The 57,671-nt window shown below is 42.6% G+C and carries 55 protein-coding genes (1 of these 55 running past the window's edge); 25 read left to right on the forward strand and 30 right to left on the reverse strand.

The features are described 5' to 3' along the window. The first annotated feature begins 158 nt into the window (after positions 1-158). From V7O63_RS00005 to V7O63_RS00045, 9 genes are all read left to right on the forward strand, one after another. The gene (locus V7O63_RS00005) at positions 159-1,571 is read left to right on the forward strand and encodes a mannose-1-phosphate guanylyltransferase/mannose-6-phosphate isomerase (protein ID WP_340820852.1); all 1,413 of its coding nucleotides are present in this window, start codon (positions 159-161) and stop codon (positions 1,569-1,571) included. 60 nt (positions 1,572-1,631) lie between these two features. Beyond that, the gene (locus tag V7O63_RS00010; protein WP_340819080.1) at positions 1,632-2,594 is read left to right on the forward strand and encodes an NAD-dependent epimerase/dehydratase family protein; all 963 of its coding nucleotides are present in this window, start codon (positions 1,632-1,634) and stop codon (positions 2,592-2,594) included. 83 nt (positions 2,595-2,677) lie between these two features. Then, the gene (locus V7O63_RS00015) at positions 2,678-3,688 is read left to right on the forward strand and encodes a sugar phosphate nucleotidyltransferase (protein ID WP_340819081.1); all 1,011 of its coding nucleotides are present in this window, start codon (positions 2,678-2,680) and stop codon (positions 3,686-3,688) included. Positions 3,689-3,698: 10 nt separating this feature from the next. Further along, on the forward strand, positions 3,699-4,634 hold the full coding sequence (locus tag V7O63_RS00020; protein ID WP_340819082.1) for a UDP-glucuronic acid decarboxylase family protein: 936 nt from the start codon (positions 3,699-3,701) through the stop codon (positions 4,632-4,634). Then, a complete protein-coding gene (locus V7O63_RS00025) occupies positions 4,631-5,698 on the forward strand; it encodes an NAD-dependent epimerase/dehydratase family protein (protein ID WP_340819083.1) in 1,068 nt (355 codons plus the stop codon). The genes V7O63_RS00020 and V7O63_RS00025 overlap by 4 nt, the downstream gene beginning before the upstream one ends. 18 nt (positions 5,699-5,716) lie before the next feature. Next, positions 5,717-6,784 carry an NAD-dependent epimerase/dehydratase family protein gene (locus V7O63_RS00030; RefSeq protein WP_340819084.1) on the forward strand — a complete coding sequence of 356 codons (1,068 nt, stop codon included), beginning with the start codon at positions 5,717-5,719 and terminating at the stop codon, positions 6,782-6,784. Between the two features lie 33 nt (positions 6,785-6,817). Next, a complete protein-coding gene (locus tag V7O63_RS00035) occupies positions 6,818-8,551 on the forward strand; it encodes a flippase-like domain-containing protein (protein ID WP_340819085.1) in 1,734 nt (577 codons plus the stop codon). Position 8,552: 1 nt separating this feature from the next. Then, a complete protein-coding gene (locus V7O63_RS00040) occupies positions 8,553-10,073 on the forward strand; it encodes a glycosyltransferase family 39 protein (protein ID WP_340819086.1) in 1,521 nt (506 codons plus the stop codon). 161 nt (positions 10,074-10,234) lie between these two features. Next, positions 10,235-11,146 carry an IS5 family transposase gene (locus V7O63_RS00045; protein ID WP_340820853.1) on the forward strand — a complete coding sequence of 304 codons (912 nt, stop codon included), beginning with the start codon at positions 10,235-10,237 and terminating at the stop codon, positions 11,144-11,146. An 18-nt stretch (positions 11,147-11,164) separates the two neighbouring features. Here V7O63_RS00045 and V7O63_RS00050 read toward each other — a convergent pair whose 3' ends face one another. Continuing rightward, positions 11,165-12,628, reverse strand: coding sequence for a polysaccharide biosynthesis C-terminal domain-containing protein (locus V7O63_RS00050; protein ID WP_340819087.1), 1,464 nt, complete (start codon positions 12,626-12,628; stop codon positions 11,165-11,167). Between the two features lie 235 nt (positions 12,629-12,863). On the opposite strand from V7O63_RS00050, the gene V7O63_RS00055 reads away from it, so the two are divergent. From V7O63_RS00055 to wecB, 3 genes are all read left to right on the forward strand, one after another. Beyond that, complete coding sequence (locus V7O63_RS00055) at positions 12,864-13,973, forward strand: glycosyltransferase family 4 protein (protein WP_340819088.1); 1,110 nt, start codon at positions 12,864-12,866, stop codon at positions 13,971-13,973. Between the two features lie 66 nt (positions 13,974-14,039). Further along, a complete protein-coding gene (locus V7O63_RS00060; protein ID WP_340819089.1) occupies positions 14,040-15,179 on the forward strand; it encodes a glycosyltransferase family 4 protein in 1,140 nt (379 codons plus the stop codon). Continuing rightward, entirely contained in the window at positions 15,176-16,264 is a 1,089-nt protein-coding gene (gene wecB, locus V7O63_RS00065) for a UDP-N-acetylglucosamine 2-epimerase (non-hydrolyzing) (protein WP_340819090.1), read from the forward strand. The genes V7O63_RS00060 and wecB overlap by 4 nt, the downstream gene beginning before the upstream one ends. 30 nt (positions 16,265-16,294) lie before the next feature. Here wecB and V7O63_RS00070 read toward each other — a convergent pair whose 3' ends face one another. The 4 genes from V7O63_RS00070 to V7O63_RS00085 are packed head-to-tail and all read right to left on the reverse strand — an operon-like array spanning position 16,295 to position 21,083. Beyond that, on the reverse strand, positions 16,295-17,605 hold the full coding sequence (locus V7O63_RS00070; RefSeq protein WP_340819091.1) for a nucleotide sugar dehydrogenase: 1,311 nt from the start codon (positions 17,603-17,605) through the stop codon (positions 16,295-16,297). A 13-nt stretch (positions 17,606-17,618) separates the two neighbouring features. After that, a complete protein-coding gene (locus V7O63_RS00075) occupies positions 17,619-18,878 on the reverse strand; it encodes a glycosyltransferase family 4 protein (RefSeq protein ID WP_340819092.1) in 1,260 nt (419 codons plus the stop codon). After that, positions 18,868-19,923 (reverse strand): glycosyltransferase family 4 protein, encoded by a 1,056-nt coding sequence (locus tag V7O63_RS00080; protein ID WP_340819093.1) that lies wholly within the window; start codon positions 19,921-19,923, stop codon positions 18,868-18,870. The genes V7O63_RS00075 and V7O63_RS00080 overlap by 11 nt, the downstream gene beginning before the upstream one ends. 8 nt (positions 19,924-19,931) lie before the next feature. After that, the gene (locus tag V7O63_RS00085; RefSeq protein ID WP_340819094.1) at positions 19,932-21,083 is read right to left on the reverse strand and encodes a glycosyltransferase; all 1,152 of its coding nucleotides are present in this window, start codon (positions 21,081-21,083) and stop codon (positions 19,932-19,934) included. Positions 21,084-21,274: 191 nt separating this feature from the next. On the opposite strand from V7O63_RS00085, the gene V7O63_RS00090 reads away from it, so the two are divergent. From V7O63_RS00090 to V7O63_RS00105, 4 genes are all read left to right on the forward strand, one after another. Then, on the forward strand, positions 21,275-23,683 hold the full coding sequence (locus V7O63_RS00090) for an oligosaccharyl transferase, archaeosortase A system-associated (RefSeq protein ID WP_340820854.1): 2,409 nt from the start codon (positions 21,275-21,277) through the stop codon (positions 23,681-23,683). Between the two features lie 88 nt (positions 23,684-23,771). Beyond that, the gene (locus V7O63_RS00095) at positions 23,772-24,263 is read left to right on the forward strand and encodes a 3-isopropylmalate dehydratase small subunit (protein WP_340820855.1); all 492 of its coding nucleotides are present in this window, start codon (positions 23,772-23,774) and stop codon (positions 24,261-24,263) included. A gap of 9 nt (positions 24,264-24,272) precedes the next feature. Then, positions 24,273-25,139: a hypothetical protein gene (locus V7O63_RS00100; RefSeq protein ID WP_340819095.1), complete on the forward strand. Its 867-nt coding sequence runs from the start codon at positions 24,273-24,275 to the stop codon at positions 25,137-25,139. Further along, on the forward strand, positions 25,139-26,137 hold the full coding sequence (locus tag V7O63_RS00105) for an isocitrate/isopropylmalate family dehydrogenase (RefSeq protein WP_340820856.1): 999 nt from the start codon (positions 25,139-25,141) through the stop codon (positions 26,135-26,137). The genes V7O63_RS00100 and V7O63_RS00105 overlap by 1 nt, the downstream gene beginning before the upstream one ends. Before the next feature lie 68 nt (positions 26,138-26,205). Here the strand turns inward: V7O63_RS00105 and flaJ are convergent, their stop codons facing one another. The 6 genes from flaJ to V7O63_RS00135 form a co-directional block, all read right to left on the reverse strand. After that, entirely contained in the window at positions 26,206-27,873 is a 1,668-nt protein-coding gene (gene flaJ / locus V7O63_RS00110) for an archaellar assembly protein FlaJ (protein WP_340819096.1), read from the reverse strand. Between the two features lie 9 nt (positions 27,874-27,882). Then, positions 27,883-29,541 (reverse strand): type II/IV secretion system ATPase subunit, encoded by a 1,659-nt coding sequence (locus V7O63_RS00115; RefSeq protein WP_340819097.1) that lies wholly within the window; start codon positions 29,539-29,541, stop codon positions 27,883-27,885. Positions 29,542-29,558: 17 nt separating this feature from the next. Continuing rightward, positions 29,559-30,254: an ATPase domain-containing protein gene (locus tag V7O63_RS00120; protein ID WP_340819098.1), complete on the reverse strand. Its 696-nt coding sequence runs from the start codon at positions 30,252-30,254 to the stop codon at positions 29,559-29,561. A 24-nt stretch (positions 30,255-30,278) separates the two neighbouring features. Continuing rightward, positions 30,279-30,785, reverse strand: a complete 507-nt coding sequence (locus tag V7O63_RS00125) for a flagellar protein G (protein WP_340819099.1) — start codon at positions 30,783-30,785, stop codon at positions 30,279-30,281. 85 nt (positions 30,786-30,870) lie between these two features. After that, positions 30,871-31,302 carry a hypothetical protein gene (locus V7O63_RS00130; RefSeq protein WP_340819100.1) on the reverse strand — a complete coding sequence of 144 codons (432 nt, stop codon included), beginning with the start codon at positions 31,300-31,302 and terminating at the stop codon, positions 30,871-30,873. Next, the gene (locus V7O63_RS00135) at positions 31,292-32,617 is read right to left on the reverse strand and encodes a FlaD/FlaE family flagellar protein (protein ID WP_340819101.1); all 1,326 of its coding nucleotides are present in this window, start codon (positions 32,615-32,617) and stop codon (positions 31,292-31,294) included. Before V7O63_RS00135 ends, V7O63_RS00130 begins: the two co-directional genes overlap by 11 nt. Positions 32,618-32,783: 166 nt before the next feature. Between V7O63_RS00135 and V7O63_RS00140 the strand changes: the two genes are divergently transcribed. After that, a complete protein-coding gene (locus V7O63_RS00140) occupies positions 32,784-33,806 on the forward strand; it encodes a methyltransferase domain-containing protein (RefSeq protein WP_340819102.1) in 1,023 nt (340 codons plus the stop codon). Here the strand turns inward: V7O63_RS00140 and V7O63_RS00145 are convergent. From V7O63_RS00145 to alaS, 4 genes are all read right to left on the reverse strand, one after another. Then, entirely contained in the window at positions 33,800-34,174 is a 375-nt protein-coding gene (locus V7O63_RS00145; protein WP_340819103.1) for a response regulator, read from the reverse strand. The genes V7O63_RS00140 and V7O63_RS00145 overlap by 7 nt on opposite strands. A gap of 68 nt (positions 34,175-34,242) precedes the next feature. Next, positions 34,243-35,298 carry a response regulator gene (locus V7O63_RS00150; protein ID WP_340819104.1) on the reverse strand — a complete coding sequence of 352 codons (1,056 nt, stop codon included), beginning with the start codon at positions 35,296-35,298 and terminating at the stop codon, positions 34,243-34,245. 96 nt (positions 35,299-35,394) lie between these two features. Beyond that, positions 35,395-36,735: a gas vesicle protein GvpD P-loop domain-containing protein gene (gvpD, locus tag V7O63_RS00155; RefSeq protein ID WP_340819105.1), complete on the reverse strand. Its 1,341-nt coding sequence runs from the start codon at positions 36,733-36,735 to the stop codon at positions 35,395-35,397. 22 nt (positions 36,736-36,757) lie between these two features. After that, positions 36,758-39,532 (reverse strand): alanine--tRNA ligase, encoded by a 2,775-nt coding sequence (gene alaS / locus V7O63_RS00160; RefSeq protein ID WP_340819106.1) that lies wholly within the window; start codon positions 39,530-39,532, stop codon positions 36,758-36,760. A 345-nt stretch (positions 39,533-39,877) separates the two neighbouring features. On the opposite strand from alaS, the gene V7O63_RS00165 reads away from it, so the two are divergent. The 3 genes from V7O63_RS00165 to surE all read left to right on the forward strand — a co-directional run bounded on the left by V7O63_RS00165 (position 39,878) and on the right by surE (position 41,554). Then, positions 39,878-40,159: a hypothetical protein gene (locus V7O63_RS00165; RefSeq protein WP_340819107.1), complete on the forward strand. Its 282-nt coding sequence runs from the start codon at positions 39,878-39,880 to the stop codon at positions 40,157-40,159. Between the two features lie 90 nt (positions 40,160-40,249). Continuing rightward, positions 40,250-40,663, forward strand: coding sequence for a hypothetical protein (locus V7O63_RS00170; protein WP_340819108.1), 414 nt, complete (start codon positions 40,250-40,252; stop codon positions 40,661-40,663). 102 nt (positions 40,664-40,765) lie between these two features. Then, entirely contained in the window at positions 40,766-41,554 is a 789-nt protein-coding gene (gene surE / locus V7O63_RS00175; RefSeq protein ID WP_340819109.1) for a 5'/3'-nucleotidase SurE, read from the forward strand. 76 nt (positions 41,555-41,630) lie between these two features. On the opposite strand, the gene V7O63_RS00180 is transcribed toward surE, so the two are convergent. Next, the gene (locus tag V7O63_RS00180) at positions 41,631-41,780 is read right to left on the reverse strand and encodes a hypothetical protein (RefSeq protein WP_177188079.1); all 150 of its coding nucleotides are present in this window, start codon (positions 41,778-41,780) and stop codon (positions 41,631-41,633) included. A gap of 15 nt (positions 41,781-41,795) precedes the next feature. Then, a complete protein-coding gene (moaA, locus tag V7O63_RS00185; RefSeq protein ID WP_340819110.1) occupies positions 41,796-42,710 on the reverse strand; it encodes a GTP 3',8-cyclase MoaA in 915 nt (304 codons plus the stop codon). Positions 42,711-42,800: 90 nt separating this feature from the next. On the opposite strand from moaA, the gene V7O63_RS00190 reads away from it, so the two are divergent. Next, positions 42,801-44,117 (forward strand): cobyrinate a,c-diamide synthase, encoded by a 1,317-nt coding sequence (locus tag V7O63_RS00190; protein WP_340819111.1) that lies wholly within the window; start codon positions 42,801-42,803, stop codon positions 44,115-44,117. 22 nt (positions 44,118-44,139) lie between these two features. On the opposite strand, the gene priL is transcribed toward V7O63_RS00190, so the two are convergent. The 4 genes from priL to V7O63_RS00210 form a co-directional block, all read right to left on the reverse strand. Continuing rightward, positions 44,140-45,246 (reverse strand): DNA primase regulatory subunit PriL, encoded by a 1,107-nt coding sequence (gene priL, locus V7O63_RS00195; protein WP_340819112.1) that lies wholly within the window; start codon positions 45,244-45,246, stop codon positions 44,140-44,142. Between the two features lie 3 nt (positions 45,247-45,249). Then, positions 45,250-45,987 (reverse strand): proliferating cell nuclear antigen (pcna), encoded by a 738-nt coding sequence (gene pcn, locus V7O63_RS00200; protein ID WP_340819113.1) that lies wholly within the window; start codon positions 45,985-45,987, stop codon positions 45,250-45,252. A gap of 107 nt (positions 45,988-46,094) precedes the next feature. Beyond that, entirely contained in the window at positions 46,095-46,409 is a 315-nt protein-coding gene (locus V7O63_RS00205) for a transcription factor S (protein WP_340819114.1), read from the reverse strand. Next, complete coding sequence (locus V7O63_RS00210) at positions 46,387-46,803, reverse strand: NUDIX hydrolase (protein WP_340819115.1); 417 nt, start codon at positions 46,801-46,803, stop codon at positions 46,387-46,389. Before V7O63_RS00210 ends, V7O63_RS00205 begins: the two co-directional genes overlap by 23 nt. 66 nt (positions 46,804-46,869) lie before the next feature. On the opposite strand from V7O63_RS00210, the gene artA reads away from it, so the two are divergent. From artA to V7O63_RS00230, 4 genes are read left to right on the forward strand one after another with little or no spacing between them, the layout of a single operon-like run. Then, positions 46,870-47,685: an archaeosortase A gene (gene artA, locus V7O63_RS00215; protein ID WP_340819116.1), complete on the forward strand. Its 816-nt coding sequence runs from the start codon at positions 46,870-46,872 to the stop codon at positions 47,683-47,685. Beyond that, complete coding sequence (locus V7O63_RS00220) at positions 47,686-48,294, forward strand: phosphatidylserine decarboxylase (protein ID WP_340819117.1); 609 nt, start codon at positions 47,686-47,688, stop codon at positions 48,292-48,294. It begins immediately after the preceding gene. 5 nt (positions 48,295-48,299) lie between these two features. Beyond that, a complete protein-coding gene (locus V7O63_RS00225) occupies positions 48,300-48,971 on the forward strand; it encodes an archaetidylserine synthase (protein ID WP_340819118.1) in 672 nt (223 codons plus the stop codon). A gap of 8 nt (positions 48,972-48,979) precedes the next feature. Next, a complete protein-coding gene (locus tag V7O63_RS00230; protein ID WP_340819119.1) occupies positions 48,980-49,339 on the forward strand; it encodes a dihydroneopterin aldolase family protein in 360 nt (119 codons plus the stop codon). A 2-nt stretch (positions 49,340-49,341) separates the two neighbouring features. Here the strand turns inward: V7O63_RS00230 and hisC are convergent, their stop codons facing one another. The 9 genes from hisC to V7O63_RS00275 all read right to left on the reverse strand — a co-directional run. Then, a complete protein-coding gene (gene hisC, locus V7O63_RS00235) occupies positions 49,342-50,430 on the reverse strand; it encodes a histidinol-phosphate transaminase (RefSeq protein WP_340819120.1) in 1,089 nt (362 codons plus the stop codon). After that, positions 50,417-51,523, reverse strand: a complete 1,107-nt coding sequence (locus V7O63_RS00240) for an acetylornithine transaminase (protein ID WP_340820857.1) — start codon at positions 51,521-51,523, stop codon at positions 50,417-50,419. Before V7O63_RS00240 ends, hisC begins: the two co-directional genes overlap by 14 nt. Before the next feature lie 189 nt (positions 51,524-51,712). Next, positions 51,713-52,054, reverse strand: a complete 342-nt coding sequence (locus tag V7O63_RS00245) for a hypothetical protein (protein WP_340819121.1) — start codon at positions 52,052-52,054, stop codon at positions 51,713-51,715. 41 nt (positions 52,055-52,095) lie between these two features. Next, positions 52,096-52,992 (reverse strand): acyltransferase, encoded by an 897-nt coding sequence (locus V7O63_RS00250; RefSeq protein ID WP_340819122.1) that lies wholly within the window; start codon positions 52,990-52,992, stop codon positions 52,096-52,098. Between the two features lie 76 nt (positions 52,993-53,068). Beyond that, the gene (locus V7O63_RS00255; protein ID WP_340819123.1) at positions 53,069-53,542 is read right to left on the reverse strand and encodes a PUA domain-containing protein; all 474 of its coding nucleotides are present in this window, start codon (positions 53,540-53,542) and stop codon (positions 53,069-53,071) included. A gap of 823 nt (positions 53,543-54,365) precedes the next feature. Beyond that, positions 54,366-55,832, reverse strand: coding sequence for an RtcB family protein (locus V7O63_RS00260; RefSeq protein WP_340819124.1), 1,467 nt, complete (start codon positions 55,830-55,832; stop codon positions 54,366-54,368). A 157-nt stretch (positions 55,833-55,989) separates the two neighbouring features. Then, complete coding sequence (locus V7O63_RS00265) at positions 55,990-56,433, reverse strand: archease (protein WP_340819125.1); 444 nt, start codon at positions 56,431-56,433, stop codon at positions 55,990-55,992. Between the two features lie 59 nt (positions 56,434-56,492). Beyond that, positions 56,493-57,107 (reverse strand): archaetidylinositol phosphate synthase, encoded by a 615-nt coding sequence (gene pgsA, locus V7O63_RS00270; RefSeq protein ID WP_340819126.1) that lies wholly within the window; start codon positions 57,105-57,107, stop codon positions 56,493-56,495. Positions 57,108-57,165: 58 nt separating this feature from the next. After that, positions 57,166-57,671 carry the 3' portion of an aldolase gene (locus tag V7O63_RS00275; RefSeq protein ID WP_340819127.1) on the reverse strand. It continues 49 nt past the right edge of the window, so the window shows 506 of its 555 coding nt (coding positions 50-555); its start codon lies beyond the right edge, outside the window; its stop codon occupies positions 57,166-57,168.

Below are 57,671 nucleotides of genomic sequence, written 5' to 3' on the forward strand. Positions count from 1 at the left end.
ACATGAAATTACACACTCTAGTCAATAAACACTAGCTAGTGAAATACACCGCATCATTAGCCCTTCCAAGAACTTTTTCAATGCTTTTTGACAATGGGAAAGATAATATTGTAAATACAAAAGAAATCCAGTTCGTTTATATATTTGTATGTCCATTTATGGACAAGGAAACATCATCTATAGCCACATACGGAGGAATAATTGTTAAATCAATAATACTGGCAGGTGGATTTGGAACGCGCCTCTGGCCCCTCAGCCGCGAAATGTATCCGAAACAGTTTTTAAAATTGAATGAAACATCATTGTTTCAGGATACAGTACTCAGATGTCTTGAGATATCAGACATCACAGAGATATTCATTGTTACAAATGAATTGCAAAAATTCTTTGTTCTTGGACAAATAGAAGAACTTGGTTATGAGTTTCCAGCGGATAATATATTGCTGGAACCTGTTGGAAAGAATACCCTCCCTGCAATTACCTTTGGTATGAATGAGATAAAGAAGCGTTTTGGCAAGTCCAAAGTAAGTATTTTTTCATCAGACCATATATTGAACAAAAAAGCAATGGAAATAATCAGGAATTCCGAAGAGCTTGCCACTGATCACCTCCTCACATTTGGAGTTGTACCCACTTCACCACATACTGGTTATGGGTACATCAAACCAGCAGATGCAATTGGAAACGGATTCAAGGTCTCAGAGTTTAAGGAAAAACCTGACACATCCAGTGCTGAAAAGTACATAGAAGAAGGATGTTTATGGAACAGTGGCATGTTCCTTTTTGATACGGATGTTTTCTTCGAAGAGCTTGAAAACTATACTCCAGAGATAGATAGTGCTTTCAAAAAGACAGATGACATCAGAATGATTTTCGAAGAGATGCCTTCAATTTCCATTGACTACGGAATCATAGAAAAATCGAGTCGTGTAGCCGTCATAAAACTTAATGAGAGATGGAGCGACCTTGGTAGTTTCAAAGCCCTCCATGAAGAGTTTGAGAAAGATGATAACAATAACATCATACAGAATTGTGATGATGTACTTATCAACTCCTCCGGTAATTTCATCCATTCAAAAAGTGGAAAGGTAGTATCACTTATTGACATCAACGATGCGATTGTTGTGGACACTCCTGATGCATTGTTGGTCTGCCCAAAGGAGAGCAGCCAGAAGGTAAAAGATGTTGTATCTTCACTCAAATATCGAAAAGATGAGCGTGCACAATTACATCAGACTGTGTACAGACCCTGGGGCTCATATACTATACTAGAGGAATCTGAAAAGCACAAGATAAAGAACATAGTTGTTCTGCCACAGAAGAAGTTGAGTTTGCAATTACACCATCACCGGAGTGAGCACTGGGTTGTTGTGAAAGGGATGGCATGTGTGCAGGTGGATGGCGAACAGTATTTCTTACGACAGGGTGAGAGTACATTCATCAGGGCTGGTGTTAAGCACAGATTGTCCAATCCTGGGAAAGTGCCTCTTGAAATAATTGAGGTGCAGCTTGGTGATTATGTTGGAGAGGATGATATTGTCAGGTTCGATGATGAGTATGGGAGAGAGTAAAACACTACAGCTTTAGCAAATGTACTCATTTATATAAAATCAAGAAGTTAGAAGATTACAATGCAACTCGAATCAAACCTCAAGAACAAAAAAATACTTGTCACCGGCGGTGCAGGATTCATCGGTAGCCATATTGTTGACATATTGATGAAAGAAGAGTGCAAAGTCATAGTTTTTGATAACTTAAGTTCGGGATACACGGAGTTTATTGAACATCACACAGGAAATCCCAATTTTGAGTTCATAAATGGAAATCTGCTCACACCCCATGAAATAAACATGGCATGTAATGACATTGATTTTGTATTTCATGTCGCAGCAAATCCTGATGTGAAGTTAGGGGCAGTTGACACAAAAGTGCACTTTGACCAGAACATCACAGCAACCTACAATCTGCTTGAAGCAATGCGCAAGAACAATGTAACAAACATTGTTTTCACTTCCACATCGACAGTCTATGGTGAAGCAGAGATTATACCCACACCTGAGAACTACGGACCATTGATACCAATATCACTGTATGGTGCATCTAAACTTGCATGTGAAGCACTCATTACATCCTATTCACATACATTCGACATGAAATCATGGATATTCAGGTTTGCGAATATCATCGGAGAACGAAGTACACACGGAATAATTGTTGATTTTATTCAAAAGCTCAAGGACAATCCACATGAACTTGATATTCTTGGTGATGGCAGACAATCCAAATCATATCTGCATGTAAGTGAATGCGTCAAAGCGATAATGTTCGCTTTAAATAATAGCAATGAAGCAGTCAATATATTCAATGTAGGTTCCGAAGACACGATAAATGCTACAGAGATCGGTGAGATTGTTGTTGATGAAATGGGACTTGAAGATGTTGAGTTTACATACACTGGCGGAAAGCGGGGATGGAAAGGTGATGTTCCACGAATGTTGCTTGGAATTGATAAATTGAAAGATACAGGGTGGGTTCCTGAATATTCGTCACGGAGAAGCGTAAAGGAAACAGTGAAATCCCTGATTTGCAGATGATTTAATGTGGCATGGTTATGGCCCATCATTAACAAACGATTAGCAAAACGCATAAATGTTTAATATTATAGCGGTGAGAAATAATGAAAGTAATAATCCCTGCTGCAGGAACAGGAACACGCCTGTTCCCACATACCTATACAAAACCAAAACCCATGGTATATATCGCCGGCAAGCCAATCATAGGACACATTCTTGACAGGATGATAGATCTTGAGCCTGAAGAGATTATACTTATTGTAGGATATCACAAAGAACAATTGATATCATATACAAAAGAACACTATGAAGGGATATTTAACATCAGGTATGTAAATCAGGAAAACAGGCTGGGACTTGGTCATTCCGTGTACATAACACGCGAATATGTGAAAGATACGGATATCATGATAGCCTTGGGAGATATGATCTTTAAGGCAGGGTACATGGATTTTTATAAGAAGCACATTGAAAATGAAAAATGTGCAGGTTCAATTGGAGTAAGGGAAGTCGAAGAACCCAGAAAATACGGCATTGTCGAACTTGAGAAAACATCATCCTGTATCAAAAAACTAGAGGAAAAACCTGAAAATCCGGCATCAAACCTGGGAATTGCAGGAGTGTATTTTATAAAAGACACACAAATGTTGTTCGAAACCCTCGAAAGAATGATAATGAATGATATCAAATCACGTGGAGAATATCAACTTACAGACGCTCTCCAGGAAATGATAAATGAAGAATGTAAATTAAAGACTTTTGAAGTTTCAAGCTGGTATGACTGTGGCCATGCTAAATCCCTTCTTGAAACGAATCAAGTGCTACTGGATGAAAAAGAGAATATAAGTTGCAACTATGAAAGCATGGATTCTGTGATAATACATCCTGTAGCCATAGGAAAAGGTGTGAAGATCTCCAATTCGGTAATCGGACCACATGCATCGATTGCAGATGATACTGTTGTGGAAAGCTCCATAATATCAGATAGTGTAATAGGTTCTCGCACGTATGCTTCTAATGTGAATCTGCAGTCATCCATAGTTGGAGATGATGCAAATGTCGTGGGCAAGCATAACTCTTTAAGTATAGGCGACTCTTCCTCCATAGAGTTCTAAAAGTGATAATATGAGATCAATAGTAACAGGCGGTGCAGGATTTTTAGGATCGCATCTTTGTGATTTGCTTCTTGAAAAAGGACATGATGTTATTTGTATAGATAATCTGGTGACTGGTAACGCAAGAAATATTGCCCATATAAACTCAGATAGCTTTACATATTTGAAGCATGACATCACCAGACCAATATATTTTGGGGATAAGATCGATTATATATTCCACCTGGCAAGTCCTGCTTCTCCAGTTGATTATCTCGAACTGCCAATTCAGACATTAAAAGTAGGAGCGCTGGGCACGTATAATATGCTGGGACTGGCAAAAGAGAAAAGGGCAAGATTGCTTATTGCCTCTACTTCTGAAGTTTATGGAGATCCTCAGGTCAATCCTCAGCCTGAAACCTATTGGGGGAATGTGAACCCTATTGGACCCAGAGGAGTCTATGACGAAGCGAAACGTTATGCTGAAGCTATTACTATGGCATATCACAGGTATCACGGCATAGATACCAGAATTGTACGTATATTCAACACATATGGGCCACGTATGCGTGCAAATGACGGAAGGGTTGTACCGAATTTCATAAATCAGGCTCTAAAAGGGGAAGATATAACTGTGTATGGCGATGGAAGCCAGACAAGGTCCTTTTGTTACGTTTCCGATCTCATAGATGGAATATACAGACTGATGATGTCTGATTTTACAGATCCTGTGAACATAGGCAATCCTGCCGAAATGACCGTACTGGAGTTTGCAAGATCCATTATTGAAATAACAGGAAGCAAATCCAAGTTAGTTCACCGGGATTTGCCAGTAGATGATCCTAAAGTTAGAAGGCCGGACATCAGCAAGGCTAAGGAGATCCTTGGATGGGAACCAAAGATCGCTTTGGAAGAAGGATTGAGAAATACTCTGGAATATTTTATGTCGATGAGGAGTGAATTGTGACGAAAACCTACTTGATCACGGGCGGTGCCGGCTTTGTTGGTTCTAATATAGCGATTGATTTCAAAGTGAACAAACCTGAAATCAGAGTTGTGGCTTTAGACAACCTGAAAAGAAGAGGGTCGGAACTGAATCTACGAAGGTTACTGGACAATGGTGTGGAATTCATTCATGGTGACATAAGAAATCGCGAAGATCTTGAGGAACTAGGGCATGTTGATGTAATAGTAGAATGTTCTGCCGAACCTTCGGTACTCGCAGGATTCGACTCATCGCCTGACTATCTAATCAACACCAACCTAATAGGTACGATAAATTGTCTTGAATACGCAAGAAAGCACGATGCAGTTTTTGTATTTTTGTCCACAAGCAGAGTGTATCCCGTTAAAACGATCAACAGTCTTGCATTTTCAGAGAGCAGTACAAGGTTCAACATCTTAGATGAACAGAACATCATCGGTGTATCATCCCATGGATTTAAAGAAGATTTTCCTCTGAATGGTACTCGTACATTATATGGCACCACAAAACTTGCCTCGGAACTGATAATTCAGGAATACGTTGAAATGTATGGACTCAAAGCAGTAATCAATCGTTGCGGAGTTATCACGGGAAGCTGGCAGATGGGAAAAGTCGACCAAGGTGTTGTTGTCCTGTGGGTGGCAAAGCACCATTATCAACAGGACTTGAACTATATCGGATATGGCGGCCAAGGAAAGCAGGTAAGGGACCTCCTTCATGTTGAAGATTTGTACAGGCTTCTTGAGATTCAGATAAACGATATTCATTTTCATACAGGAGAGATCTACAATGTAGGGGGCGGGCTGGAAAGAAGTGTTTCCCTGTGCGAACTGACATATATTTGCCAAAAATACACAGGCAATGTGATCTCAATTGCAAGTATTCCGGAAGATAGAGTAGGGGATATTCGGATATATATAACAGACAATGAAAAAGTAACTGAAAGAACGGGCTGGAAGCCTGAGATTACTGTAGAACAGATGATCGAAGAGATACATAACTGGATCAGAGAGAATTCAGAACAATTAAAACAGATACTTGCTTGATTACAGGAGTGCTTATTAATGGATATAGCTTTGATAACCGGATCTGCAGGCCTGATAGGTGCAGAAGCTGTCAGATTCTTCAATGAAAAAGGACTTATGGTCGTTGGAATCGACAATGATATGAGGAAGACTTTTTTCGGTGCAGAGGCTTCTACGAAATGGAGTAAAGAAAAACTGGAATCAGAAATAACTGATTATGTGCATTACAACGAGGACATAAGAGATAGGGATCAGATAGAAAGCATATTCAAACAATATGGTGCTGACATAAAACTGATAGTCCATACTGCTGCACAACCTTCCCATGATTGGGCCGCAAAGGATCCTTTCATAGATTTCACAGTTAACGCGAACGGTACTTTAACGCTCCTTGAAATGACACGGCGATACTGTAAAGATGCCGTTTTTATTTTCACTTCTACTAATAAAGTATATGGCGACACGCCAAATGACCTGCCACTCGTAGAGCTTGATAGCAGGTGGGAGATAGATCAGTCGCATCCTTTTTTTGAAAGCGGGATAGATGAATCAATGAGTGTTGATCAAACAAAACACAGTCTGTTCGGTGCGTCAAAATTAGCGGCGGATGTGCTTGTACAGGAATATGGGAAATATTTCAACATGAAGACAGCCTGTTTCAGAGGAGGATGCTTGACAGGACCCGGCCATTCCCCCACCCAGCTTCATGGTTTTCTGGCATATCTCATGAAATGTGCCATTACCGGCGAACATTATACGATTTTTGGATATAAGGGGAAACAGGTCCGCGATAATATCCACAGTTATGATCTTGTCAATGCATTCTGGCATTTTTACCAGGACCCCCGGGAAGGGGAAGTATACAATATTGGCGGCGGCCGTCATTCTAACTGCTCGATGATGGAAGCCATCAGTATGTGCGAGGAAATCACTGGAAAAAAAATGAACTATAGCTACAGTGAAGAAAATCGAATTGGGGATCATATCTGGTGGATAAGTGATGTCAGCAAATTCAAGGAACACTATCCAGAATGGGATTACAAGTATAGTATTAGGGATATTCTAGTTGAAATATACAGGAGCAGTATTTTTAGCAATGTTAGGTAGTCCAACCTGAAGTAATTGTATTTATTGATATTTATGACACAGATTTCAATTGTTGTTCCGGCACATAATGAAGAAGGGAACTTATATAATTTATTTACTAGACTTATCCCTGCCCTTGAACAAAACAAGGAGACCAGGGATTTTGAAGTTGTTATCGTCAATGACAACAGTACTGACAAAACTGCAGTGATAATAGATGACTTTGCATCGAAGGACCCAAGGATCAAACCAGTGCACAGGACATCTACCCCCGGCTTTGGCAATGCCATAAAAACAGGATTAAAGAAAGCGTCTGGAAATATAATGATCCCTGTCATGGCCGACCTTTCCGATGACCCGAATGATATTCAAAAGTTAGTTTGGAAAATAGAAGAGGGTTATGATATTGCTTACGGATCCAGATTTTGTAAAGGTGGTTCTACAAATAGCTACCCAAAGAAAAAAATGCTGGCCAACAGAACATTCAACAATACTGTAAGGCTGTTATTTGGTATCCGCCATAAAGACGTGACAAATGCATTCAAAGCGTATCGCAAAGAAGTCCTTGATGCAATTGGCATAGATAATCTTGAAGCTACAGGTTTTGATCTGACCGTTGAGATCCCTTTAAAGGCCCATATTCTTGGTTTTAGTAGTGCTGAGGTTCCAGTGTCATGGCACGACCGCAAAATGGGAGAAGCGAAATTAAAATTATCGCAGAATGGACATCGGTATGGATCACGACTGATTAAGATGTTTGTTTTAGGCAATATCATCGGGCTTGGGGACCTGTTGGGAACTATTGTAAAAGGATCACCTCTTCGCATAATATTTGCAGTACTGCTGGGACTTCTACTGCTTGGAGGCATATTCTCGGTTGCAGGCATATCGGAAGTATTTGACATCCTCTCAGATATATCACCTGGATATGTAGCTCTGGCATGCCTTATGATAACAACTACCTTTGTCGTTCGAACATGGCGCTGGAGTGTTCTCCTTCGAGAATCTGGGCACAGAGTACACAGGGACACGGCATTCAAATGCATCATGTTCGGATGGTTATTGAATTACCTTTTACCTGCTAGGATCGGTGACGTGGCTCGTGGTATGGCACTTAAGACTACAGAAGGTACACCTTTGAGCATCAGTTTATCGTCAATCATTATCGAGCGTGCAATGGACATGTTCACGCTTGGCATGATGTTGATGACGACACTTTTGTTCTTTTCAAAGGATACACATTTGTTTTCTATTGCGATTGGTGCACTTGCAATTGCCTTTATTCTGATAGCAGGTCTTTTGTTCGTATCGAAGTATGACCACATTATAGCTAACAGATTAGGAACAAGGTTCGAATCACTGTTAAAAGGGATTAATGAACTGAACGAGGGATTACGTAATATATATTCTAACCCACAGGCAATCATACTATGTCTTATCCTATCCCTTCCTATATGGATCTTTGAGATAGCAAGCATCTATTTCTCAGCAAAAGCAATTAATTTCAGTCTATCTCCAGGCATATCGACACTTGCCGGTATTACTGCATTCATTGCACAGGCCATACCAACCACTCCCGGAGGAATTGGAGTCCATGAGGGGTCGATAGCCGGAGTGCTGAACCTGTTTAATATCAATCTAACAATAGGGACGTCAATAGCATTAGTGGACCATTTTGCGAGAGGATTGGTAACCTATGTTCTGGGGATGATATCTGCTGTACACATAGGGTTTGAATCCAGGGGATATTTCACAAGAACAAAAAATGATACCAGGAATGGAGATTGATATGAATGACAAAATTATTTTAGACAAAAAAATATTTGCATTAATTATAATTGCTTCTTTGTACATTGCAGCAAGACTCTATTTTGCCAGTATCTCATCCTATGGATTTTATCATGGATGGAATGAAGCTCATTATTCCAATATCGCAAAGAACTACTTTACGCATACTATCTGGTACCAGATACCTTTGATAGGTGGTCCGGTCTTTGACTCGCTGCCACCGTTCTATTCATACATGGTGTATGTATCATTCAAGGTATTCGGCATCTCGGATATGAGTGCCAGACTAGTGTCCATATTTGCCGAGATTTTAGCTGTTGGAGCTATTTATCTGCTTGCAAAAGAAATATTTGGTGAGAGAACTGCGATCCTGTCATCTGTAATTTTCCTTGTTCTTCCCTGGAATATACTATGGTTTGGAAGGGTTTTCACTGATCCACTAATGACCGCTTTGCTGACCGCATCCATAGCTTCCTATGTTCATGCTTACAAGAATAACGGAAGCATGCTTCCCTTTGGGATATTCTTTGGCCTGGCAGTTTTTACAAAGCAGCCTGCACTTGTAATTCTCCCAATAGTAATAATATGGTCCTTGATAGTAGGTCCCAAAAGAGAACTACTCATAAAGGGAGCTATATCAGCAGCTGTTGGATTACTCCCTCTTCTATTATGGCTTGGACACTATTTTATCGAAGGGGACATGAGTTTTTTGTCACAGATACTATATGGTGAACTTGCAAATCGATCCGCGCCTTTTTCCAATTCGGTCAAAGTTATAGCATTGACAACGATCGGTTTGTCACCATTGATTTTGCTTTTAGCTACATACGGATCGACCAAATGCAAAAAAGAAAGCTCTGTATTGTTTATCTGGCTTGTCCTGTATGGCATATTCGTGATAATCAGAACACCTCCCAGTCATGAGTACTATAGTCTTCCACTTACCCCTGTATTTGCAGTACTTGCTGCAAAAGGTGTTCTTGACATATCAAAAATAAAAGTTTTCAATAAATGGTCCCCGTCAAGATCATTATCATTTATAGTGATATTCATAGTGCTATCCACACTACCCATCACATACGCACTTCTATCATATTCGGGAGATATTGGATACACATGCACTGAAGATGTGGGGAACTATTTGAACGAATACATGGACCAACATCCCGAAGAAATCGTCCTTATCGTAACACCAAGCAGATATGTCCCTCAGATGGTGTGGTACGCTAATTTAACTAGTATTGGACATTCTAGACGGCAAGTGTATGGCATTAGTAATGATTTATCCAGTGCTTCAATTAAAAATATAGAAGATATAACGAAGAAAAATGATGATGCACAAATATTTTTGGTAGTGGATAATCGTCAAGGATTCGCAAGTAAACTAGACCATAGTTACGAGAAGATATATGAAACTACATACATTACAAAAATACCTAATATGGCCGATGTTTATACAACTGAGAATAGTTATGAAAAGTATTTCAATCAATCTTTGCTTATATATGACATAGAAATCTAATTTAATTTCACATGATGTTTTAATACATAATTTCCGGCTCTGTAGAAAACCTACTTCCTATTTTATTTTGACATAATAATTTAAAAAGGATTAATCCCCTGAGTATTACTTACCACAAGAAAACACAAAGGGATGATTGTGTTTTGCCTAATAAGTACTTAATGTTTGTTGATACAGCGCTAGCTGTATCAGGAAACTCACACCTTGATATATACAGCTGCAAGTATTCAAAAAGAAAATACACTCAACACCAGTTACTGACGTTGGTTTTACTGAAAGAGTATCTTGATAAGGGTTATCGAGATATAGTCGAAATTGTTGAAGTAATGGATAAGATCAAAGACAAAATAGGACTCAAAGAGGTTCCACATTTCACTACACTTCACAAATTCATTACAAGACTAAAATCTATATATTTCAATGGACTACTGTATCAAACGCTAAAACTCTTTTACTCATATGGTGAAAAAATAGAGACCACTGCCATTGATTCAAGTGGATTTACCAGTGGTCATTGTAGTTACTATTATTCTTGGAGAACAGGGAAGAAACGAAGGTCATTCTTGAAAACCAGTATTTCAGTAGATACTGAAAAGTTCATTGTTACTGGTTTTAAGGTATCGGGTAAACCTGTGCATGATGCAAAGCATGCGATGACATTGCTAAAGCAATGTCATAAAACGCGCAGATCAAAGTATTATGTCATTGATAAGGGTTACGATTCAGAAGGCATACATTCACTAACAAGAGAACAACTAGAAGCGATAGCTATGATTCCTTTGAGGGAACGAAAAAGGAAAAGGATCAAAGGTTATTATCGCAGAAAAATGGTATGGGAATTTGACAAGGAATTGTATCACAAAAGAAACTTGGTTGAGACAATGTTCTCCGTTCTGAAAAGAAAATATGGAGAAGAAATAAAAGCAAAAGGATACTGGAATCAGGCAAAAGAGGTGAAATCCAAACTATTAGTGCATAATCTTGACAGGTATGTCAAGATTGCACTTATTAGTCGGATAAGGATTTCTACAAAGCCTAATTTCCTAAATAATATGTTAAACATTGTCAAATAAGCTTCACATATAATTTACTCAAATTGTACCTATTTTTTGCATAATTGAATTGAATTCTTCATATATTTTTTTATCAACTTTAAGCATAAAAATACTATATATTAGGCCACCAAACAAAACAAGTATAATAACGAACCATAAATTTGACAATGGTAAGAATAGTCGATATGTCCATAGAATAAGACCCATTGCTAAAGAAGATAATATCATATGTAGAATACTATCATACTCAAATGTAATTGATATTTTATTGGATAGTTCACTGTATGCTAATAAAGCATTTAGTGCCATAGCAGCAAGCGTTGCAATGGCAGCCCCATTGATACCCATTGTTGGAATTAATATTACGTTAACTATGATATTCAATAGCGCTGCAATAGCAGTTACCTGAAAAGACTTTTTTTGACAATCAAGTGCACTTAAATATGCAGTGAAAAGAATTTGAAATATACTTATTATTTGCATACACAGTAAGATAAAAAGTGTAGTATAGCCGTGAACAAATTCAGCCCCATAGAAATAATACAAAAGTTTATCTCCGAGTAGTGCCCCACCAACAAATATAGGAATTGCAAACAACAACGAATAACTGATAGAACGGGATAAAGATTCCTCAATACTTTTATATTTTCTAGTCTTGCCCCATCGACTAACTTTAGGCCAAAGTGTAGATCTTAGAGCTGCAGTAGATAATGTTGCAATTGTTACAAACTGAAATATTACTCGATAAACTCCAACATCTGAATTGTTAAGAAAATATCCTATCGTAATAGTATCAGCATATGCAAATACCATATGGCTACTGGATATTAAAACAAGCCAAAATGAAAAAGATAATAAGCTTTTTATATGAGTCAAATTAAAACTTGTAAGCTTCAAGTCAAGGAAATGAAACTCCATAATTAAGGAAACAAGCATCCCTCCTACAAAGCCTGCTACCATTCCAGCAGTTCTAAAACCTATATAAACAGCAACTACCTGGAAAACAATTCGTGATACGTTGTTAACAAATGTACCAGTTGCAAACAGCCCCATTTTTCCAGACCCAGCTATTCCATGATGAACTGATCCATGAAATATTGATAATAATAACGCTAGTATAAGCCACACAAATATTCCTTCACTATTAAGATCTACGAAATATTCCTTTACTGAAAGAAGCAAAATAATAACTGCAATTAATAAAATCAAACGTAATGTAAAAAATGCACTGAAATAAGAATCTTGTTCTTCACCTTCACTTATGCGTTTTATTGCAGCACTACCCAGTCCACCATCACTCAACATAGAGGATATTCCATAGTATGCTGTAAAAAGAAAATATGCTCCAAGAACACTAGAGCCTACTTTGTGGGCAAAGTACATCGTACTAAGAAAACCTAGAAAAGTAAAAGCAAGTTGAGTAACAAAAGAAATTAGACTCTGGCGCTGGACTTGTCCTATACTCATAATGTTAGAGTGAATTGACTTTAAACTAGACATGATTGAACTAAAAAAGAACTTATGCTATAAATATAGTAGACAAAAATCATTATTTCATTTCCAAGTAGGTCACTTAGACCAAATATGAATTATTTATTAATTTTCCCATATTCATTTGATTTTTGAAAATAGATATATTTTAATAGGAAAAAATACTAAAATGCGTTGCGAGTTATAATAAGAATTACATGTAACCTAGATAAAACTAAATGCATTAATTAGCAATAGGAATCCAATGAATAAAAAAATAAAAGTAACTCTTAAGAGTGCTTCTGGATCAGTCACCCATTCAGCATATCAGGAGTTGTTTTGTAATCCGCCTTCTAATTGCAGTTATTATTACGAAAAACAAACATATTCCGATAGGATAATGAGTGCAACTAGCTACTATTTGCCCCTTCCAAGCATAGGATACATTAAAGAAAACACAGACCTTGTTCATTCACATCAGCAGCTTATTGTTAACAAAATCCCTTTTGTAATAGATTTTGAACATATTAGTGCTTTAGTTCATTTCAACCACAAAAAATTAAAAAGCAGTTTGAATAAACGTATAATAGAAAAATTCTTTTCCTCGAAAAATTGTATGCATATATTACCTTGGAGTGTTGCTGCAGAAAGAAGCATGCAATATTTATTGGATACAAAATCATTTAAGGAAAAAATTAAAGTTGTTTATCCTGCAATGCATTCAGTTGAAATTACTAAAAAAAAGTCAAATGAAATTACTATCTTGTTTGTTGGCCGACTTTTCCTAAGAAAAGGTGGTCTAGAAGTGTTGAAAGCTTTTGAATTGTTAAACCAAAAATATGATATTCGTTTAGTTGTAGTATCTCAAGTTCCTGATGAATTAAAAGCCAAATACGAACATTATCATAATATTGAATTTTATAACTCAATTCCGAGAACTACACTGCTTAATGATTTCTTTCCGAAAGGAGATATCTTTTTATTTCCTACTTATTATGATACATTTGGAATGGTGTTTCTCGAAGCTATGGCATACGGCATGCCAATTGTAACCCTTGATGGTTTTGGCACATCTGAAATAATAGAAGATGATAAAAATGGATTCCTGATCAAACCATATTCAAAGAAATGGTTTGACACAAATTATTTGCCACATCCAGAATGGGGAGATTTTTCTAAATTATATGAATTGATTGATCAAAATGAACAGAAACGAATTGTCTCAGAGATTGTTGATAAAGTATCAAGTTTGATAGAAAATGATTCAATGCGGGAAAAAATGGGGAAGTATGGGAAAAAAATGGTTGATTACGGAAAATTTTCAATCGAAAAACGAAATAAAACGTTAACAGAAATATACGAAATGTCAATATAAGTTGTGAGTAATAATAATAAATAAAAACGTCTGAATAAAAATTTATGAAAAACCGGAGAACACATAATGAATATTTGTATAATGTGCCAAGACTTTCCCCCTTTAATTGGCGGTATTGCAGCCCATGTACATGAACTTTCTAAAGCTTTGGCCAAGCAGGGGAATGAAGTCCATGTTATTGTCCCAAGATATCCATATAATCTAAAGTGGGAAGAAAATTTTGATGGAATTCACGTGCACCGGGTGTTCCAGATACGTAAACGTTTTTTGAGTGGTAATTTATATATTCCTTTTGCAATTGCTAAATTGCTATCCGTGATTAAAAAGCACAATATTGACGTTGTTCATTATCATTCATCTTACCCAGAAAGTATAATCACAAAGTATATAAAAAATAAGCCTGTGATTTTCACTGCTCATGAGTCTGGGTTTTTAGAAATGGCAAGCAACGAACGCTTCATAAATAAATTAAAATACAGACTTTCACACCCCGACATAATCATTGGCCCAAGTCAAGAATTAGCAGATGTACCAACTAAATTTGGTGTTGATAAGAACAAAACAATTTTTATATCAAACGGAGTTGATGTAGATAAATTTAGTCCAAGTATTAGCGGAAGCAGAATCAGGGAAAAATACAAAGTAAAAGACGATGAAATAGTCGTTCTATGTCCTCGAAGACTAGCTCCAAAAAATGGCGTTATCTACTTAATCGAAGCTATTCCACAGATTGCTGCCATTAATCAAAAAATTAAGTTTGTGATTGTTGGAGAAGGGGGATTCAAAAAACAAAGAACTGAAATGGAAGATACACTTATAAATTTATCTTTGGATGACAAGGTCATATTTACAGGTGATATTCCTAATCATGAAATGCCAGAATTTTTTGCGGCCTCTGATATTGTTGTTTTACCATCACTGATGGAAGCTACTAGCATAGCGGGCTTAGAAGCAATGTCGTCTAGCAAACCTTTAATAGGCACTACTGTTGGGGGAATACCATATTTAATAGATGACAATATAACAGGAATCCTTGTTCCTCCAAAAGACTCGGAAGCATTAGCAAATGCAATTGATCGCTTAACCAAAGATGAAGATATGAGAAATTACATGGGTTTAAATGCTAGAAAAAAAGTTGAAACGGAATTTTCTTGGGAAATCATTGCTAAGAAAACATTAAGAATTTACGAGGAATTAATAGTATGATTTGTATAATTTTAGGCACTCGACCAGAGATTATTAAAATGTCTCCTGTTATAAGAGAGTGTCAGAGATTAAACATAGATTATTTTATTCTGCACACTGGTCAGCATTATACATATCAAATGGATAAACTCTTTTTTTCTGAACTTAAACTACCTGCCCCAAAATATAATATTGATGTAGGATCAGGTAGACATGGCGAACAAACAGCTAAAATGCTTGCTGAAATCGAAAATATTTTGCTCGAAGAAAAGCCAGAAGTTGTGTTGGTTCAGGGAGATACAAACACAGTGTTAGCTGGTTCTTTAGCTGCTTCGAAGTTAGGTATAAAAATTGGGCATGTTGAAGCTGGTTTAAGAAGTTTTGATCGGAAAATGCCTGAAGAATTAAATCGCATTATGTCCGATCATATTGCAGACTACTTGTTTGCACCTACGAAAAAATCAAAGGAATTATTAATTAATGAAGGTATACCCCATGAAATGATTTCTGTAACAGGAAATACAATTGTAGATTCAGTGATGCAAAACATTCAACTCATAGATGAAAAAAAGATCCTTGACAAATGGTTGCTAAAAAGAAAGAATTATATCCTTATCACAGCACATCGGCAAGAGAATGTAGACAACAAGAGAAATTTGACAAATATTTTAAAAGGTATTGATTTAATTACACAAGATTGTGGACTAAATGTTATATTTCCAATTCACCCTAGGACTGCCAAAAAGCTTACAGAATTTGATTTGATGCAAAATGTAAAAAAAATCAGAAATCTTATTATTATTGAGCCAGTTGGCTTTTTAGAACTACTTGTTTTGGAAAAATGCGCAAAACTGATAATAACGGATTCGGGAGGGCTTCAAGAAGAAGCCTGCATCCTAAATACACCCTGCATTACAATTAGAGAAAATACAGAAAGACCTGAAACCGTTGAGGTTGGTGCTAATTTGCTTGTAGGCACAAATCCTCAAAACATGTTAGAAGGTTCACGAAAAATGATGAAGGCAAACAGCGACTGGAAAAATCCTTTAGGAAAAGGTGACAGTGCAGAAAAAATTATTAACTTCATTTTAAATAGGCATCTTTGATGTGAAAAACAAAAATCGGGCCGAATCAATCTATTGGCCCAATTTTTTTAACACACAACATTTACTTTGGTTTTGATTAAGAACATTTATGCAATCAACGACAACCACATCACTAATAAATTGTGATGAAATATAATCCAAATCATAGTATGAATGTTTTACACCAATAATAACACAATCAAAATTTTGAATCGTTTCAAGTGGAGTTGATGCTAGAAGCTCATTATCCATACGAACTTCATTAATAAATTCATCATTATAACTTACTTCTGCTCCCATTTTCAACAATTGCTCAAAGACACTAAGCATTGGAGAATTTCTTAAGTCATTTACATCTTTCTTATATGCCAAACCTAATATTAAGACTTTAGAACCATTCACACTTTTTTTAACTTCGTTTAATCCCGCAATTGTCATATTAACAATATGTTTTGGCATATTTTGATTTATTTCTCCCGCTAGTTCAATAAATTTGGAATTAAGACCCACTTCTTTTGCTTTCCAAGATAAGTAAAATGGATCTACGGGTATACAATGTCCACCTACACCAGCTCCGGGATAATGTGGCATGAATCCATAGGGTTTTGTGGATGCTGCATCTATAACTTCCCAAATATCAAACCCTAATTGTTCTGCCAATATTGCAAGTTCATTAACTAAAGCTATGTTTACAGCACGAAATACATTTTCTATTATCTTAGTAGCTTCAGCATTTTTAAGTGAAGACACTTTTACTACTGAAGTTATTTGACTATAGAGTTCTCTAGCTATATCAGCGCAATCTTCATTAATCCCCCCTACAACTTTAGGAGTATTTGATAAATTGAATGTAATATTTCCAGGGTCCACTCTTTCAGGAGAATATGCCACGCCGAAATCCAAGCCAGCAACCATTCCACTTTGTTCAATTATAGGTATCATGATTTCTTCAGTAGTTCCAGGATAGGTTGTGCTTTCCAGAATGAGAAACATGTCTTTTGTTAAGTAGGGTAAAATATCTATAAGAGCAGACTTTATATAATCCAAGTTTGGATCATTTGATTTTGTAACTGGAGTAGGCACACAAATGATAATAAAGTCTGTATTTGTGAATGCTTTTTTGGGAGAATTTGTAGCTTTGAAGTTAAACTCCACTGATTTCAACAATTCATCTGAAATTGTAGACAAATGGCTTTTCAAATCATTAATATTATTTACAAGGTCAACAGAAACATCATATCCAATGACTTCAAAATCTCTTTTTGCAAATTCAATTGCAAGTGGCAACCCCACATAGCCTAATCCAACTATACAAATTCTAGCAGTTTTTTTATCAATCTTAGATTTAAGTAACTGTAGCATGTGAACACCTGTTTTATTTGAGATACGGATATAACACTTTTTGATACATACGTAGATAGTTATTTGTTACAAACTCAGTAGAGTATTTATGCATTGATATTAATTTACCTGTAATACCCATTTTTTTTGCAACTTCATGATTGCCTAGCAAATATAAAACTGCATCAGCTATTTCAGGAACATTTGCTGGCTCAACAATTACTCCAGTTTCCATATGTTTTACATTTTCTGGAATAGCTCCTGTGTTAGACCCTATTACGGGCTTACAAAATGCCATTGCTTCAGCTGCTACCCTTCCAAAGGTTTCAGGTACAATTGATGGAAAAACAACGATTCTAGTCTTAGAAAAATATACATCTATTTCATCAGAAGAAACAAAACCTTCAAAAATGACATTGTCTGAAACATCTAGCCTTTGAGTCATTTTTTTAAACTCATTAAAACGATCTCCATCTCCAATTACCCTGAAAATACATTCTGGATATTTCTTGATAATTTCAGGCATTGCCTGAATTACATACTCACAACCCTTAAATTTACCAAGTGCACCTACAAATAAAATATCACTTTCAAATTTATTATTATAGTTTATGGGTTCTGTAAACTCACAGATATTAGGAATAATTGCAGTTAATTTATCGCCAAATATGGTTTTTACATAAGAATGAATGTTCTTCGATATGCAAACTACTCCATCTAATTTCTTAGCAGAATATTGTCTTTCAATCATTTGCAATTTTGAATAAAGAGGACCAAATAATTGTTCCAGCAAACTAGAAGAATGTCTATAACACCTGAAAGCGGAAAGGAGGTTACATTTACCATCACAAACTGAAAAACCATCATACATTTTTAACATATAGCCATAAGGGCAGGTTAACCAATGACTGTTTATTGTTGCAACAGATTTTACCCCATGCTTACTTGCCGCGAAAACAACACCAGGTATAGTATCCATATTCATTGCATGGACTATATCGATGCCAGGATTATTCTTAAGGAATGCAGATACAGTTTTATATGTATTCCAGTAAAAAAGCTCGTTGTTCCCAATATGATAAAACACGCCAGGTAAGATATTTGGCTTAATAATGGGGTGCAAAACGAAACCAGAGCCAGGGATTGCAGTTATGTTTTCAGAAGTTATGACATGAACCTCCACACCTGAATCGCTCAATCCTTTTGCAAGATTATAAGCACTTATTTCCCCACCTCCTCTTATGTTAGGGGGAAAATATTTTGATACGATGGCAACTTTAATTTTATTCTTCATATAGATCAACCAACTCATGGACTACATCGTTCCAGTCAGCAATGGTATTTGGAACAGTATCATTGTATTTTAACCGTTTGATAATCGAGGACAATATCCTTGGGTCATAATCATCTATTCCAAAGCACATTTCATCATCCACAAATTCATCCAGTGCACTTCCCAAGGCCACGATACACAGCGTTCCTGATGCCAGGGCCTCTGCAACAGTTATACCGTATGCCTCATGTTTTGAAAGCATCAAAAAAACATCTGCAGAGACATAATGTTTCAATAGCTCTTTCCTGGAGACATCTTTTAGCCACTCTACCTTACTTGCAACTCCCAGCTTATCTGCAAGTTCACGCAGGTCATGTTCAAACGGACCTTTTCCTATGACAGACAAACTATGGTCTGGGAGATATAGCAATGCCTGAATTATATACTGAACACCTTTATATTCCTCCAGTCTTCCAACATAGAGGAGTTTATTGCCATCACCTTTTTTCAAATCAAGTCTTACATTCCTGAACTCAGCCAAATTGATCCCATTGGGAATCTTTCTTATCTTGCCGGGAGGTAGAACGAAATCCTCTGAAACAAGCCCTTTCTCGTACTCTGAAACACATACAATATTGTCAGCTCTGGAAAATATCATCTTTCCGAATAACTTGTAAGGCTTATGCAGCAGATTCCTCAGAAAGGTATGTCCGCCTCGGTGATAATGGGGGGTGAATACAAATTTGCATCGGCCTTTACCCATCCCTGCAAAAAAAGCAGGCAGAGCATGATAGTTATGGGCATGTACAACATCATATCCATTACTTTTCAGGTAAAAGTATATCATAGGAGAAAGATAATATGCTTCCCCTGGCGCAAAAGATCTGAACCTTGTGATCTTGACACCATTCAGCATTTCAGTCTGAGGTAACTTGCCGCCTAGATCCGTGGTCAGCACTTCCACTTCATTTCCAAGCAGTACCATCCGTTCACTGATCTCTTTTACGTGAGTTTCAACACCCCCTATGAAGGGATGATACCTGTGACAGACCTGTGCAATTTTCATTTTAAACTCTATTTACTAAGATAGGCATCTCTCAATTCTTTGTCCACTTCCCATGTACCATTGCTCTTTCTGCCAAATACCAGACCAAGTCCCCCTACAAGAAGAGATATCTGAGTATCTATGAATGAATAGATAGGTTCAAAGATGGAAAGCTTGTCAGACTGACCAAGGTACATGAAAACTGCACCAAAAGCCATCACCAGTAATAACCCGATGAACGAGGTATAGGTGTAAACTGCAACTAAGAAAGACAGTGTGAACAAAACCATCATGTAAGGCGAAATTATCATCATGAAATAGTTCATAGGGAATACAGCAGTTCCATACTTCCCATAGCTGGAATTTAAAAGAACGTCCCTGTGCTGCAAAAGCAATCTAATCAGACCCTTTCCTCTCCGATCCTTCTGCATCCTTCTTTTGAAGAATCTGCTCTGGCTGGCTTCATAGAACATTACTTCAGGATCGATTATGGTCCTGTAGCCCTGCTTTCTTATCTTGACCGCAAGTTCACTATCATCTGCAAGAGAAGCCGGGTCTATCGGTACAATCAGATTCTTTCGGTATGCTGAAAAAGGGCCATGGAATATTATTGTTGAATCAAGCCATGATTCTACTATTTGCAATCTTGACTGAATAGACCTGTAGCCTTCCTCTACTTTTGAACTATTTATAACGACCTGTTTCCCACAAACAGCACCAATACTCTTATCTGCAAAATTTGCCACCATTTGGCTGAGTGCATCCTTATGTAGGAAACTATCACAATCTGTTTTCACAACAATATCATTCTTAGCAGCCGAATATGCTTTATTCAGAGCCGTTGCAAGACCTGCTCGTTCTCCTTCATTAATGATGCGTATATTTCTGTATTTTTCCTGATAGGTCGAAATAATATCTCTTGTTTTGTCCGTTGAGGAATCAATAAAAATTACTTCAATCAGATCAAGAGGATAATCCAATTCTAATATGTTATCAAGTTTTTTCGCAACAATCAATTCTTCATTATATGTAGGAATAACTATGGAAATAGATTGTTTGAACCCATAGTCTTTGGAAACGGGAGATTTTCTGTACCCATATTTTTTTATCAATAACATAATTGAAAAATATGGGAGTCCAACTAAAAACAGCAACAATATAGAAATGTAGATAAATATCATATAATTTACTCACTAAGGCTTCATAGATTCATGATTATTCATATAGGTATATATGTAAAGTGGATTTTCTTATATAGATAATACTAAATAAATCCAGTGGCATCTAGAACATAAAAAGTAGGTTTTTATTACAATGTTCTGTATAAATCACAAAGGTGTAAAATGTGACAACTTTAAAAAAAAGTGGCTTTGTGCCTTTTCTATTATTACTTCTGGCAGGCTTTGCAACATATATAAGAACTATACCATCTGCTGGAGTGTTCATTTCAAGCAACTTCATACGATTTGGAGGCAACGACCCATGGTATCATCTTCGAAACGTAGAATCAATCCTGCATAACTTCCCACATATCCTTTGGTTTGATGCATATACACACTACCCTAATGGAACACAACAGGTTTTTGCACCCCTCTATGACCTTGTCCTTTCAACCATCATATGGATCATTGGACTTGGCAATCCAAGTACTGAGCTGACACAGACAATCTCAGCCTATTATCCCATAATCTTGGGAGTACTTGTGATAATACCAACTTATTACACAGCAAAGTGGGTTTTTGATTACCGAGTAGGTCTGCTCGCAGCAACACTTATTACAGTTGCCCCTGGACAGTTCCTATCAAGATCAATCATTGGATTCAATGATCATCACATTGCAGAAACTCTCCTTACAACTACCATATCCATGTTTTTGATAATGGCTCTTAAGGCCTCACATGAACGAAATATTATTTTTAAAGACCTGACAGATAGGAAATATGATCACTTAAAAGCAGTCCTTCCATATGTTATACTTGCAGGAATAGCACTTGGAACTTATTCATTATCATGGTTGGGTGCAATCTTCTTCAGCTTCATACTTGGCATATATTTCACCGCCCAGCACATAATCAATCATATGCACAAGCGTGAAACAGGCTATCTGGCTATCATTGGAGCATTAGTATTTTTTGTAGCTTTGTTGATGGTACTTACAATGCCTGAACTTCGAGAAAGGGACCTGATGATAAAAGGATTCTTAGCAGGCATTATTGCATTTCCATTCTTCACAATCCTTTCAATAGAATTCAAAAAGAGGAAGTTAAATGAAAGATACTATCCACTTTCAATTCTATCATTGTCAGTTATTGTAGTGATCTTGTCAAAGGTGGTATCACCTTCTACATATGCACTGATAACAAGCTTAGCAAGTTTTTTCATGCGCACAGGCGGCGGCCTTACCATTGCAGAAGCATCCCCCCTGTTATCCATAGGAGGACAGTTCTCCCTTGCACCACTCTGGTACAACTTCGGAGCGCTTGGATACATCTCCTTCATCGCCCTAGCAATACTCATCTACAGGGCATTCACCCAGAAGAACACACCTGAGAACACATTCCTTATAGTATGGACACTCATGATAATCTGGGCCATGCTCCAGCAGAACCGCTTTGCATACTACTATTCAGTCAATGCGGCCATACTCAGCGCATGGGTCGGTATCAAAGTACTGGAACTTTCAGGATGGAAGGATCTGATCACTGACATCAAGGATAAAGCGTTCAGTGCCAAAAATATAAAGGCGATGCACATAATCTCAGCCATTTTCATCATACTTGTCCTGATATACCCATCCTACAGCCTTGCAATGCAGCAGTCCCAGGGAACCGGTGGACCCAACGGATACTGGATTGAAGCAACCACCTGGCTCAGGTACAACACCCCTGATCCAGGACTTGATTACTACGAAAGTTATGAAAAACCTGCAGATGGTGAAAGCTACGAATATCCCGATACGGCATACGGAGTAATGTCATGGTGGGATTACGGACACTGGATAGAAGTTATCGGCCATCGCATTCCCAACGCAAACCCATTCCAGCAGGGCGTTGGTGGCCGAAGGAATAGTATAGAAGAAGAGAACCAACCCGGTGCATCCACCTTCTTCACCGCACCATCCGAAGAAGAAGCAACAGCAGTCCTCGAAGCCATCCATCCGGACCCCGAAAAGGCAGGTGCTCGCTATGTGATCTCTGACGTTGAGATGGCAACAGGAAAGTTCTATGCAATGGCAGCATGGACACTTGACACAGAGAACTATTACATAGATGTCCAGACTGATTCAGGATATATGACAGTACCAGGCCCAAGATACTATAGCTCAATGGAAGCCAGGCTTCACATGTTCGATGGTAACGGACTCAAGCAGTATCGTCTGGTACATGAATCTCCAGCAGGAAGCACACAGGAACCAGGTTATAAGAACGTTTATAATCAACTCTTTGGAGGTAGTCTATCTGAAGAGGATACAGGATATGTGAAGATATTCGAGTATGTGGAAGGCGCAACCATTACAGGTACAGCCCCTGCCAATGAGACAGTGACCATCAGCAACACAATAATGACAGGACAGATGAGGACATTCACATACTCCCAGTCAACAAGTTCTGACGGGACCTACTCTTTCATCGTACCTTATTCCACAGAAGGACCTATCGAAGGAGAGACACAATTCGATACAATGCCCATGGGACCTTATGTGATAAGCTACGGGGACACCACACAGCAGGTCAGTGTCAATGAAATGGATGTCCTGAATGGGAACACTATCGAAGTCTGATGACTTCTGTCCCATTCATCCTTTTATTTTTCTTTTTTGTTTCCGACACTTACAAATAACATCATGCAGAAGCTAGCTCTAAGGTGATATATTGGACAATATGATCAAGGGAAAAGCATGGATATTCGGTAGTGATATCGATACCGATGTTATAATTCCCGGAAAATACCTGCGCACAAAGGATATGCAGGTCTTTGCAGACCATGCCATGGAAGGAATAGACCCTGAGTTCTCAAAAAAAGTGCAGAAAGGAGACATCATTGTTGCCGATGATAACTTCGGATGCGGTTCATCCAGGGAGCAGGCAGCACTTGCATTGAAATATGCAGGCGTTGGTTGCGTGGTAGCAAAGTCCTTCGGAAGGATATTCTTCAGGAATGCCATAAACGTAGGGCTGCCACTCATGGAAGCAGATGTTGAGTGCAAAGAAGGTGATGAGGTAGAGATAGACCTGCTTGAGGGAACTGTCAAAGTGGATGGAAAGGTGTTCCATGGAAACAAATTACCTGATTTCCTTCTGGAGATGCTAACTGCAGGCGGACTTGTAGCCCAGCACAAAGCAAAGAAGAACATCCAGTGACCTGTACACATGATATTCCCGGATGAATACAAATACGTGGGCCATAGCAGGCATCTTCCCGATGGAAGTGACAAACGCATCTATTTCCTTACAAAATACCTCATCGTTGAGAATGAGAAATGTGACAACGGAAGCTATTCACTTTATGAGGTAGTGCACCAGGGAGACGAGTTACTGAGAGATGTGGTAACCCTGAAAGAACTCGCAACCGGGGAAGAGATAGTTCACTATGATAAAGAACTAAACATAAAGGACAGGGCACTTCTCATTGAGATTGCAGCAGACATCTGTAAAGGAAATGTCAATACTGTGGTATTCACAGGCATAGACAAACACCTGACCTTCGTACACAAGCCGGACATTGGGGCTGTCCTCGATATAGAGATCGTTGATGTGGTCCCTCCCGAGCCATCCTGGCTTGCTAGTGTCATACGCAGACTGGAGGAGAGCGGGATATTCGGCGACCTGACGATCAGGTTCACAGAGAACCTGACAGACCTCAGGAAATTCGAAGGGGAGAACACAGTATTCCCATGTTCATCTTCAGGACTTAAAGGTAAATGTCTGGATTGTGATGTTATCGAAGAAGATGGCTATCTGCTCGTAGGATGTGAGATATCAAAGGGTCTTTTTGAATCGAGATTCCCGGGAATCGAATATTCATTTGTGAACATCTGCCCTTTCAAGTCGGACATATTCAAACCATCAGGACCATTCATCACACGATGCTGCCGTTCTGAAGAATCCGGAATCGTTACCATCAATGGGATCCGCGGTGCTGTGGTCCATTGGGGTGCTTCTGAATTTGACGTTGCCAGAGCGGTATGGGACCTTGTGGCAGACATAAGGAAAAGAGAGAACGAAGAGGTACGATGATGAAACTTGCTGTTGTAGAAGGCGACGGAATTGGTAAAGAGGTTATCCCGGCAGCCGTAGAGATACTTGATGCCTTTGAGATGGACATCGAGAAAGTACCTGTTGAACTGGGTTACGGCAGATGGGAAAGGACAGGTTCAGCAATAACCGACGAAGATGTGGCAACATTGAAAGAATGTGATTGCGTGCTCTTCGGCGCGGTGACAACACCACCGGACCCCAATTACAAGAGCGTGCTCCTCACCATCCGCAGGGAACTGGATATGTATGCGAATATACGACCCATACGTCCATTGCCCTCTGTGAAGGGAATTCATGAGCGTAACGACTTCAATTACATCATTGTAAGGGAAAATACGGAAGGCCTGTATTCGGGAATCGAGGAGATAGGGGACGAGGTTTCCACCACAAAGAGGGTCATCACGAGAAAAGGCTCCAAAAGGATCGCTGACTATGCCTGCAAGCTTGCGAACAACAGGATGAGAAAACTGACCATTGTCCACAAGTCCAACGTAATGAAGGCAGACAAGCTCTTCCTCGATGTTTGCAGAGAGAGCGCAACTGGTGCAGGAGTCGTACACAATGACGAACTTGTAGACTCATTCGCTTACAACCTTATCACATCACCATGGAACTATGACGTTATCGTTACAACGAACCTCTTTGGAGATATCCTGAGTGACATGTCAGGTGCACTTGTCGGCGGACTGGGGCTTCTCCCCAGTGCAAACATTGGCGACAAACATGCATTCTTTGAACCGGTACACGGAAGTGCACCGGATATTGCAGGACAGAACAGGGCAAACCCCATAGCCACTATCCTTAGCCTCAAGATGATGCTTGAATGGCACGGAGATGTTGCTGAGGCAGCCATATTGGAAGAAGCTGTAGACTCTGCATTGAACATGGGTATCTGTACACCTGACCTCGGTGGCAGGCACACTACATCAGAAGTGGGCAATATAATTGCAAAATACATAAGGACAAGACTGGAATAAAGACCAGAACATCTTTTCCAGTTGCTTTTCTTCCTTTACAATTGTTTTTTCTATTGGTTTCAGCCATCCTAACTAAGACCGAGTAGTGAGGACACTCCTGCCATGGTGACAACTGCACTTGCACCTGATATCCATACCATGATAACAAAATCTGTGGTAGCACTCAGCATGTGGCCTCCGTCGACGATACGAATGAGAAGCGCGGACATTAAAGAGTGACCTACCATTATGGCAAGGACCATGTTCGAAAGTGTGTCAATGCTACCTACATTCGTATACAGGATCATTCCCATGGACATACCGGCAGGCATCTCAACAGATGTGAACATTTCCTGCATCAGTCCCACCACACCAAGTGAAATATACATGGTAAAACCGATACCACCGGTCAGGCCATAGAGAACACCTACAAGACTGCCTGAGGACTGGGACCTTTTCTTCCTGAGAGTGACGATCCTATGGAAATTCGTGGCTATGATATCACCTATAACCTCTGGCTGACCACCAAGGTTGGTTGCCTGTACGAACATACCAGAGAAACGCTGTATGAGGTTACTTCCCGTGTTTGCTGAAAAATAATCCCATGAACTGAACTTATCGATCCTTGTAACAAGCATCTTGTACAGACTGTCCACATCCCTTGTAAGAGGACCAAAATCGTGTGCCCTCAACGCCTTGAGAGCTTCATCGATCACACCACCCCTTGCGCCGGCAGAACTTCCAAGAGAACGGATGAATGCAGGGAAATTCTCATCCTTCCTTCGGATAGCCTTCTCTATCTTCCTGGAAACATGCCCCGTATAGATGAGAGGGGTCAGCACCATCGCAACAGCGATCGATGTCTCGATCGGGGTGTATAGTATTCCCCATAGCTTTACGGCAATGAGAACAACAATACAACCTGTAATTGAAATAGGGACGGAACGATATAATTTTAATTTGTTCTCAGTGATGTTCTTAGAACGACTCCATGCAGGATCCTTTGGTATCTTGCTCTTTGTGAACATCAGCATGACAGCGTCAGTGACCAGGAAGATCAGAACAACGATACCCATGAGCAATTCCGCATTCATACCTGTGATAACAGGCATGATAACAGCGAAGGATGCCATGAATATCAGGGACATGATAAGTGATACGAAGAGTTCCTTGATGACCTCAACAGTATACAGGGCGCCATTGTACATGGCCTCGTATTCATTCATCACGACGTTCTGTTCTGCGAAAAGAAAGGTCTTGACATCTTCACCTGACTGCAGTGCGTGGGCGAACCTGTCAAGGAAATCCTCAAAGATAATAGATGGTGTCCTTTTTGATGTGAAACGGCACGCCTCTGCAAGGCTCATGTGCCACACAGTAACAAGATCGTATATCTTCTTCGTTTCCTCTGCAAGTTCCTCATAATCCTCATTCTCGGAAACGATACGGACGATATCTATCCTCGGGGTCTCTGCCGTTGCGATCGATCCCATCTGAGTGATATAATAGTGCATATTATTGTCTATTCGGGATGCTTTGGCAGCAAGTATGGACAATGGATAGGAGAATGCAAAGACAATACATACAACTGGTATCAGTACAGGCACAAGCTTCGTGGTTCCCGTGAAAAGTGTCGGAAGAAGAGCGAAAAGGAGTATGGAAAAAATGAAACCGAATGCTATGATAGGTATGGCGAATTTCTTGGCATAGGCCTTGGGTTCCATGCCCAGATTCTTGAATGCCTTCTCATAGCTCATAGAACTCACCTAAATGGAAAATGGAAGTCCATCCACACCATGCTTATAGAAATTGACTATGATCTCAAGGACCTCATAGTAGTCCTCGATCCCTCTTGAACGCATCTCTTCCAGTATCTTTGCCCTGAGGAAAAGATCCTGATAGATCATCCTCTTATCCTCATAACCAAGCTTTGAAGCTATCTTGTCCTCGAGGATGTAACTGTTATTGAGACCACGGAACTTATGGGTGTCAGTATCAGGTTCCCATATGAATACAGCTCTTGTGGCAACTCCGCCTATCTCCTCGTAATAGCCTTCTATCTCCTCTATGGCAAGTGCACGTCTGAGGAACTTGCCTTTACGATAGACAGCTGAAAGGATCATGGCAATGTTCAGATTATCAATAAAGGTCACAGGTACGTTGATAGGATCTGCTGTCAGACGCTGGATCATCTTCGATACAGCAGATGCGTGGAAAGTCGCAAGTACAGGGTGACCTGTCTGCATACCCTGGAAAGCGACGTTACCTTCAGCTCCTCGAATCTCACCTACAATGATATAGTTCGGCCTGGAACGCAGAGCAGCCTTAAGAAGTGCAAATGTATCTACCCTGGACTCGGGCGGACCTTCCTCACGGGTGATCAGCTGCTGCCATACAGGCTGTGGTGGCTGAACCTCAGCTGTGTCCTCTGCAGAGAACACCTTTGCCTTAGGGTTGACAAAAGCCAGACATGCATTGAGCATTGTGGTCTTGCCACTTGCAGTCTCACCACTGAAGAAGATACTCATACCATTCTCAAGACACATCCACATGTAAGCTGCCATTTCCGCGTCCAGTGCACCCCAGTTTATAAGCTGGGTAATACTTACAGGAACATCACTGAACTTACGCATGGTGAAACTGCTACCACGCTTACTAACATCTATAGGATAGATGATGTTAATACGGGAGCCATCCGGCAATGCACCATCGGCAATTGGCCTGGCATCACTTACAGGACGGCCTATACGCTCGCTCATACTGCGGAGCCAGTCGTCAAGACCCTGCTCATCCCCGAATGTAAGGTCGGTCTTTATAGTATCAAATATTTTATGGACAATAAAAACATTGTTTACTCCTATACTGCTGATATCCTCAAGATAAGGGTCCCTGATGATCGGCTCGATCGGTCCCGAACCGATGATATCCCTTTCTATATGGTAGAGGATCTTGTTATACTCCCCCTGAGTTAAAGGGACTTTTTTCTGTACAGGTATGAACTTCTGGAGAAAACTGAATTTCCCACCATCTCCATCTTCTATATTTCCACCTGCACCAACATCAACTGATGAATTGAGCAATTTAGTGATAAGCTCCTTAAGTTCGCTCTCTGTCTCTGGAACAGGTTCACTTGCTGACTTTTCAAGTACTATGTCCAGAATTGCACGATACTTGGCTTTATCAGAAGGGGTCAGTTCAGGCTCTATTCCATAATATCTTATCTCTCCAAGTTCGTCACCCCCATGAAGATGAACGAACACAGGATCACCAACTGGAAGGATAATGTTAACTTTGGAAGGATCGATATCCTTTGAAAGACTTACCATAAAAGTAGGCTCATCATCCCCGGTTTCCTGCATGAATTTCTTTACATACGTTCCCAGATGAGGATTCCTTTGTATAGCTTTCTGAAATTCCTGATCCATATAAACACCCTTTCAACTCATGATACAGAAGCGATCTCTACTACCAGACCCACTCTTGGCTCTATTCTGAATCCTATCATCTGTCCCACCGGAGCCTTGGCACCGGTGAACTTGTTAACAAGGATGGTCCTTTTGACCTCACTACCAAGAGGTTTCGTTTTCAGGGTCATGTAGACATCACATGAAGAGCGGAACATGGATGCGATCTCCTCACTTAGCTGATTGGATTCTATCGTCAGTATAATGACCTTACCCATCCCATTCAGCTTCTTGAAAAAAGATATCAGATCCAGACTCTTCTCTGTGTTGGCGCTGTATTTGATCAGCGAGGATATGGTATCGATAATGATAACATCCTTCTCAAAGAGCTCTTCAGCTGACATCAGCCTCTCTATGAAATCAACACGTGACTTCGCAGCCTGGACCAGCGGAATTACCGGAATGAACAACAGTGAGCCGTTCAACAGGTAGGGAGCTATAGGATAGTCCATGGAATACATCTGGTTGATGAAACCTTTTGTTGTCATCTGTGTGGAAACAACTGTCACACTTACGTCATTCTCTATCAACCCGAATGTCAGGCGCTGGGAGATGGAACTCTTTCCGCCGCCACTACCGCCCTCGAGAACTACCAGCGAACCGTGTGGAAAACCTCCACCTAATTTCGAATTAAGGTCATCCCTCGGAATCTCAAATGCATGTACATGTGCCATTTTTACCTCTGATAATTACCTCTGTCATGTTTCAAAGCTCATAGCACCGGACTTACCATTCTCAGCAGCTACCTGTATCCTATGGTCACCCGAACCCAATGGAGAAGGAGTGGTAGTGACATTCATGGTCAGGACATAACCGGGCCTCCACATAATGTCCCCATCATCAAGACTCAGGTCCACATCGCTGGGATCGATCAGGATACCATCTACAAGCACCGTCACGTAATCGGGCACCAATTCAGTCTTGCCTGTGTTCTTGGCATAGAAAGTATACTTCTGGGTGCTGTTGTCAAATGGAATGGTCTCGGGATCATTGATAATTGTTATATCTGTCCTCATCTGCTCGGAGAGCAATCTGCTGCTTGCACCGGATGATGAGACCAGGGACTGGACATCGGCTGTTATCAGCGCAACCGCACTGATCGCCAGTATGATAGCGGCTATGAAGAATATCATGTGAGTTATAGCCGTTTCTGCACCCGAGTCTTCTAACAGGCCAGTTCTTTCTCCAGGTAGTATGCGTTTCATGTTTTTCTGCCGGTCCGAATATAATATATGATCAATAGAATCAGATGTATAATATATAATTATTAGTATTTAAAATTGCATCCTGTCAGACCAGATAGGTATCATAAGCTGAAACACCATTCTCTGTCACGACCTTGACACGATGTGTACCAAGACCATAGAGACCTGTTACTGTCAGGTTCCTTGATTCTGAAGGTGTCCACGTGTACGAAGTATCGGTATATGAGTACGAACCCAGTTCTCCATCGATAAGAACATTCAACCTGTCGAACCTGATAGATTCGCTACCAGTGTTGGAAAGCATTACAGTTATATTGTAATCACTACCTGAAGAATAAACGATAGAATCATCGATCTCAATATCCGTCTGAAGCTTCAGGTATTGCATCTCAGACTGTTCATCAGAAGCATCACTGACTATCTCACTGGAAGTACTCAATGCAGTGTAGGACAGTGTTCCGAGAAGTACCGCAGAGATGAAGAAGATGACAGTGACCACGGACAGTTCAAATCCCATAGAGTTCCTCCAGTCCGTGCTTTACCTTTGCCATTTCCCTGTCTATGGAACTGAGCATATTCCTGTCGATCTTACGTCCGGATAACCTTTCAATGAAAAGCAGGGATTTCGTATGATCCTCAGGAAGAAGACGCCATGTAGGCTTCTCAACATAATAATCTATACCACGTGCATAAGCCATGATCTCAGACATGACATCCTCGCTTATCCATCCGATATCAACATAATAATCAAGAGCATCCATCAGATTGTTCCTTCCAACACGTTCCATCAGGAACTCTATCCAGTTGAGCAGGACAACAACACTTGTAGGGTCGGCCTTGATGGATTCAAGCCTCACCATTGGCAGGGCCATCTTCTTAGAGGCACCTGCAACATCGGTTTCCCCTTCTTCTGCGGCCTCCTCATCGGAAAAAGCACTTTCAGTGGATTCCTCAGCACTTTTAGCCCTTTTTGATACAGGTCCATTCTTTTCCAGTTCATCGATCCTCAGGGAGATATTGGCTGTTGCCTCTGCCAGATCCACTATGTTCTGGTCAAGCACATCGGTCCTTGTTGAGATCTCCTCTGAACGGGCGGTCAGTTTCTCTATGCCTTCGTGCATCATTACCATGGCATCTGCAAAGGCATCCATCTTGGACTCAAGGTCCTGCATCCTTGTATTTACCTCTTCTGAGATACCTGTTGGCATGCTCAGCTTCTGGTTCGTTGTATCAAGCTCGTTCTTAATAAGAACAAGCATATCACCCAGTTCAGTGATCCTCTTGTCAGTCTTCTCGAACCTCTCTATCGTATCGCGGGAACCTGCATCATCACCCACGAAAGGGTTGACCTGATTGGAGACGATCTCATAGAGGGATAACAGTTCAAGGACACTCTGGTCTATCTTATCAACAGTTTTCCTGATATCCTCATTGTCCTTCTGGACCATGCTCAGGGTCACATCTGCCTTTGAGACCTTAGTTTCTACATCTTTCAGCTTTTTCCTGTTCTCCTCTACCATCTCATTGTCGACAGATGATTGTTGAACCTGCTGTACACCAGGACCTGGCAGAGCACCTGGAGGACCGCCCGGGGCACCCATACCCGGTGGGAACTGGGGAGAGTCAACACCCGGTGGACCAGGTGGAGCACCTATACCCGGCGGACCACCTGGAGGGAATCCTGCGGACAGGTCCGGAACTGACCCAAGGTCAGGAGTACTCTGGAGAAAAGGAGGGGCTTCTGAGCCAAATGGAGAATCGGCTTCCTTTTTTTTGCCCTTTTTCGAAAGAGCGGAAGTCACTTTTTTTATCTTGTCGCTTAATCCGGCCATGGTTCCACTGATACTGATAAATGTTATGAGATAGATAAATCTATATTTCATAGATTATACCCTTAATAATATATATAAATTATGAATAAAATGCATGAGGCATTTTCATTTAAATATCAGTCAGATCAGTTTAAATCACTTATCAGACTTTACATTACTGATCCACGTGGCACGTAAGAAAACATTCAAGACCGAGATGATATCCGATAAGGATGGTATCAGATTCGCAACCCCGGAGCCTGTTGCAGAGTACAGGGCAAAAAGGCTGCAATGCAAGGTCATCGCAGACATCAGTTGTGGTATCGGAGGACAGGCAATATACTTCGCAAAACGATGCGACAGGGTATATGCAATAGAGATCGATCCCAAAAAGATAGAATATGCAAAGAAGAATGCAAAGATAATGGGTGTTGACAATATCGAGTTCATTACAGGAGATGCGCTTGCACCGGAGACCATTGCACAACTGCCTGAACTTGACGTGGTCTTTTCAGACCCTGCAAGACCTCCTGCGGAAAAGGAGAGAAGCATCGATAACCTGAGTCCTTCCATCCCGGAAGTTATGAAGGCATATGCAGATAAGAGTTCGAACTTTGCATTCGAGGCACCTCCCCAGCTCTCACCTGAGAAGATACCTTATGATTGTGAGAAGGAGTACATGTCACTTGAAGGAAAGCTGAACCGCCTGGATCTCTATTTTGGCGAGCTTAAAAAAGCAGATATATCCGCTATTGCCCTGCCAGGTGAAGCGATCATTCAGGGATCAGGTGAACCGGCTAGCGTTAAAGTTACAGAGCAACCGCAAACCTATACCTATGAACCGGAAGAATGTGTTACAAAAGCTGGCCTTCTTGAACAACTTGCATCATCCTTCAATGAGAATGAAGATGAAGTTAGCATCTATCGTATAGATAACAAAAGAATACTCATCAGTTCTGACAGACCACTGGAATCCAGTTTGTTCAAGAATGGATATAAGGTTGCAAAGATCATGGGTTTTGATATAAAGAAAATTAACTCATACCTGAAAAAGAACTCATTCGGTACGGTCATCATCAGAGCTGCTATAGATCCAGAGAAATACTGGGACGTGCGCAACACACTGGAAAACAATTTAAAAGGGGAAAGAAAAGCGCATCTTTTCGTCAAAGGAAATGACGCGATCATATGTGAAGTGCTGGATCAGTGAAATTCCATTTCCAGCAGTTCCTTCGTTCTTTTTATGAGCTCTTTCCTGCTGAAGGGTTTAGTGATGTAGTCATCTGCTTTGAGGACATGCAGACCAAGCATCTTGTCGAATTCCTGACTCTTCACGGTCAGCATGGCCACTGGTAAACGTGGACGTATCTCCTTTATCTTATGGAATGTCTCCCATCCATTCATATCAGGCATCATTATATCAAGCAGAATGGCATCGGGGTGTTCTCTGTCAATTGACTCAAGGCACTCGAAACCACTTTTTGCACCAATAACCTCTATATCCTCGGATTCAAGGATGAGTTTTATAAGGTCAATGGTATCCGGTTCATCGTCAACGACCATAATTTTAGGACACATAGTTCATCAGTTACTCCTGAAAAGGGAATAATGATATTATCGTATAAATATATATTGAATATGAATAATTACTCCTCGTCGACCCATCCAAGGCGCCTCATGACCATCTTTATCCTGGCCTTGACCTCACGCTTGTCGAATGGTTTGGAGATGTAATCATCGATACCAAGTTCCATCCCCCTGACCTTATCCTCTATGGCAGTCTTGGCAGATATCATGATCACAGGAATGTCGTTTGCCGATTTACTTTTCTTAAGATGCTCAACGACCTCATAGCCGTCCATATCCGGCATCATTATATCAAGAAGGATCAGATCAGGAAGTTCCTTGAGGGTCATATCAATGGCCTCTTCACCATTGTGGGCTACAATGAAGTCATAAGGTTCACTGATAAGGGACAGTTTCAATAATTCAGGTATATCCGGTTCGTCATCAACGATAAGGATCTTCAACCGGTCCCCTCTTATCTTTTTCTGCATAGGCTCGAACTCGATAGAGCCTTCTTCCACAGAGTACCTGTAATCGAAATTCTTCATACCGATCTCAGTGTGTATCTCACCCACGTTCGTTATCTCGATCACAACATCAAAGAACGATGTGATAAGAACTTCTGTTTCAGATGGCAGGATGTTCTTGGAAAGCATCGAGATCATACCTCCCCCGTTCTCAGCCACCTTCTTCTCCATGAACTTAACAAAGTTCTCCACCACCTGCATGGTGTCGGTCGATAGGACATTCATATTATCCACAATTAGCAGGGACTTTTCATTGTCCTGGAAGATGTTGGATATATGAGAGGCCATCTTAGTATAATCGGCCACTGAACTGCAATAAAAGGTGTCGTCATGATGTTCCCTGCCCGGAGCATCGATATCAATGAAAAGGAGTCTTGCGCCAGTATTGACATCAAAACCGAAATCCTCGAACCGGTCAAGTACCTTATCCCTTGAAGCGCTCAGACACAGCCACACTATTGTCCGGTCAGGGTCTTCCTTCTGGACATATGATACATAGAAATATGCCAGCCGCTCAATAAAACTGTCTACAGGAGCAAGGAACAATGCATTTTTGCTTGCCAGCTCTTTCCTGAGGGTTGAAAGTGCCTCCCGGGTTTGATCATTCATTGACAAGTACCTTTTAATTTTGTTTAGTAAATATTATTAGGTTTATTTTCTTATTAATGTTTGGGAAGAAAATGTGCTTGCAGCAGGGAGATCAGTTCATTTCATGGGTATCAGGCTAACCTGAGGATAACCGGATAAAAAATCCATCTGAACTGCAAAAACACCAGTCTGCGGCACGATACCGTACATCACCAGTGTTTTATCCACGTTCTCGAACTTCCAGTGGGTTGTGGCCATGTGCGCCACAGATTCCGTAATCCTCTGCCCATACTTTGTTACCGCAAGGACAACGTTATCAGTGGTCTTCGTAATAGATGCCATCTGACCTATAATGGAACCGACACTTTCCCAGCCATAATCATACTCCATACTGTCAAGGCCGATATAATCAAGAAGTGGAGAACCATACTGGCGCATCATCTCATTTTTGGACTTGTGGAACACATCCATATCCTTATAGACATTGCCTGAGAATGGTTCGATATACGGAGGGATCATGCCTTTAGCATCACGGATCTCAAAGCCGGTGAACCGGCCATGGAAATTATCATCACCTGTGAAAGGGGAGATCAGGCGTTTCTCGGTCTCGACACTCGTACCTTCAGTAGGCAGGCTGAGAAGACCACGGCCTAGATTCAGGTGATTTATGAATGTAGGTAAAAGTAAACTGTAAAATGAGTCACCGACACCACTTGTTATCTCGAACAGATTGAAGCTGCCCTTCTGATAACCACCACCAAGTATCTCATCGAAGTCATGGATACCTGTTGACACCTTACTTTCGATAGGATCTGGCAAAGGTTGTGGTACCTGTGTTTGTTCAGGGTATGCCACCTTGAAAGGTTCAAAGCTCCTGAACGTCCCCCCGTCAAGCGTGAATGGGTATCTTGACTGGGACAATTCCACACCGCGCATCTTCAGCAGGTTGATCTTCCTGATGTCACGGCCCGATATATCAGCGATCTCAAGAGAAACAACACCATCTACAAGATAATCAAGGGAAGTGACACCTGTCTGCTCGGTTATCATAATAAGATCCGCGTTCACCTTCCTAGAGAAATCGAAAAGGAGGCGTTCAAGTTCGAACTTATTGTCCTCCCAGTCAGCAGAACGTGTTGTGGCGATGCTGAGTGAATCAATAGAATCCACTACAATAGTGGGTTTTGAATCGCTTACCTCCCATATCTCCCTGACACGGGTTGCAAGCATCCGGAGAAAATCCTCGTTGTTATTGAAATCTCCCTCTATCCAGGGATATTTTCCATACTCAGAGGATTTGTCGATACGCGGCGAGATGTAGACACAATTGCCTTCGGAACACAGCTCATCAAGTATTCCGAACACAAAGGTCGTTTTTCCAGTTCCAGGCTTACCTTTTACAAGAAGCGACTTGCCGAACTGTGAAGAGAAGAAACCTTTGACCTCACCGGGTATCATCCATATTCCTCGAATCTGTTATCTATTTGTTGATCTGTTCCTCAAGTAAGGTGCGACCGGCTTCAAGTGAATCATCGATCTTGCTTGCATCAGTACCGCCGCCACGGGCCATGGCAGGCTTACCGCCACCGCCACCGCCAACCACTTCGGACATCTTCCTTACAAGCTGTCCGGCATTGGCACCGGCCTTAAGTGCTTCCTCACCTGCAGCACCGACTATCTTGACACCTGCGGAATCACTTGCCAGAAGGACCACCATATCCTCATTTGTGGTCAACTCTCCGGCGATCTTCACAAGCTCGTCGATATCGGCATTTGGTATTGTTGTGGCCACAAGGCGTATGTCGCCGATACTGACAGCCTCATTTGCCATCTGGATAACGTGGACATGTGCAAGGTCTTCCTTAAGCCTCTGGTTCTCTTTCTTGAACTCCTTCCATTCATTGAAGAAACGGTCGATGGTGGAAGGCAGATGTTCAGGTCTCACACGCAGTGCATCGGCGGCCTGACTTAGATAGGATTCCATTTCCTGCATTGCCTTTACAGCTGCAAGACCTGCTGCATATTCGATACGCTCGACACCATCCTGAATGCGCTCGGTCTTGAGCATCTTTATCGGACCTACAAGTCCGGTGCTCACACAGTGTGTACCTCCACAGGCTTCGATATCATCGGCAACCTTCAGTACACGTATGGTCTTTCCTGGAGGGACACCTCCCTGATACAGACCGAATCCGTATTTCTTCTCGGCCTCGACCCTGTCCAGCCATTCAGCAGTCACACGCTGATTCTCCATGACAGTACGATTAGCGATAAGCTCAATCCGGTTCAGCTCTTCCTGTGAGATACGTTTGTAATGAGAGATATCAAGACGTGCCTTATCCGTGAACTTCTGGGCACCGGCCTGCCATACATGCTCACCGAGCACCTTACGTGCCGCGTCATTGACTATGTGGGTGGCTGTGTGGTGGCATGCGTGGGACATACGGCGTTCCTCGTCCACATGACCCAGGACCATATCGCCTTTCCTGATATGGAGCTCATCCTCCACGTCTTCTAATATATGTACAACAACGCCACTGACGTTCTGGACATCTATTATGTTATGGACAACGTCCTCCACAGTGATAGTACCGTGGTCAGCAGGCTGTCCACCGCCCTCCGGATAGAAGAGTGTGCTGTCAAGAACAAGATGATTATCAAAGATATCAAGGACCACTGCCTCGAAGTTCATCCTTGTAGGTTCATCATAGAACAGTTTCTTCGTTTCAGGAAGCCGGGATACCCTTTCTGAATAGGAGAACTCCTTGACCACCTTGGCTTCTGCCTTGCTATGCCCATCGGCAACAAGGGAATAGAAATTATCAGGAAGATCAACTTCCACATCAACCTCAGAAGCTGCCTGTTTTGATATCTCAGGAGGGATACCGTGACTGTCATACATCTCAACAAGAGTGTCAAGAGGGATCTTCTCTCCTGCTTCCTTGTAGTGCTTTGCAGATTTCTTGATCATACGCTTACCACGTTCAAGGGTATCTGCGAACTTGCGTTCCTCATGATAGAGGATATCAGCAATGACATCGAGCTTCTCCTCGAATTCAGGATACTCCGGAAGGTTCTGTACATGCATCTTCACGATCTCTGACAGAGGGATGGTGATATCCATATCGTTCATCATCCTCAGGGTGCGGCGCAGTACAAGCCTTGCAAGGTATCCGGCCTTCACATTGGAAGGGATGATACCATCTGCGAGCATGAATGTCAGGCAGCGGGTGTGATCGGTTATCGCATATATCGACTCAACAGGCTCCATAATTGCAGAGAGCTTCTCCACAGTCGTGCCGATGCTGGAAGCAACCTGTTTCCTCAGTTCGAAGAGGTTTGCTTTCTCACTTACATCCATAAGACCTGCCAGACGGGCGTTCTGGGAGAGGATGTTCGCATATTCGGAGTTGTCAAGTTCATGTTCGACGCCTGCAAGGTCCATGAGGTCGTTAACGATGTTCGGGAACACGGCATCATATATTGTAGGTGAGCCTTTCGATGCCCATACAAGTCTTTCAAGACCATAGCCAGTGTCCACGATATAGTTGTCCATCTTGCGATAGTTCTCGCCTTTGATCACGATGTCGCCATCATCTGACTGCTGCATGTTCATGAACACAAGGGTTCCGACCTCAAGGCCGCCAATGAGCACCTCGACACATGGTCCTGCATTGCCACCACCGGCCCATGGCTCTTCTTTATATGTAACTGCAAGAGGGTCAGCGCCAAGTGAATTGAGGAATTCATCACACAGTTCCATTGTGCGGTCCTTCCAGTAGATCTCATCTCCCTCATAATTGAAAGCATGGTGAGCCATCATCTCGAATGTGGTCAGATGTCGACCGCTCCTGCCAACAGCATCGAGATCTGACAGACGTATGCATGGCTGAGATATGGTCAATGGATTTGCTGGCGGCGGTACTTCTCCTGAAGTGACAAATGGCTGAAAATCAGCGATAGAAGCTATGGTCAGATATATGTCATCTCTCCATCTTGCTACCACAGGATACCTTTCGAGTCTTGTATGACTCCTTTCCTCGAAGAAATTCAGGTAGTATTCCCTCATTTCAGCGAGATCGAACTTTTTCTTAAAAACAGGATTGCCAATAAAAGAGTACGGATCACATGGAGCGTCACCACATGTAGCTCTTTCAAGATCGCGGGTCCAAAAGTGACTGCCACATTTGGAACACTGTTTACGAACGAATCCGTTCTCAGAGAAAAAATCAAGCTGATACTCGTCTTCAAGCATAATAATTCCAACTGGATGATTGTTTTATTATAATGTAAGTCTGATGTTTTGGACATGTAAGTCCGTTCAAGACTAATTTTATTCTTCCAACTATCGCATCAATGATTAAAAACGTTTCTTATCCCGGGCAACTATATTTCACCGATAGCGACCGAGGACACTATATAAAATATAATATAAATATACATGCCCTATAATCCCGATACATGCCTTTTTTCGACAAACAACGAACATAAAAATTCATGATTTATGAACATGAACTTCATATTATATGTACATCTGAAAGTTTAGTGGTACATTAGGTATAAGTGCGTGATCATAAGTAGGATGTATTGGTGATGATCGATGGAATCAATGCGTTACATGTCATTAGTATTCAGAGGGCTCGTGGAAGAGTATAACAATGCAGGCGTCAGGCCATCCGTTTTCATGGATGCTGAAGGCAGTCTGCAGGTATATCTTTGCGATTCTATAGTCGACGAGATGGAAGAAGAGTATGGAATTGACATCCAGAGCGAATATGATGTGAATGGCGGACAGTTCAGCCAGGCATTCTATGTCAACAAGCCACTTACAACAGAAGTCAGGCACGAGATAGAGAGTGAAGCAACTATCAGCAGCCAGTGAATGATCCATATCATACAAGTAGGGCCTGGCAGGACGGGAAACTGCACGGGAAGGGAACAGGCCCCTACATTATCTAAAGGGTGAAAAACGATGGACCATAAGAAATTGCTTAAAGTTCTGAAGAATTCAAAACAGGTCTACAGGGAAGATTATGTAAAGAAGATATTCAGGAGTGCACACTATGACATCGGAGTCTTTGAGGAACAGCTCAACGATTTCAATGAAACCCTTTCAGGTAGCGATTCAGAACTTGCAAAGTCATATATGGACAGGACCATACTGGCCCAGGTCATAGATGATGCGTCCATTTTACTGGAGATCGTAAAGGATAGTCCGGGACTTGATGAAGAGCAGAACAGGACTATCGAAGAGATGATATTCAAACTTGATGAGATGAGTGATAAGATAGAGGTCATAGACGAAGTCAAAGCACTTGCAGACATGTCCGACCAGGAAGGTTTCACTTCACCATCAAAGAAAGACAGGATATACGCAAACGTCTGAACATATCACCTCCCCACTTTTATTTCTTAGACTTACACCTGCATTTCAACTGATACTTTTCTATCCATTAATTTTAAGGCATGAGACTGCCCTCTTAAAGGCATGTCAAAAAAGATATTAGTCACAAACGATGACGGTGTTTATTCCACAGGCATACATGCTGCCTACAGAAGTGTCGCAGACCTTGGAGATGTAACTGTCTCAGCCCCAATGACACAGCAAAGCGGTGTTGGCCGTTCAATATCTATTTTTGAACCATTGAGGATCACACAGACCACGGTCAATGGAATAGATGTCAATGCAATTGCAGGTACACCAACCGATTCTGTCATACTTGGCATATTCACGATAATGAAACAGATGCCGGACCTCATACTCTCAGGATTCAACATCGGAGAGAATATCAGCACCGACACGATCACAACGTCAGGAACCATTGGTGCTGCACTGGAAGGCGCAAGCTACGGGATCCCTGCGATCGCAGCCTCCATACAGGTCATGGAAGAAGGGGACAAGTTCGATGACAACAGGGAATTCAAACATGACTATGCTGTGGCCATAGAGGTTGTCAACAAGATAGCGAAGAAAGTGCTTGAACACGGATTGCCTGAGAATGTGGACCTTCTGAACGTGAACATACCCCATCACGTGGAGAACGACCCTGAGATAGAGATAACCCGCCTTGCCAGGAAGTTCTTCAGGACGGATGTCGAAGAAAGACATGACCCCAGAGGAAGGCCATATTACTGGATAGCCGGCGACCTTGTACTGGATGCGAAGGAAGGAACCGATGTCCATGCGGTAATGCACAACGGGAACGTCTCTGTTACACCCATAACGCTTGACGCAACCTCTCCGATCGACCTCTCAGAGATAGAGCACCTGCTATAACCATATCAAGGCTATCAAAATAATAGATCAGAATAAGAAATAGGATCTCAAAGGAAAAAGGACCTCTGAAAAGAGATCATTGCTTTACTTTTATGAGGATCTCCTTGCAATCCTTGTCCACACCATGAAGGGTCGTGGCTGCACCTACAACCGTGCTTCCAAGTATTGACTGGACGAAGTGATTGATCTCAATGTCCTTTCCATCTACTGTTAATACGACTTCCATTTTTTATCTCTCCTGTCAATCCATGCAGAATGGCACACGTCTGCTAACTGCCAGTCTGAACATGTCGGGAAGTTCCTCTTTAGTGGCATGTGAAACATCCACATGATCATCACTTACCAGCAGACATGGCTTCAGTTGCCCGTCCGCTGTGACCCTGAGCCTGTTGCAGTTAGCACAGAATTCCGTGTTATCCACAGGTCTTACAAACTCGACTTCTGCACCATTGATGATATATTTTTTCCTCTTGTGCAGTTCACGGACCTTCACATCCGATGAGCTGGTGAGCAAAGAACGCTCTACTTCCTTTGAATCTATCCTGTACTGAGGAAGATCCCTGAAATCCATGAGCTCTATGAGTTGCAGGAGCACATTCCCGCCATATCCGCGTGTGAACTCGAGCATATCAGCTATCTCATCGTCATTGAGGTCCTTCAGGAGCACCATGTTCAATTTCACAGGTGTCAGACCTGCATCCACGGCTGCATGTATACCATCAAGCACCTTATCGAAAGTGCCCTTCCTGCAATTTGTTATCGTGTGGTATTTTTCAGGATCTAGTGTGTCAAGACTTATGTTGACCCTGTCAAGACCGGCATCTTTTAGCGAAGCTGCCCTCTTTTCCAGCAGAACGGCATTGGTCGTTAGGGAAACATCACGCAGCTCAGGCAGACGCACCAGTGCATCCTCAAGGTCCTTTCGGAGCAGGGGTTCCCCGCCTGATATCTTCAACCGGTCGATCCCGAACTGTGATGCAACATCCACTATGTTGACTATAGTATCCACTGACATCTCATTGCTGTGGCCAATATGACCTTCATTATGGCAATAGATGCAATTGAGGTTGCAACGGTCGGTCACGGACATTCTCAGACTCCTGACCGTACGGCCATAGGAATCCGTTAGAAGTTCCGCAGTTCCTGAGGAAAACATAGTACCTAGATATACGTTATTTATTTAACTATTTTGAATACATCAGCCGGGAGAATAATACATATATACCAACTGTACACAATTAACTCCATGACTAAAGCGGTCTTACTTGCAGGTACCAACAGTGGAGTTGGAAAAACAACAGTATCCATGGGCATTATGGCAGCCCTCAGGAAGAGACAGATGGAAGTGCAACCCTTCAAGGTCGGACCTGATTACATCGACCCAACATACCACACGGCGATCTGTGGCAAACCATCACGTAACCTTGATACATTCATGATGCAGGTAGAAGGTGCCAGGAAGACATTTTCAAAGCACTCCGAGAATGCAGATATCAATATTGTGGAAGGAGTAATGGGACTATTTGACGGAATGGGAGCAACTGAGACCGCAAGTTCCGCCCATGTCGCAAAATCCCTCGACATACCGGTAATACTCATAGTGAACGTACACGGAATGTCACGAAGTGCCGCAGCCATAGTCAAAGGTTTCTCAGAGTTCGACAGGGACGTAAAGGTTGCAGGAGTCATCCTCAACAAGGTGGGAAGCCCGAGACATGCGCAGATGATCATCGACTCCATACCGGACATACCGGTGGTTGGAACACTTCCACGTAACAAGGATGTGACCGTCCCATCACGCCATCTGGGACTTTACATGGCGAACGAGATGGAGTTCGATACAGATAGTCTTGCAACCTTCATCGAAGAGAACATAGACCTTGATGCAATAATCGCACTTGCAGAAACTGCCTCCGACGCTGAGGAATATGTGGAAGAGGAGGAGAAGGAAGCAGATGTCAGGATCGGTATCGCATACGACAGTGCTTTCTGTTTCTACTATCAGGACATGTTCGACGCTTTCCGAAGCGCAGGTGCAGAACCTGTGTTCTTCAGTCCATTGAAGGATGAGCTTCCTGAAGTGGATGGATTCTACTTTGGAGGAGGATATCCTGAACTATACATCTCAGAACTTGAGGGTTCGAAGACCACAAAGGCCCTCAAGGACCTGTCAGCCGAGGGAATACCCATCTATGGAGAATGTGGCGGATTACAATACCTGTCCACATCCTACGAGATAGAGGGAACCGTTTACAAGATGGCAGATGTCCTGCCTGCAGAGACCGTCCTTACAAAGAAGCTACAGGCACTGGGCTACACAAAAGGACAGGCAAATGGCAGTTTCATCAAGGGCACCATAAGAGGACATGAGTTCCACTATTCAGCCACCTATTGTGACAACGATGCAAAACTCATCTACGAGATGGAGAGAGGAAAGGGCATTGTTGACGGAAAGGACGGACTCACCGAGCATAATGCACTTGCAAGTTATACACATGCGCATCCGGCATCATTCCCGGTCGAGAGCTTTGTAGAGAAGTGCAGGGAATATAAGAGAAGCTGATTCCCTCTTTTTTTCTTTCATTTCACATTTCAGAAGATGGCTCTTCAGCCTTCTTTTCGCCTGAACCGGAAGCTTCGTTCTCAGATGGCCTGTTGTTCCCCCCAGCTCTTTGAGCATCCCTTTTTTTGAACCAGAGCTTGCGGCTGTAATAGTTAAGAGGATGACTTATCTTCTTGCACATCTCATCAGGAGCATAGCAATTACCATAGGTCTGCATAGTGGAGCATGACGGTGGTTTATAGTGAGTTCCCGAGGAACCTGCGATGTGCTCTACCTGATACCTCGCTTTTTCCACATCGAAGTCAGGAGATGTGGCGAACATATTGATGATGTCGTCAACGGTCATCCCGATGGTCAGAAGGAAGGCGGTCATTGCAAACCGCATTGAGTGTGCAAGGTTCACACCAGCCTGCGTATTTGCGATCGCATGGGTCACGCATGGTGGGAACAGGTCAGTTTCCACAGACTCGAACTCAGATTCACCAAAGGTGCTCTTTCGCTCCTCCAGAAACTCACGTACCTCTTTGAGATATGGCTCACACGCCTCGGCAAGCTCATCGGGTACAGGCATTGGGAGATTATGTTCGACCCGGGCCTTGATGAGTTCCTGTAGAAGACGGGCGAACTCCTCTTTTGAGACATTGACATTCCCATGGTCAAGCTTGCGGTTAACAAGTTTCCACTCTATTGCCTTGAGGGAGCTTGCCATTCTTATATATGAAGTGAAATGCAGCCTGAAACCTGGGTCACTCTCGTCGGGATAGACCCCGAAATCCGAAGCGAACTCCATAAGAAGACCAGTATCCTGTGTCTTCAGGAGCTTATACGAGGCAACTGCCTCTGCAAGACAGTATCTCCTTGTGAGGAAAGCATCATCGATACAGGAGACAAGTATTCTGGAAAAAGGATAGGAAAGTAGTTCCAGCAGGATCTTCTGTTCATCCGAGCTGGAGATACCGGGTTTTGTAAGTTCACCTTCAATGGCCTGCAGGACGCGCTCTTTCCCGCGCACGCGCGCAGAGTCCATTGCCCTTGAAGTGACCAGACGGTCAAGGGATATACCGAGGCTCTTTACGTGTGACGATGCCCCGGAAATGTAAGGATACAGTGCAAAATCCTTTTCATCCATAGATCAGTCAGACTCGATCCTTGGTGCAAGAAGATAACCTACCTTTCCTGCGCCTCCGGCAATGGAGAAACCGATCTTGACAGGGAAGTCCTTTCCAAGCTCTACCGTGACTTCGTTGGAGCGGGATGCAGGCTTGACTATATCTGACAGGTAGTCCAGAGAGAACAATGAACGTGCTTCTCCTGACTTAAGGTCGATAAGTGTGTCACGTGCCATGTCAAGGCGCACGCGGTCCGTATCACCTTCTGCCTCCATGTAGAAGACATCCTCGTCAACACCGAGTAACATATGGTCACTGATCTTCTCAGCAGCCTTTACTGCCCTCTGAAGCTCCTTACCATTGAGAACAACCTCAGCAGGAAGCTCGAGCTGTGGTATCCTTGGCTCTGCCCTGATGGTCGATGGGTCGAGCAGTGCAAGGGTATAGGATAATCCTCCGAGATGTAATGACATCTTCTGTGACATCTCATCAAGTTCCATGACAACCTTCTCATCCCTGCCGGCAACGCCAAAGATATCATTGATCTTAGAAAGGTCCATACCGATCTCACAATCATCTGCACTGAACTCATCAAAAGCACCGGAGCTGAGTTCAAAACTTACCATGGCTACGTTTGCGGGGTCCACTGCCCTTACAGAGATTCCTTCAGGGGATATCCTGAACCTTGCCTCATCGACAAGAACGGAAAGAGTTTCAATTGCAGTTTTTAAAATATCTGCGTCAATTGTTGCCTTGAACATCTTGATTCGCCACCATAATTTGAATTTTTACGTCATTATATCTACTAAGTAATATAAGTTTTCTTTTAATTTAGATCCGTGATCTACAAAGTGTCAGATATAGCAGATCAGTCGTATTCACGCCAGGTGCAACCACACTTGGTGCATTTGAAGAAACGTGTCTCAGACTCATCCGCAGATCGGAGCTGACGCAACCACCAGTAAGCGACATTGTGCCCACATTCCTCACACCTTGCAGTGGTTGTGGGGAGACCCTGGTCCACATTGCCCTCAAGAACGGTCACATCCCTCTTTGCCCTTGATTCTTTTGAGATCAGAGCTTCAGAACTGGCATCTTTTCCTTTTTCATAGCCACATTTCCTGCACTTGAAGGAGCCACCTGAAGGGAACATCATACTTTTACATTCGGGACAGAATTCCATAAATATCACTTTTTGCATTCTCTATTATTAAGTTGTGGTCAAAGGCCATTTCCGGTATATCATGCACATCGAAAAGATGTACCCCTTTTGCATCCGAATCTGCCTTTGGAATACCATTCCCGCGGACCACGAAGACTATGCTCACAGTATGCCCGCGAGGGTCGCGCGAAGGTTCAGAATATACCCCAAGTAACTTAACTATTTCTATTGTAAGACCTGTCTCTTCCATGACTTCGCGTGCAACAGCTTCTTCGACCGTTTCACCAATATCCACAAAACCACCGGGAAGTGCAAATCTCCCTTTGAACGGGGGATTCTTTCTTTCAATGAGGACTATCTTTCCATTCAATATGATTACTGCATCAACTGTTAGCTTTGGAGTATTGGGGGGCATGAGGAACAAAAGCTTAATAGACTACATCAAATATATAGAAGCCATACCTATTAAAGGTGTGCTTATATGATCGAGAATATTCTATGGATTGCTGTAGCTTTCATGCTACTGGGATCAATCGTCCCTAAGACCTTCAAGCCCCGCAGAGTGATATCTGCCGTTGGATGGGGGTTCTTTTCAATACACTGGTTCTACCAGCCACTGCATTACATTGAGATACAGGATTACTTCAATGTATTACTTGTGATCACAGTAGGAATAGTATGTCTGATAATAGCACATACGATGGTCAGGGAGTACAGGACCGGGAACATCCCCGGCTCTGATATAACAACAATGGCAACCAGTGCCACTGCCCTGGGATCCCTGTTCTATTTCCCATTCGCACAGATGGAGGTCCTGAATGTGGGCATCATAGCCCAGGTAACGGACAATGTGTTCTGGATGCTGCAGACGTTGAACGTACCTGCAGAAATGACAGCATGGAACAAGATAGCACTCAACGGCTATCAGGTCGAGATAATCCTTGCATGCACCGCCATTGAGAGCATAGCATTGTTCATAGGGCTCATCGCATCCGTGAATGCACCATTTAAGAGACTGACCGCTGCATTCATGGCATCCGTACCTGTTATATATATCCTGAATATTATACGGGATGTATTCGTCATCATGGCTTATGGATACCAGTGGTTCGGTCCAAATAGCTTTGATATCGCACATCATAATATAGCAAAGATAGGATCGGGTATTGCACTGTTCGTTATAGCCTATGTGGTCATGCGCATCCTGCCTGAACTCATAGACCTGATAGAAGGGGTCTGGCTGTTGGTTACCGGATTCATTCAAAAGCTATTCTATAAAGTAGTAGGAAACCAATAAATGCTTGCTAAAGGTTCTTTTCCCTGGATATTGACATCCATAGTTGCGGGTGTGCTCAGTTCGCTGGCATACTTTTTTTACAGTATACCATATACAGGGACTGTTGCGCTACTATCGATAGGTGTGACAATCTTCTTCTTTTTCTTCTTCAGGGATCCTGAAAGGAAGATCGAAGAACATGACAGTTACATGCTCTCACCGGCTGACGGAAAGATCGTGGACATCAGAGGCAGGAAGATATGCATATTCATGAACTTCCAGAACGTTCACGTCAACAGGGCACCGATCAACGGAAAGGTCCATATGATCGAGCACAAGAAAGGTGGATACATACCTGCTTTCTGCAAGGATTCACACCGCAATGAGAGAAGCCATACACTCATAGAGACCGAACACGGCATCGTGGAGGTCATACAGATCGCCGGAACCGTCACCCGCAGGATAGTCTCCTATGTAAAGGAAGGAGACCACATGAAGCAGGGACAGCGTTTCGGAATGATACGCTTTGGTTCAAGGGTCGACGTTACCATTCCTGAGAACTTTGAGATCTTGACAAAGAAAGGCGACAGGGTATTTGCCGGGGAAACGGTAATCGCCAGAATAAGATAAAGGATGTGAACCAGATACTCCATACTTTGAAATTACCCGATCTTGTCACCCTTCTAAATGCATTGTGCGGGATCGCTGCAATTCTTCTGACATTGAACGGACCAACCTATCTTGCACCTTTGCTCATCCTCATTGCAGCAGTTGCAGACGGTATTGACGGTCATATTGCCAGAAAGTTCTCATCAAGTGAGATAGGAGGAAATCTGGACTCACTTGCAGACGTAATCTCATTCGGCGTCACACCCGTAGTTATCACATTTGCACTGGTCGAAGGCAGTATACAATACATAGTCCTTCCAGCACTGGGATTCTACTTCATTTGCGGCATTCTCAGGCTTGCAAGGTTCAATACCATGCACATGGGATTTGATGCCTTCAGCGGACTTCCCATAACTGCAGGAGGGATAGTCATGTCATCATACCTCCTTATGGGAGAAGCATTCTTCAACGCCTATGTCGTTGCTGTACTGGCCCTGATACTCGGCCTCCTTATGGTCAGTGATGTCAGGTACATGAAAGCAAGGAACAGGAAGATACTCATGCCGCTGACAGTTATCTTCGCAGCCACGATCATATCATATTTCATCAACATCGAATTCACACATATGCTTGCATCCCTCCTGACAGGGATCATGGCGCTATATGTGTTATCACCTATTATCAAAAGGACCACATGAGGGATATCATGCAGGAAAATGTAGCAATAACTGACAGGGACAATGTGCTTTTCGAAGCAGGGATCAAACTTGGTGCTCTCTACCACCAGTTCACAGGTTCACCTGTCAATCTCAGAACGGTTGACAGTCTTGAGAAAGCAATACAGGAAAGTATCTCGGTCCAGCCATGTGTAGAGGAGATAAAGGTCCTGATCAACAGGGACATGATACGCTCAAAACTGAACAGCGAATATGGTTACTGTGAACTCGAAGGCCGTATGCTGGATGTGAGGATAACTGCAAGGTTCGAAAGTGCAAAAGCAGATGTCAGTCTGGCATTTGATACCGAACTTGACTATCCGCTTATGAAAATAGAAAAGATATACTGATCTCAGGCCTTTGCTTCCTTAAAGGCCTCAACCACTTTCTCATTCTGTTCTTTCGTTCCCACTGTCACACGGATAAGGGACTCGCCTGCATTCTTGAATGACCTGCAATTCCTGACAATGATTCCTTTCTTAAGGAGGGATTCCACAACATCTGAAGCGAACTGCGGAGATACATCCACAAGTACGAAGTTCGCCTGGGAATCATAGACCTTGAAAGGTATGTTCTCTGTGAGGAATGCACGTCCTTCTATTGCGCATGAGACACTGGCCTCAAGATAATCCCTGTCCGAAAGTGCGGCCACGCCTGCCATGACAGCAGGAAGGCTTACATTGAACGGGGTTGCTATCTTCATATACTGGGTCTTCAGCCATGCAGGCATCAGTCCATAGCCAATTCTCAATCCTGCAAGTCCGAATGCCTTTGAGAATGTCCTTCCGATAATGAGATTATCATATTCCGATATCATATGGGAGATATTGCGGTCTGAGAATTCCACATATGCCTCATCCACGAACACAAGACCCTTTGTGGAGGCGAGGATGTCACGTACATCGTTCTCTGCCATCAGTTTGCCCGTTGGATTGTTAGGAGAACAGAGGAAGACCACCTTTGTCCTGTCGGAAATAGCATCCTTTATTGCTGCAACATCGAATTCAAGTTCCTCTCCGGGTTCCACATGAACTGCCACAGCACCATTCGCACGGGCTGCGATCTCATAATATGAGAATGTGGGCGTTGGGATCACAACCTCATCACCCGGTTCTATCAGAAGCCTCATGAGATTATCAAGCAGTCCATCCATTCCCGGACCGGAAGCGCATATATTCTCAGCAGGAAGACCTGTGTACTCAGATATTGCCTCCACCAGTTCAGAAGCATCGGCTGAAGGATATATGTTGACCTTCGAGGCAGTGGAGACAAGAGCCTCTATAGCCTTTGGAGAAGGACCCAGTACATTCTCATTGGATCCCAGTTTTATTATCTCAGATGGAGCAATACCGTATCCCTTTGCTATTTCCTCGATGGACTTGCCGGGAACATACTCTGCTATAGATGAGACTACCTCTTTTACCAGTTCAGGCCTGCTCAAGTACGTTCACCACCCTGTCGATCTCCTCTTTTGTGATCACCAGAGGTGGTGCGATACGCAGGACCGTCTCGGATGTGCAGTTCAGGAGTATACCATTCTTACGACCGTGCTCTACGAGGTCAGCACATTTACGGTCGAACTGGGCACCCAGCATAAGGCCTTTTCCACGGACCTCTACAAGACCATCTGTTGACAGGTTACTGAGCTCCTTCCTGAAGTACTCACCCATCTCCTTTGAGCGCTGTACAAGTTTCTCCTCACGGATGATATCGATAGATGCAAGTGCTGCTGCACATGCCAGTGGTCCGCCACCGAATGTCGCTGCATGCTCTCCACGACCGAATGAGACACCTTCACGGGCTGCTATGGCACCCATTGGGAAACCTCCACCGATCGCCTTTGCCATTGTCATGATGTCAGGCTCCACACCGAAATGCTCCTTGCAGAACCATGTTCCTGTACGACCGAAACCTGTCTGGACCTCATCGAAGATAAGGAGAGTCTCGTTCTCATCGCATATCTTGCGTACCTCTTTCAGATAGCCTTCTGAAGGGACGTTTATGCCACCTTCACCCTGAATAGGTTCGACAATGACCGCTGCTGTGTTCGGAGTGATAGCATCTGATATCGCCTGTGCATCATCGAACGGGACGAACTTCTCTTCCTGCACCAGTGGCTTGAAGGGAGCACGATACATATCCTTGTATGTAAGGCTCAGGGCACCCATGGTACGTCCGTGGAATGAGTGTTCAACAGCTATGAAATCGGTCTTCTTCGTGGTGACCCTTGCAAGTTTCATTGCTGCTTCCACTGCCTCCGTGCCGGAGTTACAGAAGAAGACACGGTCCATTCCGGTCAGGCCCACCAGCTGCTCGGCAAGCTCGGCCTGAGGTTCGGTGTAGTAGAGATTGGATACGTGCAGCAACTTTTCAGCCTGCTTCTTTATGGCTTCCACAAGACGTGGGTGGCAGTGTCCGACATTGTTCACGGCAATTCCGGCAACACAGTCGACATACTCACGTCCCTCTGTGTCATACACAAGTGAACCCTTGCCGTTCTCAAGGACGATCGGCTGACGGCCGTACGTCTGCATCACGTATTTTGAATCTTTGTCAAAGATAGTTTGTGAATCTGATGATGATGAATTATAATCCTGCAAATTAACACCTTTTCATAGTAATATTAGAACATCTTTTAAATCTGACTATCGCTACAGATCGGACCGGCTGAGCAAATAAAGAAAAAAGTGAACCTGACCTCGAAAGAGGTCTGGCATCAATATCTAAAGGATACGTCTGTCCGGGACCTTTATCGCAACATAGAGATGATAAAGGAAAATAAGTACGGTAAGCTGGAATGCAAGTTGCATCAAGCCTTTGATACCATCGTACTGTGTGCTTCCGGGAACAGAATTGATGGTTAGGAGCAACTCAAAAAGATAGAGCACAAGACCGGCGGTCAGTACAATGAAGTACTTCTTGAGATTGCTAAAGGAAACATATATTCGCGACCGGATAACATCCGGATCAATCTTTACGAGCAAGTAGGACGTAAGTATCGCCAGAATAACAATACAAAGCCTTGTTGCAAGGTCCAGTAAGTTCAATATTGGATCTGAGTTCATAGCCATCCCCTCATTTTGTGTGTAAAACCCTGTGTCCGTTTTCAGACATCGAGTTCCATCAACTCACTATCACTCAAAGCATCGTCTTCCTCACGCTCAAAGATAATGCCACCCGGTGCACGCATGACACCATCCACACGGGCAGACTCATGTATGGTTATTGACTGGGAATTTATCTCTCCCAGGATATGAGTGCCTGCTGCCACGTAGACATTACCCCGCGAGATAATGTTGCCGTGGATCGTGTTGTCGTTACCTAACTTTACGTCATGTATGGTACGAATACTTCCGTAAAGTGTGGTCTCATCCGCCATTTCAAGTGAGGTGGCCCTTATATTTCCAACGAGCCTGCATTTGCTTCCTATGATAGCATTTGATGGTACCCTGATAGAGTCCATAGATATTTTGGAACCATTTGGGATTATCATGGAATTGAGCCCTATGGACTCCATGTCATCCTCGAACAGGTCCTCAAGTGCCTTTTCGACCTCTTCATCCTTTCCAAGTCTCAAAAGTTCACTGATGTAAAGGAAGAGATAGACTATGACAGGAACAGGATTCCTTACAACTATCCAGCCCTTTGCCTCAAAACCGCCGTTTATCTTAACATCGTTGCCGATATCGAGGTCGCCCTTTACCACCAGTTTGCCATCAATGGTAACGAACTCGCCAATGTAGGCATTATTATCGGTTCTGACGTTCCCGCCTATCTGTGACCATATATCGATCCTTGTATCACCGGTTGTGGTGAGATCACCGGTCAGGGTTACCCTCTCTCCGAATATCGCAGAGTTTGCAATAACACCGTATTTGATCTCAGAGTGATTGCCAGCTATGACATCCCCATCTATGACTATTGTATGTTCTTCCATCCTGGTATTGTCTGGAATTACAAAGGTCTTAAAAATCTCCTCTTCTATGCTTTCACTCTCCGGCAAGGGGTCAATGTATCAAAGGCATTACTATGACTTTATTCTATCGTATTTAATAGATATCGATTTATAAATAGTTATTCTAAGATTGTGCTATCCCTCGCCTTACATCCACTGCAGGACCCCTGTCCATATGGATGGCCTCGTCAGGAGACAACAATAACTGACCTGTGGCCAGAACGGCATCCGAATCGTCGACCAGTATCACTTCGTCGCCTGCTCTTAAATTCGGGTCGACTGCCATGACATGTTTTGCAAAAGCGGTCTTTCCCTTTGATACAAAAGGAACAGCATCCTCACAGATAACGACCCTTGATGCGGGTTTCTCGAGAATGTCATGAAGAGCAACGGCGCCACCTATACCGAGAGTGAGCATACCATCCTTTGCACGAACGGTTGCCAGGTGCTTGCCCTTATACTGGACCTGCCTCACGCGCTTGGTCCTTGAAAGCTGGAAAGTGACATCATCCGGAAAAAGAACTTCTCCACTGCCTTTTCCGAACTGGATATCAGCCATTATCCTTACTTTTTTGAGATTCTTATCAATATTGCTCATAGACGCCAGATAATATGTAAGCTTTAAATTGATAGCGGTTAATTAACAGCAAAATTAAAGGAAGTACACATATATAGAGTGAATGCAGGTGATCATCACTCCTTATTTCAGAGAGTGAAACATCCTCACTATATAAGGAATGCCGAACACATTTATATATAATAATGACTAATTATTACTTGAGGAACGAGAGCAACTGCTTGTAACTGTATTCAAAGGTATAGTAACTGTAACCAAGCAAAACCATTCATCCCCTCAAACATGTTCTCGTTTCCTCGTTGCTCAATAAAGCAACGGACTTTTTTTCTTCAAATTATTGTGACCTTTAGATGTAGCTTTGTCTTTTGACAGTTGATTTTGGGTAAATCACAATCACATCAATGTTTTAAATTACAAGTATGCAGAAAAAGAGTTTTATCAAATACCAACGCAACCATCCGCCGCAGGCGGCGTGTTCCTTCACTGCCAAGAAGATTATTGAAATAATGGCAGTAATTGAAAATTATTAAGTTCAAAGATGTAGCTTGAAAAATACCGCCTTTAGCCACTGTTTTTACTTGCTGGTACGCAAAAAGAGTAAAAGACAAACTACTATATTTCCACTTTTTCGGACCGTGCCGGCTTCGCCGGGACCCTTCGGGATGGTTTGAGTTATTTATAACTTCCGATTATCCTAATTCATTAGTTCCTACTCTTGTGTTTCTAATAATTCAACACAAGATCATTGAAATAATGCAGTAATTGAAAACTAATGTTCCAAAGCTGCAACTTGAATACTATCAATTTTCAAAAAAGATGAGTTCTAAAGAAAGGTCAACAGGAGTTAACCTTTCACAACTCCCATCGGAAGGACACGTGCAACCTTTGTGGCAATTCCGAGATCATGAACAACATCAACTACATCGCTGCTGGATTTGTACACTTCCGGTGCTTCCTCAGCTATCAGTGAAGGCTGGGTGGCCCTTACGATAATACCCTGTGATCTCAGGTCCTTCTGTATATCCTCGCCGCGAAGCTCTTTCTTTGCACTCTTTCGGCTCATTACCCTTCCTGCACCATGACAGGCACTGCCGAAGGTGAGTTCCATTGAATTAGGACCGCCTTTCAGGACATAGGATGCAGTGCCCATGCTACCGGGGATGATGACCGGCTGGCCGATGTCACGGTAGTCATCAGGGACCTCGGGGTGTCCGGCAGGGAATGCTCTGGTGGCACCTTTCCTGTGGACGTATACCTTCTTCTCCTCGCCATCGATCATGTGTTTCTCGAGTTTGGCGACATTATGTGCCACGTCATAGACGAGGTCTAGTCCGAGATCACCGTGTTCTGCTTTGAAGAAGTCATCGAATACCTCACGGGACCAGTGCATGATCACCTGACGGTTGACCCATGCATAGTTAGCCGCACATATCATGGCCTTGAAATAGTCCTGTGCTTCCTCCGAACTGGCAGGAGCACATGCAAGCTGCTTGTCCGGCAGAGGGATGTTGTACTTCTTCGAGGCCTTTGTGAGATTCTGTAGATGGTCGGTACATATCTGGTGTCCGGCTCCACGGGAACCGCAGTGTATCATGAATGTGATCTGCCCTTCCTTCAGGCCGAAAGCCTCAGCTGCCTCTTCGTCATAGACCTTGTCCACATACTGCACCTCAAGGAAATGATTACCACTACCAAGTGTGCCTATCTGTGGCCTGCCTCTCTTACGTGCCTTCACGCTGACCTTTGAAGGATCTGCTCCACGCATCATACCGTTGCTCTCACAATGGGCAAGGTCGTTCTTCACACCATAGCCATTCTTCACGGCCCACTGCACACCATGGATGAATATGGCATCAAGCTCGGTATCGTTCACCCTCAGACGGCTCTTAGAACCTACACCGGAAGGTATTGCCTCGAAGAGTGCATCGAGCAGTTCAGGGAGTTTTGGACGGACATCCTCTTCCATGAGATTGGAACGTACCAGGCGGACACCGCAGTTGATGTCAAAACCCACACCACCCGGACTTATCACACCTTCATCCTTGTCGAAGGCTGCCACACCACCAATGGAGAAACCATATCCAAGGTGTGCATCCGGCATTGCCATGGAAAACTTCTGTATGCCGGGAAGGCATGCAACATTTGCCACCTGGTCGATGGTCTCCCTTTCAAGGAGATCAAGCAGGGTCTTCGATACGAATATCCTCCCCGGGACCTTCATATCAGGTTTGAAGTTACCGGGCACCTCCCATGTGTTATCATTAACTTTAGTAAGAACATCATAAACCGAACTTTCATTATCCTCTGACATCATTATCCTCCTGTCAAATCCTTCCTGTCAAATCCTTCCTGTCATCTTTCCTGCCGAATATCTATTATGGAGACTATGTACTCTGATCGTATGAATATATCGATAATAAAAACTATCATGAAATATTAGAATTGAAACTATAAGGGAACGCGGCGATTCAGGTATCCACCGTCGCCTGTATCATCCAGCCATCATCTGTCTGCTCGATCCTCATATCATTATAGGTGGCTGCCTTTACCTCGGTATCGAAAACATGTACCGAGAGGTCGATGGTCTCACCGTAAAGTGTCGCTGAGAGAGAACATTCATCATCACATACTTTTATCTCGTTGACCTTCACTCCACCAAATGCCATATCCTCTACCTCGAAAAGGAAGAGTATCTCAGAAAGCCAATCGAAGAGAAGACTGTCAATTTCAGGGGAACTGAGTTCTACTTCAACGGATGATGTATTGTTAACTGAATCCGTCTCTACCATGACATTTAGCATGGCAAGTGCAGCGTTCTCGAAAGCTTCCTCAAGGCTTTTCCCGTAAGCCCTGAATTTAGCATCGGCTACGTGTTCCAGATACTCGAAGGATCCTTTCACATCAGATGACATGAACCTTAATTGATCCTGATATAATTAAACCAGACCCCTGAGGATGAGGGAAGAGGTGATCATTCTCCAAGCTGTTTCCAGATATGAGCAATGCGCTGGAAAGCTGTTATGTGACTGCCTATTCCTATTATTATGATCATCCAGCCAAGGGCTGAGAAGCCATATACCGGCGACTGATAGAAGAAATATACCACCGAGGAGAGCATGATAAGCACCAGACGGTCAGCCCTTCCAATGATACCACCGTAGTACCGTCCGAGCTGGAGTGCCTGAGCCTGTGTGCCCAGATAGCTTACAAGCAACACACCAACAATGGCTGCAGTACCGATCTGCCAGTCCACGTAGCCTCCGAAGAAGATACCGCAGATGATGAAAACATCGGAATAGCGGTCTATGACATGATCAAGGAAGTCGCCCCTTGCACTGGCTATGTTGAGATAACGGGCCATAAGACCGTCCATGGCATCAAAGAATGAATTAAGGGCTACTAGAAGCCCGGCTACAAGGACAAAAAGAGGATTTGAGTCCGAGTAGTAGTACAGGAAACCGGAGAGTGCCGCGAACAGAAGTGAGAGCAGTGATATGGCATTAGGGGTTATGCCTGAATCTGCCATTGCCCGGGCAATTGGCTCGAGTATCTTTGTTGCTACAGGTCTTAGAGCATTGAATGTCATGAATATTCTACCCAATGGGCATTTTTACGATTTAACGTTTTCCGGGAAACAGGCAATATCACTTATTCTTTGCAAGGTCGTACCAGTATTTTATCTTGCAGGAATGCTCTACCTGAGTGGTAAGTACGTATGCCTCATCCAGTACCTTCCCGGTTGCAAAGGTCCCGTGACTCCATACAATAGCCGTCTTGTGAGATGCAAGGGCACTGCTAAGGTTCTCCGCAAGTTCACCGGAGCCGATACCGCCTTTGACAACGGGCACTTCACCCAGGAAATACTGCCCCTCACTGTCCGCAGGAGTGATGCTGTCACCCTCCTCCAGCAGTGAAAGAGTTACCGCAAAGGGACAGTGGGCATGGACTATGGCAAGTGCCGGTGTGTTACTGTAGATGGCGCGATGGACAACGGTCTCGGACGATGCGACCATGTCAAGGGCGCACGACCCGTCAACACTGACCTCTACGACCATGTCCTCGGTTATCTCATCCAGAGCGCAACCGCTCCTTGTGATTAGCATCCGGTCACCGACCCTGACACTGATGTTCCCGAAGTGGGATTCTACCA

Origin of the sequence: Methanolobus sp. WCC4 (genome assembly GCF_038022665.1) — an archaeon.
Taxonomy (GTDB): domain Archaea; phylum Halobacteriota; class Methanosarcinia; order Methanosarcinales; family Methanosarcinaceae; genus Methanolobus.

What these genes read in the sequence shown, in the direction of transcription:
- V7O63_RS00005 (WP_340820852.1), top strand. Translation starts at nt 159, where the DNA reads ATGGACAAGGAAACATCATCTATAGCCACATACGGAGGAATAATTGTT.
- V7O63_RS00010 (WP_340819080.1), top strand. Translation starts at nt 1,632, where the DNA reads ATGCAACTCGAATCAAACCTCAAGAACAAAAAAATACTTGTCACCGGC.
- V7O63_RS00015 (WP_340819081.1), top strand. Translation starts at nt 2,678, where the DNA reads ATGAAAGTAATAATCCCTGCTGCAGGAACAGGAACACGCCTGTTCCCA.
- V7O63_RS00020 (WP_340819082.1), top strand. Translation starts at nt 3,699, where the DNA reads ATGAGATCAATAGTAACAGGCGGTGCAGGATTTTTAGGATCGCATCTT.
- V7O63_RS00030 (WP_340819084.1), top strand. Translation starts at nt 5,717, where the DNA reads ATGGATATAGCTTTGATAACCGGATCTGCAGGCCTGATAGGTGCAGAA.
- V7O63_RS00035 (WP_340819085.1), top strand. Translation starts at nt 6,818, where the DNA reads ATGACACAGATTTCAATTGTTGTTCCGGCACATAATGAAGAAGGGAAC.
- V7O63_RS00040 (WP_340819086.1), top strand. Translation starts at nt 8,553, where the DNA reads ATGAATGACAAAATTATTTTAGACAAAAAAATATTTGCATTAATTATA.
- V7O63_RS00045 (WP_340820853.1), top strand. Translation starts at nt 10,235, where the DNA reads ATGTTTGTTGATACAGCGCTAGCTGTATCAGGAAACTCACACCTTGAT.
- V7O63_RS00050 (WP_340819087.1), bottom strand. Translation starts at nt 12,628, where the DNA reads ATGTCTAGTTTAAAGTCAATTCACTCTAACATTATGAGTATAGGACAA.
- V7O63_RS00055 (WP_340819088.1), top strand. Translation starts at nt 12,864, where the DNA reads ATGAATAAAAAAATAAAAGTAACTCTTAAGAGTGCTTCTGGATCAGTC.
- V7O63_RS00060 (WP_340819089.1), top strand. Translation starts at nt 14,040, where the DNA reads ATGAATATTTGTATAATGTGCCAAGACTTTCCCCCTTTAATTGGCGGT.
- wecB (WP_340819090.1), top strand. Translation starts at nt 15,176, where the DNA reads ATGATTTGTATAATTTTAGGCACTCGACCAGAGATTATTAAAATGTCT.
- V7O63_RS00070 (WP_340819091.1), bottom strand. Translation starts at nt 17,605, where the DNA reads ATGCTACAGTTACTTAAATCTAAGATTGATAAAAAAACTGCTAGAATT.
- V7O63_RS00075 (WP_340819092.1), bottom strand. Translation starts at nt 18,878, where the DNA reads ATGAAGAATAAAATTAAAGTTGCCATCGTATCAAAATATTTTCCCCCT.
- V7O63_RS00080 (WP_340819093.1), bottom strand. Translation starts at nt 19,923, where the DNA reads ATGAAAATTGCACAGGTCTGTCACAGGTATCATCCCTTCATAGGGGGT.
- V7O63_RS00085 (WP_340819094.1), bottom strand. Translation starts at nt 21,083, where the DNA reads ATGATATTTATCTACATTTCTATATTGTTGCTGTTTTTAGTTGGACTC.
- V7O63_RS00100 (WP_340819095.1), top strand. Translation starts at nt 24,273, where the DNA reads ATGATATTCCCGGATGAATACAAATACGTGGGCCATAGCAGGCATCTT.
- V7O63_RS00105 (WP_340820856.1), top strand. Translation starts at nt 25,139, where the DNA reads ATGAAACTTGCTGTTGTAGAAGGCGACGGAATTGGTAAAGAGGTTATC.
- flaJ (WP_340819096.1), bottom strand. Translation starts at nt 27,873, where the DNA reads ATGAGCTATGAGAAGGCATTCAAGAATCTGGGCATGGAACCCAAGGCC.
- V7O63_RS00115 (WP_340819097.1), bottom strand. Translation starts at nt 29,541, where the DNA reads ATGGATCAGGAATTTCAGAAAGCTATACAAAGGAATCCTCATCTGGGA.
- V7O63_RS00120 (WP_340819098.1), bottom strand. Translation starts at nt 30,254, where the DNA reads ATGGCACATGTACATGCATTTGAGATTCCGAGGGATGACCTTAATTCG.
- V7O63_RS00125 (WP_340819099.1), bottom strand. Translation starts at nt 30,785, where the DNA reads ATGAAACGCATACTACCTGGAGAAAGAACTGGCCTGTTAGAAGACTCG.
- V7O63_RS00130 (WP_340819100.1), bottom strand. Translation starts at nt 31,302, where the DNA reads ATGGGATTTGAACTGTCCGTGGTCACTGTCATCTTCTTCATCTCTGCG.
- V7O63_RS00135 (WP_340819101.1), bottom strand. Translation starts at nt 32,617, where the DNA reads ATGGCCGGATTAAGCGACAAGATAAAAAAAGTGACTTCCGCTCTTTCG.
- V7O63_RS00145 (WP_340819103.1), bottom strand. Translation starts at nt 34,174, where the DNA reads ATGTGTCCTAAAATTATGGTCGTTGACGATGAACCGGATACCATTGAC.
- V7O63_RS00150 (WP_340819104.1), bottom strand. Translation starts at nt 35,298, where the DNA reads ATGAATGATCAAACCCGGGAGGCACTTTCAACCCTCAGGAAAGAGCTG.
- gvpD (WP_340819105.1), bottom strand. Translation starts at nt 36,735, where the DNA reads ATGATACCCGGTGAGGTCAAAGGTTTCTTCTCTTCACAGTTCGGCAAG.
- alaS (WP_340819106.1), bottom strand. Translation starts at nt 39,532, where the DNA reads ATGCTTGAAGACGAGTATCAGCTTGATTTTTTCTCTGAGAACGGATTC.
- V7O63_RS00165 (WP_340819107.1), top strand. Translation starts at nt 39,878, where the DNA reads ATGGAATCAATGCGTTACATGTCATTAGTATTCAGAGGGCTCGTGGAA.
- V7O63_RS00170 (WP_340819108.1), top strand. Translation starts at nt 40,250, where the DNA reads ATGGACCATAAGAAATTGCTTAAAGTTCTGAAGAATTCAAAACAGGTC.
- surE (WP_340819109.1), top strand. Translation starts at nt 40,766, where the DNA reads ATGTCAAAAAAGATATTAGTCACAAACGATGACGGTGTTTATTCCACA.
- V7O63_RS00180 (WP_177188079.1), bottom strand. Translation starts at nt 41,780, where the DNA reads ATGGAAGTCGTATTAACAGTAGATGGAAAGGACATTGAGATCAATCAC.
- moaA (WP_340819110.1), bottom strand. Translation starts at nt 42,710, where the DNA reads ATGTTTTCCTCAGGAACTGCGGAACTTCTAACGGATTCCTATGGCCGT.
- V7O63_RS00190 (WP_340819111.1), top strand. Translation starts at nt 42,801, where the DNA reads ATGACTAAAGCGGTCTTACTTGCAGGTACCAACAGTGGAGTTGGAAAA.
- priL (WP_340819112.1), bottom strand. Translation starts at nt 45,246, where the DNA reads ATGGATGAAAAGGATTTTGCACTGTATCCTTACATTTCCGGGGCATCG.
- pcn (WP_340819113.1), bottom strand. Translation starts at nt 45,987, where the DNA reads ATGTTCAAGGCAACAATTGACGCAGATATTTTAAAAACTGCAATTGAA.
- V7O63_RS00205 (WP_340819114.1), bottom strand. Translation starts at nt 46,409, where the DNA reads ATGGAATTCTGTCCCGAATGTAAAAGTATGATGTTCCCTTCAGGTGGC.
- V7O63_RS00210 (WP_340819115.1), bottom strand. Translation starts at nt 46,803, where the DNA reads ATGCCCCCCAATACTCCAAAGCTAACAGTTGATGCAGTAATCATATTG.
- artA (WP_340819116.1), top strand. Translation starts at nt 46,870, where the DNA reads ATGATCGAGAATATTCTATGGATTGCTGTAGCTTTCATGCTACTGGGA.
- V7O63_RS00220 (WP_340819117.1), top strand. Translation starts at nt 47,686, where the DNA reads ATGCTTGCTAAAGGTTCTTTTCCCTGGATATTGACATCCATAGTTGCG.
- V7O63_RS00230 (WP_340819119.1), top strand. Translation starts at nt 48,980, where the DNA reads ATGCAGGAAAATGTAGCAATAACTGACAGGGACAATGTGCTTTTCGAA.
- V7O63_RS00240 (WP_340820857.1), bottom strand. Translation starts at nt 51,523, where the DNA reads ATGCAGACGTACGGCCGTCAGCCGATCGTCCTTGAGAACGGCAAGGGT.
- V7O63_RS00245 (WP_340819121.1), bottom strand. Translation starts at nt 52,054, where the DNA reads ATGAACTCAGATCCAATATTGAACTTACTGGACCTTGCAACAAGGCTT.
- V7O63_RS00255 (WP_340819123.1), bottom strand. Translation starts at nt 53,542, where the DNA reads ATGAGCAATATTGATAAGAATCTCAAAAAAGTAAGGATAATGGCTGAT.
- V7O63_RS00260 (WP_340819124.1), bottom strand. Translation starts at nt 55,832, where the DNA reads ATGTCAGAGGATAATGAAAGTTCGGTTTATGATGTTCTTACTAAAGTT.
- V7O63_RS00265 (WP_340819125.1), bottom strand. Translation starts at nt 56,433, where the DNA reads ATGTCATCTGATGTGAAAGGATCCTTCGAGTATCTGGAACACGTAGCC.
- pgsA (WP_340819126.1), bottom strand. Translation starts at nt 57,107, where the DNA reads ATGACATTCAATGCTCTAAGACCTGTAGCAACAAAGATACTCGAGCCA.